The organism is Streptomyces sp. CNP082 (genome assembly GCF_059570535.1).
Genome location: NZ_JCANSZ010000028.1, coordinates 1 through 56,379 on the forward strand (window position 1 = coordinate 1; position 56,379 = coordinate 56,379).

At 72.0% G+C, this 56,379-nt stretch carries 56 protein-coding genes and 1 tRNA gene (1 of these 57 only partly in view); 35 read left to right on the forward strand and 22 right to left on the reverse strand.

Annotation, left to right across the window (positions count from 1 at the left end):
• On the reverse strand, positions 1-173 hold a 173-nt coding region (locus tag B124_RS21585), incomplete at its 3' end, for a transposase (protein WP_496504624.1).
• A 371-nt stretch (positions 174-544) separates the two neighbouring features.
• A tRNA-Arg gene (locus B124_RS21590) sits at positions 545-616 on the reverse strand.
• A gap of 163 nt (positions 617-779) precedes the next feature.
• Here B124_RS21590 and B124_RS21595 point away from each other — a divergent pair.
• From B124_RS21595 to B124_RS21710, 24 genes are all read left to right on the forward strand, one after another.
• Complete coding sequence (locus tag B124_RS21595; protein WP_496504551.1) at positions 780-1,232, forward strand: response regulator; 453 nt, start codon at positions 780-782, stop codon at positions 1,230-1,232.
• A 64-nt stretch (positions 1,233-1,296) separates the two neighbouring features.
• A complete protein-coding gene (locus tag B124_RS21600; protein ID WP_496504552.1) occupies positions 1,297-2,280 on the forward strand; it encodes a DALR anticodon-binding domain-containing protein in 984 nt (327 codons plus the stop codon).
• Between the two features lie 64 nt (positions 2,281-2,344).
• Positions 2,345-3,733, forward strand: a complete 1,389-nt coding sequence (gene lysA, locus B124_RS21605) for a diaminopimelate decarboxylase (protein WP_496504553.1) — start codon at positions 2,345-2,347, stop codon at positions 3,731-3,733.
• 134 nt (positions 3,734-3,867) lie between these two features.
• Entirely contained in the window at positions 3,868-5,160 is a 1,293-nt protein-coding gene (locus tag B124_RS21610; RefSeq protein ID WP_496504554.1) for a homoserine dehydrogenase, read from the forward strand.
• 36 nt (positions 5,161-5,196) lie between these two features.
• Complete coding sequence (gene thrC, locus B124_RS21615; RefSeq protein WP_496504555.1) at positions 5,197-6,267, forward strand: threonine synthase; 1,071 nt, start codon at positions 5,197-5,199, stop codon at positions 6,265-6,267.
• Positions 6,268-6,668: 401 nt separating this feature from the next.
• On the forward strand, positions 6,669-7,646 hold the full coding sequence (gene thrB, locus B124_RS21620) for a homoserine kinase (RefSeq protein WP_496504556.1): 978 nt from the start codon (positions 6,669-6,671) through the stop codon (positions 7,644-7,646).
• 541 nt (positions 7,647-8,187) lie between these two features.
• Positions 8,188-10,260, forward strand: a complete 2,073-nt coding sequence (gene rho, locus B124_RS21625) for a transcription termination factor Rho (protein ID WP_496504557.1) — start codon at positions 8,188-8,190, stop codon at positions 10,258-10,260.
• 207 nt (positions 10,261-10,467) lie between these two features.
• Positions 10,468-11,619, forward strand: coding sequence for an LCP family protein (locus B124_RS21630; RefSeq protein ID WP_496504558.1), 1,152 nt, complete (start codon positions 10,468-10,470; stop codon positions 11,617-11,619).
• A gap of 121 nt (positions 11,620-11,740) precedes the next feature.
• Positions 11,741-11,962: a 50S ribosomal protein L31 gene (gene rpmE, locus B124_RS21635; protein ID WP_018840095.1), complete on the forward strand. Its 222-nt coding sequence runs from the start codon at positions 11,741-11,743 to the stop codon at positions 11,960-11,962.
• Between the two features lie 219 nt (positions 11,963-12,181).
• Entirely contained in the window at positions 12,182-13,261 is a 1,080-nt protein-coding gene (gene prfA / locus B124_RS21640) for a peptide chain release factor 1 (protein ID WP_496504559.1), read from the forward strand.
• A gap of 47 nt (positions 13,262-13,308) precedes the next feature.
• On the forward strand, positions 13,309-14,166 hold the full coding sequence (gene prmC, locus B124_RS21645) for a peptide chain release factor N(5)-glutamine methyltransferase (protein WP_496504560.1): 858 nt from the start codon (positions 13,309-13,311) through the stop codon (positions 14,164-14,166).
• Between the two features lie 13 nt (positions 14,167-14,179).
• Positions 14,180-14,827: an L-threonylcarbamoyladenylate synthase gene (locus B124_RS21650; RefSeq protein WP_496504561.1), complete on the forward strand. Its 648-nt coding sequence runs from the start codon at positions 14,180-14,182 to the stop codon at positions 14,825-14,827.
• A complete protein-coding gene (locus B124_RS21655; RefSeq protein WP_496504562.1) occupies positions 14,824-15,456 on the forward strand; it encodes an arsenate reductase/protein-tyrosine-phosphatase family protein in 633 nt (210 codons plus the stop codon). Before B124_RS21650 ends, B124_RS21655 begins: the two co-directional genes overlap by 4 nt.
• Before the next feature lie 147 nt (positions 15,457-15,603).
• A complete protein-coding gene (locus tag B124_RS21660; RefSeq protein ID WP_496504563.1) occupies positions 15,604-16,965 on the forward strand; it encodes an MraY family glycosyltransferase in 1,362 nt (453 codons plus the stop codon).
• Positions 16,966-17,223: 258 nt separating this feature from the next.
• On the forward strand, positions 17,224-17,673 hold the full coding sequence (locus tag B124_RS21665; protein ID WP_496504564.1) for a Cg1360 family ATP-synthase-associated protein: 450 nt from the start codon (positions 17,224-17,226) through the stop codon (positions 17,671-17,673).
• 196 nt (positions 17,674-17,869) lie between these two features.
• Positions 17,870-18,688, forward strand: coding sequence for a F0F1 ATP synthase subunit A (gene atpB / locus B124_RS21670; protein ID WP_496504565.1), 819 nt, complete (start codon positions 17,870-17,872; stop codon positions 18,686-18,688).
• Between the two features lie 79 nt (positions 18,689-18,767).
• Positions 18,768-19,010 (forward strand): ATP synthase F0 subunit C, encoded by a 243-nt coding sequence (gene atpE / locus B124_RS21675; protein ID WP_026276655.1) that lies wholly within the window; start codon positions 18,768-18,770, stop codon positions 19,008-19,010.
• Positions 19,011-19,039: 29 nt separating this feature from the next.
• Positions 19,040-19,606 (forward strand): F0F1 ATP synthase subunit B, encoded by a 567-nt coding sequence (locus B124_RS21680; RefSeq protein WP_496504566.1) that lies wholly within the window; start codon positions 19,040-19,042, stop codon positions 19,604-19,606.
• A 22-nt stretch (positions 19,607-19,628) separates the two neighbouring features.
• Positions 19,629-20,444: a F0F1 ATP synthase subunit delta gene (locus tag B124_RS21685; RefSeq protein WP_496504567.1), complete on the forward strand. Its 816-nt coding sequence runs from the start codon at positions 19,629-19,631 to the stop codon at positions 20,442-20,444.
• A gap of 104 nt (positions 20,445-20,548) precedes the next feature.
• Positions 20,549-22,120: a F0F1 ATP synthase subunit alpha gene (gene atpA, locus B124_RS21690; RefSeq protein ID WP_496504568.1), complete on the forward strand. Its 1,572-nt coding sequence runs from the start codon at positions 20,549-20,551 to the stop codon at positions 22,118-22,120.
• A 2-nt stretch (positions 22,121-22,122) separates the two neighbouring features.
• A complete protein-coding gene (locus tag B124_RS21695) occupies positions 22,123-23,064 on the forward strand; it encodes a F0F1 ATP synthase subunit gamma (protein ID WP_496504569.1) in 942 nt (313 codons plus the stop codon).
• A 2-nt stretch (positions 23,065-23,066) separates the two neighbouring features.
• Positions 23,067-24,518, forward strand: coding sequence for a F0F1 ATP synthase subunit beta (gene atpD, locus B124_RS21700; RefSeq protein WP_496504570.1), 1,452 nt, complete (start codon positions 23,067-23,069; stop codon positions 24,516-24,518).
• A gap of 107 nt (positions 24,519-24,625) precedes the next feature.
• Positions 24,626-25,009: a F0F1 ATP synthase subunit epsilon gene (locus B124_RS21705; RefSeq protein WP_496504625.1), complete on the forward strand. Its 384-nt coding sequence runs from the start codon at positions 24,626-24,628 to the stop codon at positions 25,007-25,009.
• 36 nt (positions 25,010-25,045) lie between these two features.
• Positions 25,046-25,486, forward strand: coding sequence for a DUF2550 domain-containing protein (locus B124_RS21710; RefSeq protein ID WP_018842171.1), 441 nt, complete (start codon positions 25,046-25,048; stop codon positions 25,484-25,486).
• 149 nt (positions 25,487-25,635) lie between these two features.
• Here B124_RS21710 and B124_RS21715 read toward each other — a convergent pair whose 3' ends face one another.
• The 3 genes from B124_RS21715 to B124_RS21725 form a co-directional block, all read right to left on the reverse strand.
• Positions 25,636-27,468, reverse strand: coding sequence for a glycosyl hydrolase family 18 protein (locus tag B124_RS21715; protein ID WP_496504571.1), 1,833 nt, complete (start codon positions 27,466-27,468; stop codon positions 25,636-25,638).
• Positions 27,469-27,707: 239 nt separating this feature from the next.
• On the reverse strand, positions 27,708-28,991 hold the full coding sequence (locus B124_RS21720) for a glycoside hydrolase family 18 protein (RefSeq protein ID WP_496504572.1): 1,284 nt from the start codon (positions 28,989-28,991) through the stop codon (positions 27,708-27,710).
• A 168-nt stretch (positions 28,992-29,159) separates the two neighbouring features.
• Positions 29,160-29,486, reverse strand: coding sequence for an Rv1322 family protein (locus tag B124_RS21725; RefSeq protein WP_496504573.1), 327 nt, complete (start codon positions 29,484-29,486; stop codon positions 29,160-29,162).
• A gap of 200 nt (positions 29,487-29,686) precedes the next feature.
• Here B124_RS21725 and B124_RS21730 point away from each other — a divergent pair, with 200 nt between their 5' ends.
• Positions 29,687-30,718, forward strand: coding sequence for an LLM class flavin-dependent oxidoreductase (locus tag B124_RS21730; protein ID WP_496504574.1), 1,032 nt, complete (start codon positions 29,687-29,689; stop codon positions 30,716-30,718).
• 59 nt (positions 30,719-30,777) lie between these two features.
• On the opposite strand, the gene B124_RS21735 is transcribed toward B124_RS21730, so the two are convergent.
• Complete coding sequence (locus tag B124_RS21735) at positions 30,778-31,170, reverse strand: SCO5389 family protein (protein ID WP_496504575.1); 393 nt, start codon at positions 31,168-31,170, stop codon at positions 30,778-30,780.
• 216 nt (positions 31,171-31,386) lie between these two features.
• On the opposite strand from B124_RS21735, the gene nucS reads away from it, so the two are divergent.
• Positions 31,387-32,058: an endonuclease NucS gene (gene nucS, locus B124_RS21740; RefSeq protein ID WP_496504576.1), complete on the forward strand. Its 672-nt coding sequence runs from the start codon at positions 31,387-31,389 to the stop codon at positions 32,056-32,058.
• A gap of 473 nt (positions 32,059-32,531) precedes the next feature.
• Here nucS and B124_RS21745 read toward each other — a convergent pair whose 3' ends face one another.
• Positions 32,532-33,164 carry a 5-formyltetrahydrofolate cyclo-ligase gene (locus B124_RS21745; protein ID WP_496504577.1) on the reverse strand — a complete coding sequence of 211 codons (633 nt, stop codon included), beginning with the start codon at positions 33,162-33,164 and terminating at the stop codon, positions 32,532-32,534.
• 46 nt (positions 33,165-33,210) lie between these two features.
• Here B124_RS21745 and B124_RS21750 point away from each other — a divergent pair, with 46 nt between their 5' ends.
• From B124_RS21750 to B124_RS21760, 3 genes are all read left to right on the forward strand, one after another.
• Positions 33,211-33,534 carry a recombinase family protein gene (locus B124_RS21750; RefSeq protein WP_496504578.1) on the forward strand — a complete coding sequence of 108 codons (324 nt, stop codon included), beginning with the start codon at positions 33,211-33,213 and terminating at the stop codon, positions 33,532-33,534.
• 77 nt (positions 33,535-33,611) lie between these two features.
• Positions 33,612-33,878, forward strand: a complete 267-nt coding sequence (locus B124_RS21755; protein WP_496504579.1) for a hypothetical protein — start codon at positions 33,612-33,614, stop codon at positions 33,876-33,878.
• A gap of 30 nt (positions 33,879-33,908) precedes the next feature.
• Positions 33,909-34,331, forward strand: coding sequence for an ATP-binding protein (locus B124_RS21760; protein WP_496504580.1), 423 nt, complete (start codon positions 33,909-33,911; stop codon positions 34,329-34,331).
• Between the two features lie 55 nt (positions 34,332-34,386).
• Here B124_RS21760 and B124_RS21765 read toward each other — a convergent pair whose 3' ends face one another.
• From B124_RS21765 to B124_RS21795, 7 genes are all read right to left on the reverse strand, one after another.
• A complete protein-coding gene (locus tag B124_RS21765; RefSeq protein ID WP_496504581.1) occupies positions 34,387-34,809 on the reverse strand; it encodes a VOC family protein in 423 nt (140 codons plus the stop codon).
• Between the two features lie 161 nt (positions 34,810-34,970).
• The gene (locus tag B124_RS21770) at positions 34,971-35,333 is read right to left on the reverse strand and encodes a hypothetical protein (protein ID WP_496504582.1); all 363 of its coding nucleotides are present in this window, start codon (positions 35,331-35,333) and stop codon (positions 34,971-34,973) included.
• A complete protein-coding gene (locus B124_RS21775) occupies positions 35,330-35,800 on the reverse strand; it encodes an RNA polymerase sigma factor (RefSeq protein ID WP_496504626.1) in 471 nt (156 codons plus the stop codon). Before B124_RS21775 ends, B124_RS21770 begins: the two co-directional genes overlap by 4 nt.
• Positions 35,801-36,099: 299 nt before the next feature.
• Positions 36,100-38,817 (reverse strand): ATP-binding protein, encoded by a 2,718-nt coding sequence (locus B124_RS21780; RefSeq protein WP_496504583.1) that lies wholly within the window; start codon positions 38,815-38,817, stop codon positions 36,100-36,102.
• 111 nt (positions 38,818-38,928) lie between these two features.
• Positions 38,929-39,294, reverse strand: a complete 366-nt coding sequence (locus B124_RS21785; protein WP_496504584.1) for an STAS domain-containing protein — start codon at positions 39,292-39,294, stop codon at positions 38,929-38,931.
• A gap of 204 nt (positions 39,295-39,498) precedes the next feature.
• Positions 39,499-40,353: a 3-hydroxyacyl-CoA dehydrogenase family protein gene (locus tag B124_RS21790; protein ID WP_496504585.1), complete on the reverse strand. Its 855-nt coding sequence runs from the start codon at positions 40,351-40,353 to the stop codon at positions 39,499-39,501.
• A 126-nt stretch (positions 40,354-40,479) separates the two neighbouring features.
• Complete coding sequence (locus tag B124_RS21795) at positions 40,480-41,121, reverse strand: TetR/AcrR family transcriptional regulator (protein WP_496504586.1); 642 nt, start codon at positions 41,119-41,121, stop codon at positions 40,480-40,482.
• Between the two features lie 79 nt (positions 41,122-41,200).
• Here B124_RS21795 and B124_RS21800 point away from each other — a divergent pair, with 79 nt between their 5' ends.
• Genes B124_RS21800 through B124_RS21810 form a run of 3 tightly spaced genes read left to right on the forward strand, consistent with a single transcriptional unit; the run spans position 41,201 to position 43,386 of the window.
• Positions 41,201-41,989: an ABC transporter ATP-binding protein gene (locus B124_RS21800; RefSeq protein ID WP_496504587.1), complete on the forward strand. Its 789-nt coding sequence runs from the start codon at positions 41,201-41,203 to the stop codon at positions 41,987-41,989.
• A gap of 45 nt (positions 41,990-42,034) precedes the next feature.
• On the forward strand, positions 42,035-42,790 hold the full coding sequence (locus B124_RS21805; RefSeq protein ID WP_496504588.1) for an ABC transporter permease: 756 nt from the start codon (positions 42,035-42,037) through the stop codon (positions 42,788-42,790).
• A 23-nt stretch (positions 42,791-42,813) separates the two neighbouring features.
• Positions 42,814-43,386, forward strand: coding sequence for a cob(I)yrinic acid a,c-diamide adenosyltransferase (locus B124_RS21810; protein ID WP_496504589.1), 573 nt, complete (start codon positions 42,814-42,816; stop codon positions 43,384-43,386).
• Here B124_RS21810 and B124_RS21815 read toward each other — a convergent pair.
• Complete coding sequence (locus tag B124_RS21815; RefSeq protein WP_496504590.1) at positions 43,306-43,980, reverse strand: hypothetical protein; 675 nt, start codon at positions 43,978-43,980, stop codon at positions 43,306-43,308. The genes B124_RS21810 and B124_RS21815 overlap by 81 nt on opposite strands.
• 167 nt (positions 43,981-44,147) lie before the next feature.
• Between B124_RS21815 and B124_RS21820 the strand changes: the two genes are divergently transcribed.
• Together B124_RS21820 and B124_RS21825 are read left to right on the forward strand one after the other, a co-directional pair.
• Entirely contained in the window at positions 44,148-45,464 is a 1,317-nt protein-coding gene (locus B124_RS21820) for a sensor histidine kinase (protein WP_496504591.1), read from the forward strand.
• Positions 45,457-46,122, forward strand: coding sequence for a response regulator (locus B124_RS21825; protein WP_496504592.1), 666 nt, complete (start codon positions 45,457-45,459; stop codon positions 46,120-46,122). Before B124_RS21820 ends, B124_RS21825 begins: the two co-directional genes overlap by 8 nt.
• 51 nt (positions 46,123-46,173) lie before the next feature.
• Here the strand turns inward: B124_RS21825 and B124_RS21830 are convergent, their stop codons facing one another.
• The 7 genes from B124_RS21830 to mce all read right to left on the reverse strand — a co-directional run bounded on the left by B124_RS21830 (position 46,174) and on the right by mce (position 55,529).
• Positions 46,174-47,184, reverse strand: coding sequence for an ABC transporter permease (locus tag B124_RS21830; protein ID WP_496504593.1), 1,011 nt, complete (start codon positions 47,182-47,184; stop codon positions 46,174-46,176).
• Positions 47,181-48,401, reverse strand: coding sequence for an ABC transporter ATP-binding protein (locus B124_RS21835; protein WP_496504594.1), 1,221 nt, complete (start codon positions 48,399-48,401; stop codon positions 47,181-47,183). Before B124_RS21835 ends, B124_RS21830 begins: the two co-directional genes overlap by 4 nt.
• Before the next feature lie 148 nt (positions 48,402-48,549).
• The gene (locus B124_RS21840) at positions 48,550-49,329 is read right to left on the reverse strand and encodes an ABC transporter permease (protein WP_496504595.1); all 780 of its coding nucleotides are present in this window, start codon (positions 49,327-49,329) and stop codon (positions 48,550-48,552) included.
• A gap of 5 nt (positions 49,330-49,334) precedes the next feature.
• On the reverse strand, positions 49,335-50,342 hold the full coding sequence (locus B124_RS21845) for an ABC transporter ATP-binding protein (RefSeq protein WP_496504596.1): 1,008 nt from the start codon (positions 50,340-50,342) through the stop codon (positions 49,335-49,337).
• Between the two features lie 162 nt (positions 50,343-50,504).
• Entirely contained in the window at positions 50,505-51,440 is a 936-nt protein-coding gene (locus B124_RS21850) for a cellulose-binding protein (protein WP_496504597.1), read from the reverse strand.
• A 103-nt stretch (positions 51,441-51,543) separates the two neighbouring features.
• Positions 51,544-54,918 carry a polarized growth protein Scy gene (gene scy, locus B124_RS21855; protein WP_496504598.1) on the reverse strand — a complete coding sequence of 1,125 codons (3,375 nt, stop codon included), beginning with the start codon at positions 54,916-54,918 and terminating at the stop codon, positions 51,544-51,546.
• Positions 54,919-55,091: 173 nt separating this feature from the next.
• Complete coding sequence (gene mce, locus B124_RS21860) at positions 55,092-55,529, reverse strand: methylmalonyl-CoA epimerase (RefSeq protein ID WP_496504599.1); 438 nt, start codon at positions 55,527-55,529, stop codon at positions 55,092-55,094.
• A 133-nt stretch (positions 55,530-55,662) separates the two neighbouring features.
• On the opposite strand from mce, the gene B124_RS21865 reads away from it, so the two are divergent.
• Positions 55,663-56,379: the 5' portion of an acetyl-CoA C-acetyltransferase gene (locus B124_RS21865; protein WP_496504600.1), read on the forward strand. The gene runs 492 nt beyond the window's last position; the window shows 717 of its 1,209 coding nt (coding positions 1-717); its start codon is at positions 55,663-55,665; the stop codon falls past the right edge of the window.

Here is a 56,379-nt window from a genome sequence, read left to right on the forward strand (position 1 = left end):
GGATCATGGATGGCCCGCGGCTTCCGCCACGGAGCAAGAGCCGCGGATATGGCCTGGTCAAGCCCACTCTTGCGGACCGTTTCCACGAGCAGGACCGAACCGGCCTGTGAGACGACCTGTCGGCCGTCGTCCCGGACACGCAAGCGAGGGTACGACCCGATACTCTTCTTCACCTGAGGAGTGCAGCTTCCCTGACGACGAACAGGACCCTAGACAAGTCCCATCGTCCCAGGTCAGATGCACTCCTCGCTCATTTGATCAGCCAACGGACAGCCCACCTCGCGAAAGCGCGAGGCTAGTCCCCACCAAGCTCTCGTAGGAAGCGGCAGGAGAGGAGCCCGGGGGTGCCCCGTAGTGGATTCGTGCGTCAACTTCCCTGGTAGGACCGGAGGCACCCAGGCTTGGGCGGCATCCAAGATCATTACGTGGTCATTACGTGATCAGTGGCATGGAGCCGCGTCGGACAGCCTTCGGCTGCATACGTACGAAGACCCCGCCCTCAGCGCTTGCGCTGGTCACGGGGTCTTGGGCACCTCAAGCGAAGTGCCCCCGGCAGGATTCGAACCTGCGCACACGGCTCCGGAGGCCGTTGCTCTATCCCCTGAGCTACGGGGGCGTGTCGCCGCGTGGTGGTGCGGTGACGGGTAGAACCCTACCAGCTTCCGGGGGGTGGTCGGGTACCGGGTTTTTGGGGTGGGGGGCGGGGTGTGTGTGCAGGTCAGGGGCAGAAGTGTCCAAAAGCCGGACGTAGGGGGGCGGGCGCGCCTACCCTTTCCCATGTGCCTGGCTTGTCCGGTCGGGTCCTTGTCGTCGATGACAACAAGGTGATCCGGCAGTTGATCAGGGTCAATCTCGAACTTGAAGGTTTCGAGGTCGTGACCGCGGCCGATGGTGCCGAGTGTCTGGAAGTCGTCCATCGGGTGCGCCCCGATGTCGTGACGCTCGACATCGTCATGCCCCGGCTCGACGGGCTGCGGACCGCGGCCCGGCTGCGGGCCGATCCGAGGACTCGGGAGCTGCCGATAGCGGTGGTGAGCGGGTGCAGTCAGCTTCAGGTCGAGGCCGGGCGGGCGGCCGGGGTGGATGCGTTCCTGGCGAAGCCCTTCGAGCCCGTCGAGCTGGTACGCATCGTGCGGCGGCTGGCTGCGCGGCGGGGCTCTCAGCGGGTCGGGGAGTCTGTTGCCGGGGATGCCGCCGACGACGCGGAGCCCGCCGGGTCGCCGGTGTGCTGAGGCGGGGACGAGTCCGGTAAAAAGGGGTCGCCTCCCTACCCCGTGGCTCTCGTACGCTGGTGGCGTGGACCCCGCAGAGCTCACCGGCACCGTATTGCGTACGGTGCGATCCGCCGCGGTGGGTGAGTTCGGCGCACCCGTGCCGGCGCGTGTCGTCGTGGAGCGGCCCCGGCCCGGGGGGTGCGGGGATTACGCCACGAATGCCGCCCTGCAGCTCGCCCATGCCGCCGGTCGCGATCCCCTCGACGTGGCGGTGCTGCTCCGCGAGCGGCTTGCCGCCCAGCCCGGCATCGCCGCCGTGACCGTCACCGGGCCCGGGTTCCTCAACATCACCCTGGGGGGCGGCGGAGATCCGGTCGAGGACGCGATCGTCGCCGGGGAGCTGTTCGGGAGCGGGGACTTCCTGGACGGAGAGGAGGTGCGCCTCGTTGCCGACGGGCACCTGCGGGCTCGTGTGTGGGCCGACGTCCTGCGGCGGCTGCTGCCCGCGGCCGGTGCGTCGCTGGGCGAGGACGGTGACGTCGTACGGGTACGGGCCCTGCCCGCCGCCGACCCCGGCGGCTTTCCCGCCGACGCGCTCCGGTGGGCCTTCCTGCGCGCCCCCGCCCGGCAACGGCCGCGGCTCACCCCGGGGCTGCTCCTGCGGCGCGAGAGCAGCCCCCTCTTCCGGGTCCAGTACGCCCACGCCCGTACCGCCGCCCTCGCCCGGGCCGCCGCCGCCCTCGGGCTCGACGGTCCACCCGCCGCCGCGCCCGCCGTCCCCGTACGGCACACTCGCACCGACGGCGCCCTGCGCGCCGCCATCGGCGAGCTCCCCGCCGTCGTGGAGACCGCCGCCCGCCGCCGCGCGCCCGACCGGCTCGCCCGGCACCTCGACGTCCTGGCCGGCGCCTTCCTCGCCGCCGAGGCGGCCCACCCCGCCCTGCCCAGCGGCGACGAGGAGCCCACCGCCGGGCGCCGGGCCCGGCTGCGGCAGGCCGCCGCCGCCGGCGTCGCCCTGCGCAACGGCCTCACCCTGCTCGGCATCCGGGCGCCCGAGCACATCTGAAGAACCCCGTGAGCGACCGTGAGGCACCCGTGAGAATCCCGCACCACCGAAGGAGTACCCCGCCGTGAGCCGATCCGCCCACCCCGCCGGCCCCCGGCACGGCGACGTGCTGCCCGAAGGGCACTACGCCGCCCCGCCCGCCGACCTCAACGACCTCGACCCGCAGGTCTGGGCCCGTACCGTCGCCCGCGGCGCCGACGGCGTCGTCACCGTCGGCGGGCTGCCCGTGACCCGGCTCGCCGAGGAGTTCGGCACCCCCGCCTTCTTCCTCGACGAGGAGGACTTCCGCGCCCGCTGCCGCGCCTGGACCGACGCCTTCGAGGGCGCCGACGTCTTCTACGCCGGCAAGGCGTTCCTCTCCCGCGCCGTCGTCCGCTGGCTGCGCGAGGAGGGGCTGAACCTCGACGTGTGCTCCGGCGGGGAGCTGGCGACCGCGCTGGCCGCCGGGATGCCGGCCGAGCGGATCGCGATGCACGGCAACAACAAGAGCCCCGGCGAGATCGAGCGGGCCGTCGAGGCCGGCGTCGGGCGGATCGTGCTCGACTCGTACCAGGAGATCGTCCGCGTCGCGCACATCGCCGAGCGGCTGGGCAGGCGCCAGCGGGTGCAGATCCGGGTGACCGTCGGTGTCGAGGCGCACACGCACGAGTTCATCGCCACCGCCCACGAGGACCAGAAGTTCGGTCTCGCGCTCGCCGACGGCCAGGCGGCCGAGGCGGTACGGCGCGTGCTGAAGCTCGACTCCCTGGAGCTGGCCGGCATCCACAGCCACATCGGCTCGCAGATCTTCGACATGGCCGGCTTCGAGGTCTCCGCCCGCCGCGTCGTCGGCCTGCTGGCGCAGATCCGCGACGAGCACGGGGTGCAGTTGCCCGAGATCGACCTCGGCGGCGGCCTCGGCATCGCGTACACGCCCGAGGACGACCCGCGCGAGCCGTACGAGATCGCCAAGGCGCTGCGCGACATCGTCTCCCGCGAGTGCACCGCCGCGGGGCTTGCCATGCCGCGGCTGTCCGTCGAGCCGGGCCGCGCCATCGTCGGGCCCACCGCCTTCACGCTGTACGAGGTCGGGACGGTCAAGGAACTCCAGGGGCTGCGCACGTACGTGAGCGTGGACGGCGGCATGTCGGACAACATCCGCACCGCGCTCTACGACGCCGAGTACTCGGTCGCGCTGGCCTCCCGCGCCTCCACCGCCGAGCCGATGCTCGCCCGCGTCGTCGGCAAGCACTGTGAGTCCGGCGACATCGTCGTACGCGACGCCTATCTGCCGGCGGACCTGGCGGTCGGCGACCTGCTCGCGGTGCCGGCCACCGGGGCGTACTGCCGCGCCATGGCGAGCAACTACAACCACGTGCTGCGCCCGCCCGTGGTGGCCGTGGCGGACGGCGCGGCGCGGGAGATCGTGCGCCGCGAGACGGAGGAGGACCTGCTGCGGCTCGACGTGGGCTGAGCGGCGCGCAGCCCTCATATCTCAAGCCGTAAACGGCGCGTCTCGGCATCCGGACAGGGCATCGCGATCGCCCGCCGCTGCGTGAGACTGGAATCCCCCCATCGGTGCACGTGAGGAACGAGGAACGAGGTCGTATGAGCGAGAGGCGTCCGCTGAAGGTGGCGCTCCTGGGCTGCGGGTCCGTCGGCTCCGAGGTCGCGCGCATCATGACGGCGGACGCCGCCGACCTCGCCGCCCGCATAGGCGCCCCGGTCGAGCTGGCGGGAGTCGCGGTGCGGCGCGCGGGCGTCGCGCGGCCGGGGATCCCGGACGAGCTGGTCACCACGGATGCCACGGCGCTGGTCAAACGCGGCGACCTCGATGTCGTCATCGAACTGATCGGCGGCCTGGAGCCGGCCCGTACGCTCATCACCACCGCCTTCGACCACGGCGCCAGCGTCGTCACCGGCAACAAGGCGCTCCTGGCCGAGGACGGCCCCAGCCTCCACGCCGCCGCCGCCCGGCACGGCGTCGACCTCTTCTACGAGGCCGCCGTCGCCGGCGCCATCCCGCTCGTCCGCCCGCTGCGCGAGTCGCTCGCCGGCGACAAGGTCAACCGCGTGCTGGGCATCCTCAACGGCACCACCAACTTCATCCTCGACCGCATGGCCACCTCCGGCGCCGGCTACGCCGAGGCGCTGGAGGAGGCCACCGCGCTCGGCTACGCCGAGGCCGACCCCACGGCCGACGTCGAGGGCTACGACGCCGCCGCCAAGGCCGCGATCCTCGCCGGCCTCGCCTTCCACACCCGGGTCCGCCTCGACGACGTGCACCGCCAGGGCATCACCGAGATCACCGCCGCCGACATGGCGTCCGCGACCCGGATGGGCTGTACGGTCAAGCTGCTCGCCATCTGCGAGCGCACGCCCGACGGCAGGTCCGTCACCGCGCGGGTGCACCCGGCGATGATCCCGCTGACGCACCCGCTGGCCTCCGTGCGCGAGGCGTACAACGCCGTCTTCGTTGAGGCCAGCGCGGCCGGGCAGCTCATGTTCTACGGCCCGGGCGCCGGCGGTGCGCCGACCGCGAGCGCCGTGCTCGGCGACCTGGTCGCGGTCTGCCGGCACCGGCTCAGCGGCGGCAGCGGGCCGGGCGAGAGCGCGTACGCGCAACTGCCGGTGGCGCCGCCCGACTCCGTCGTGACGCGCTACCACATCAGCCTGGACGTGGCCGACCGGGCGGGCGTGCTCGCCCATGTGGCGGCGGTCTTCGCCGAGCACGACGTGTCGATCGACACGGTCCGGCAGCAGGGCAAGGATGGCGAGGCGTCGCTCGTGGTGGTCACGCACCGGGCGACCGACGCCGCGCTGGCGGCCACGGTCGAGGCGCTCCGGAAGCTGGAGACCGTACGCGGCGTGGCCAGCACCATGCGGGTCGAAGGGGAGTGAGTTGAGGAAATGGACGCAGTGATCGACGAACCACGAATGTCTGGCACCCGCCAGTGGCGGGGCGTCATCGAGGAGTACCGCGACCGGCTGCCGGTCAGCGCGGCGACTCCGGTGGTGACGCTCCGGGAGGGCGGGACCCCCCTGGTGCCGGCCCAGGTGCTCTCCGAGCGCACGGGGTGCGACGTGCACCTGAAGGTGGAGGGCGCCAACCCCACCGGGTCCTTCAAGGACCGCGGCATGACGATGGCGATCTCCGTGGCGAAGGAGTCGGGCGCCCGGGCCGTCATCTGCGCCTCGACGGGCAACACCTCGGCCTCCGCCGCCGCTTACGCGGTACGGGCCGGGATGACCTGCGCCGTGCTGGTGCCGCAGGGCAAGATCGCGCTGGGCAAGATGGGCCAGGCGCTGGTGCACGGGGCGCGCATCCTCCAGGTCGACGGCAACTTCGACGACTGCCTGACGCTGGCCCGCGCGCTCAGCGACAAGTACCCGGTGGCGCTGGTGAACTCCGTCAACCCGGCGCGTATCGAGGGCCAGAAGACCGCCGCCTTCGAGGTCGTGGACGCGCTCGGCGACGCCCCGGACATCCACGTCCTGCCCGTGGGCAACGCCGGCAACATCACCTCGTACTGGAAGGGCTACCGCGAGTATCACGACAACGGCGCCGGCCCCGCCACCCGCACCCCCCGGATGTGGGGCTACCAGGCGGCGGGCGCGGCCCCGATCGTGCGCGGCGAGCCGGTGAAGGACCCGAGCACGCTGGCCACCGCCATCCGCATCGGCAACCCCGCCTCCTGGCAACTGGCCGAGCAGGCGCGCGACGAGTCCGGCGGGCACATCGACGCGGTCACCGACCGGCAGATCCTGCGGGCGTACAAGCTGCTGGCCGCGCAGGAGGGCGTCTTCGTCGAGCCCGCCTCCGCGGCGAGCGTCGCGGGGCTGCTGCAGGCCGCCGAGCTGGGCCTGGTCGACCCCGGCCAGCGGATCGTCTGCACGGTCACCGGCAACGGCCTGAAGGACCCCGACTGGGCGGTCGCCGGCGCCCCGCAGCCCCTCGCCGTGCCGGTCGACGCGGACGCGGCGGCGGAGCGGCTGGGGCTGGCCTGACCGGGGCGCCCGCTGCCCGCGCCCGGCCGGGCCCACGCCCGTACGGACCGGGCGCACCGGCGTACGGACCGGGCGGCAGCCCGTACGGCCAAGGCAGGGTGCCGCCCCGCCCGGGCCCCCGGCCCGCGCCGCACCGGCGGGCCGGCCGGCTGCCGGGGACGTGCGCGGGCCGCGCATCGAGCGCCTCCTGTGCGCCCTATGTCGCAGGGGAACCCACCTTCGATAAGCTGTCGTTGAGCCCGCCGGTCGAGCCGGGCACCCCCTTCCGCATGCTGCCCGTACCGCTCGTCCGCGCGCGCACGATGTGCCGCGGAGGCGCCGGTCGGGCACAGTCGTAACCGAGCTGATTTCCCCACCGCCCGGGAGACCGGGTGAAAGCAACAAGGAGAGTCACGCAAGCGATGGCCGGTCCAGCCTTCCGCGCCGCGCCCGTACGCGTCCGCGTGCCGGCGACCAGTGCCAACCTCGGCCCCGGCTTCGACACGTTCGGACTCGCCCTCGGGCTGTACGACGACGTGGTCGTCCGGGTCGCCGAGTCCGGGCTGCACGTCGACATCGCCGGCGAGGGCGCCGAGAACCTGCCGCGGGACGAGTCCCACCTGCTGGTACGGGCCATGCGGGCCGCCTTCGAGGCGCTGGGCGGGCAGCCGCGGGGCCTCGAAGTGGTGTGCGCCAACCGGATTCCGCACGGCCGCGGGCTCGGCTCGTCCGCCGCGGCGATCTGCGCCGGCATCATCGCGGCGCGGGCGGTGACGATAGGCGGCGCCGAGCGTTCGGGCGCCCTGGACACCCCGCACGAGAAGGCGGCGATGCTGGAGCTGGCGGCGGAGCTGGAGGGCCACCCCGACAACGTCGCGGCGTGCCTGCTCGGCGGCTTCACCCTGGCCTGGACGGACGACGGCACGGGCGGCGCGGGCACGGCGCCCGGGGACGCCCCCGCCGCGTCGGTACGGGCCATCCGGCTGGAGCCGGCCGGGGGCGTCGTCCCGGTGATCTTCGTCCCCGGCAACCCGCTGTCCACCGCGGAGGCCCGCGGCCTGCTGCCCCGTACCGTGCCGCACGGGGACGCGGCGCTGACCGCCGCCCGCGCGGCCCTGTTCGTCGAGGCGCTGACCCGGCGCCCCGAGCTGCTGCTCACGGCCACCGAGGACCGGCTGCACCAGGACTACCGGGCGCCGGCGATGCCGGAGAGCACGGCGCTGGTGGCCCGGCTGCGCGCGGACGGCGTGCCCGCGGTGATCTCCGGCGCGGGGCCGACGGTGCTGGCGTTCGCCAAGGACGGCGCGGCCGAGGAGGTCGCCCGTTCGGCGGGCGACGGCTGGGCGGCGAACCGGCTGGACCTCGACCGGGAGGGGGCGAGCGTGCTGCCGCTGGCCTGAGCGCCCCGCGGCGGCCGTGCCACGCGACGTACGCGGGCACGCGCAGGTCACCGGCCCGCGCGCACCGCCCGCCTGACACCCGTACCACAGGTTGCCCAACACGGACCGGCCGCCGGCGCCGGGAGAGGGGGAATGTCTGCAGGATCCGATAGTGTTAACCTCAAGGCAGCACCAGCGCACGTCAGTCGTAGGCTCAACACGGCCGTGCTGTGTGCTGGGGTCTCTCCGGGCCGCAGGGCCCGGGGGCAGGTCCCACCAGGGGATTTCCCCGCCGGGGCAGCCTTTCTTCCGGGAGCCTTCCACATTGCCTGAGCAGCCTGCCGGTGCAGTGACGCTCCCGAATCGGCACCGCTGTCGTGCGTGACACCCACCCGAGTGCCCCGCGCCATCAGCATGCCGACCCTGCACAGTCTTCACCGCCGTACGGCGGACCACCGCACCGACGCGGACCCGCGGATGCAAACGCACGGGCCGCAGCCGGAGAGCACGACCGGTCGCCGAGCCAGACAGGCCGACGCACCGCTCCAGGGAAGGACCCTTCGTGAGCGACACCACCGATCTGATGGGCGTCAACGCAGAGAACGCCGCCAGCCCAGCTTCTGGGGGTGCCTCCCAGCAGGAGACTGGGGGAGCTCCCGCAACCACCGCCGGTTCGACCAGGCGCCGTCGCGGCGCCGGCCTGGAGGGCATGGTCCTGGCGGAGCTCCAGCAGATCGCATCCGGCCTCGGGATCCGGGGCACCGCTCGGATGCGCAAGAGCCAGCTCATCGAGGTGATCAAGGAGAGGCAGGGCGCCGACGGCGGCAAGTCCGCCGCGGACAAGGCCGGTACCGCCGCGGACAAGGCCGGTACCGCCGCGGACAAGGCCGGTACCGCCGCGGACAAGGCGGGTACTGCCGCGGACAAGGCGGCCGTCAAGGACGGGCAGGCGGACGGCGGCGCGGCGCGGCCCAAGCGCCGGGCCACCTCCCGGGCCCGTACCGGCGAGGCCGAGCAGGCCGAGACCGCCGGCCGCACGGACGACGGCGACTCGCGGATCGACATTCCCGGCCAGCCCGTCAAGGCGCAGGACTCCGGCGCCGAGCAGGCCGCGGGCGGCGACAAGAGCGACAAGGCCGACAAGGCCGACAAGGCTGAGAAGGCTGACCGTGCCGACAAGGCCGAGAAGGCCGACAAGTCCGAGAAGGGCGGCGACGCCAAGCAGTCCGGCGACGGCGGCCGGCAGAAGGGCGACCGCCAGGGCGGCGGCGACCGGCAGGGCGGCGGGCGCCGCGACCGGCAGAACCGCCGCAACAAGGGCGACGACGGCGGCAGCGGCCATCAGGGCCAGGGCGGCGGCCAGCAGAGCCAGGGCGGCGGCCGGCAGCAGCAGGACGACGACTTCGAGGGCGGCCGGCGCGGCCGCAGGGGCCGCTACCGCGACCGCCGCGGGCGCCGCGGGCGCGAGGACTTCAGCGAGCCGCAGATCGCCGAGGACGACGTCCTGATCCCGGTCGCGGGCATCCTCGACATCCTCGACAACTACGCCTTCGTCCGCACCTCCGGCTACCTGCCGGGCCCCAACGACGTCTACGTCTCGCTGGCCCAGGTGCGCAAGAACGGCCTGCGCAAGGGCGACCACGTCACGGGCGCGGTGCGCCAGCCGCGGGAGGGCGAGCGCCGGGAGAAGTTCAACGCGCTGGTCCGGCTCGACTCGGTCAACGGCCAGGCGCCGGAACAGAGCCGCGGCCGGGCGGAGTTCGGCAAGCTCACCCCGCTCTACCCGCAGGACCGGCTGCGCCTGGAGAGCGACCCGGGCGCGCTGACGCCGCGGATCATCGACCTCGTCTCGCCCATCGGCAAGGGGCAGCGCGGGCTGATCGTGGCGCCGCCGAAGACCGGCAAGACGATGATCCTGCAGTCGATCGCCAACGCGATCACCACCAACAACCCCGAGTGCCACCTCATGGTCGTCCTCGTCGACGAGCGGCCCGAGGAGGTCACCGACATGCAGCGGTCGGTGAAGGGCGAGGTCATCTCCTCGACCTTCGACCGCCCGGCGGAGGACCACACCACGGTCGCCGAGCTGTCCATCGAGCGGGCCAAGCGGCTCGTCGAGCTGGGCCACGACGTCGTGGTGCTGCTGGACTCGATCACCCGGCTGGGCCGCGCGTACAACCTGGCGGCGCCCGCCTCCGGCCGCATCCTGTCCGGCGGTGTGGACTCCACGGCGCTCTACCCGCCGAAGAAGTTCTTCGGCGCCGCGCGCAACATCGAGGACGGCGGCTCGCTGACCATCCTGGCCACCGCGCTGGTCGAGACCGGCTCGCGGATGGACGAGGTGATCTTCGAGGAGTTCAAGGGCACCGGCAACATGGAGCTGCGCCTGGACCGGAAGCTCTCGGACAAGCGCATCTTCCCCGCGGTCGACGTGGACGCCTCCGGCACCCGCAAGGAGGAGATCCTGATGGGCAGCGACGAGCTGGCCATCGTCTGGAAGCTCCGCCGGGTGCTGCACGCGCTGGACCAGCAGCAGGCCATGGAGCTGCTGCTGGACAAGATGAAGCAGACCAAGAGCAACGCCGAGTTCCTGCTGCAGATCCAGAAGACGACGCCCACGCCCAACGGCGACTAGCGCCGTCTTCGGCACCGGTCCCACGCGAATCGGTGCAGGTCGGGCAGTTCTCGTAGGCAAAAGCCTCCCCTTGGAACGAGGGGAGGCTTTTGCGCGTTCACCAAGACGTGTGTAACCCTTTTAGGTGATCCCTGTCGGTGAATGTGGGGAAATGTTCGGATCTGCCCGCGGCGCGTCAGGGACCTGAACAGCCGAGGTGAGGAGCCGATGGCGGAACCGTACGCAGCCGGGGATCCCGGCCGCCGCCCGCGCAGTCCGCGCCGCAAGGCGCTCCTCGTGGCGGTCTGGGTGCTCGTCGGGGCGGTGATCCTCGGCGGGGCCGGGCTCACGTACCTGTACTTCCGCCTCGACGGCAACCTGACCAGCGTCGACCTGGACGCCAAGCTCGGCGGCGACCGGCCCGAGGACCTGCCCGGCGACTCCCTGGACATCCTCGTCCTCGGCTCCGACTCCCGGGCCGGCGAGAACGCCGAGTACGGGCGCGACGGCGGCGGCGCCCGCTCCGACACCGCGATGATCGTCCACGTCTACGAGGACCGGAAGCGCGCCAGCGTCGTCAGCATCCCCCGCGACACCCTCGTCGACCGCCCCGCGTGCAAGCGCGACGGCGGCGGCACCGCGCCCGCCGCCGAGCGCGCGATGTTCAACGAGTCGTACTCCGTCGGCGGCCCGGCCTGCACCGTCAAGACGGTGGAGAAGATGACCGGGGTGCGCATGGACCACTTCGTCGAGGTCGACTTCAGCGGCTTCAAGCGGCTCGTCGACCAGCTCGGCGGGGTGGAGATCACCACCCGCCAGGACATCGACGACCCCGACAGCCACCTCGACCTCAAAGCCGGCACCCACACCCTGGACGGCGAGCAGGCGCTCGGCCTGGTCCGTACCCGCAAGGGCATCGGCGACGGCAGTGACCTGGGCCGCATAGAGCTCCAGCAGGTCTTCGTCAAGGCGCTCGTGCAGCAGGTCGGCCAGGTCGACCTGCTGACCAGCCCCGCCAAGCTCATCCGGCTCGCCGACACCGCCACCAAGTCGATCACCACGGACGACGAGCTGGGCTCGGTGAACGAGCTGCGCCGGCTGGCCGAGAGCCTGGGCGACATAGGCCCGGACGACATGCGGATGGTGACCCTCCCGGTGACCTTCGACGAGCAGGACGCCAACCGCGTCGTGCCGCTGGAGAAGGAGTCCGCGCAGGTCTGGAAGGCGCTGCGGGAGGACCGGCCGATACCCCGGGCCGCGCTGAAGGACGCCGCCGCCTCGCAGACGGACGGTGACCGCGTGGTCACCGCGCCGTCGGCCAGGGACGGGAGACTCGCGGAGATCGCGCCCGCCGGCGGGGGAGCGCGGGCCGTGGAATAACGGGGGCCCGGGACCCGTTTTTGCGTGCACGACCGGTCCTCGTAGACTGGTACGTCGGCCCCGGTTCACGTGACGCAGCCCGCCGATCGACCCGGAGCCCTCCCGAACCTAGGAGAATCCCTTGAAGCGCGACATCCACCCGGAGTACGTGGAGACCCAGGTGAGCTGCACCTGTGGTAACTCCTTCACCACCCGGAGCACCGTCACCTCCGGCACCATCCGCGCGGACATCTGCTCCGCATGCCACCCGTTCTACACGGGCAAGCAGAAGATCCTCGACACCGGTGGCCGCGTGGCCCGCTTCGAGGCCCGCTTCGGCAAGCAGGCCGCGGCGAAGAAGTAGCTCGTCCGCGTGCGCCGGGCCGGCTGCCCCGAGGTGGGGCGGACCGGGCCGGCGCACGTTTTTCGTCCCGCCCGGCCGGCCCTATTCCTCCCGCCCGGCCGCCCACCGCTTCCTCCCGCCCGGCCGCCCGCCGCTTCCTCCCGCCCGGCCCCCCGCCGCTTCCTCCCGCCCGGCCGCCCGCGCCTGGTTCTGCTGATTCCCCCTACGGAGCGCCCCACGATGTTCGAGGTCGTCAAGGATCTCATCGGCGAGCACGCCAGCCTTGAGCAGCAGCTTGCCGACCCCGGCGTGCACGCCGACCAGCGCCGCGCCACCAGGCTCAACAAGCGCTACGCCGAGCTGACCCCGATCATCGCCGCGTACCGCGCCTGGGAGCGCGCCGGCGAGGACGCCGCCGACGCCCGCGAGCTGGCCGCGGAGGACCCGGACTTCGCCGCCGAGGCCAAGAGCCTGGAGCGGGAGCGCGAGGAGCTGACGGAGCGGCTGCGGCTGCTGCTCGTACCGCGCGACCCCAGCGACGACAAGAACGTCATCCTGGAGGTCAAGGCCGGCGAGGGCGGCGAGGAGTCCGCGCTGTTCGCCGGCGACCTGCTGCGGATGTACCTGCGCTACGCCGAGCGGCAGGGCTGGAAGACGGAGCTGCTGGACGCCAACGAGTCCGACCTCGGCGGCTACAAGGACGTCTCGGTCTCCGTGAAGGCCAAGGGGGGTGCCCCCGCCGAGCCCGGCCAGGGCGTGTGGGCGCGGCTGAAGTACGAGGGCGGCGTGCACCGCGTGCAGCGGGTGCCGGCCACCGAGTCGCAGGGCCGTATCCACACCTCCGCCGCGGGCGTGCTGGTGCTGCCCGAGGCCGAGGACGTCGACGAGGTCGAGATCGGCCCGAACGACCTGCGCATCGACGTCTACCGCTCCTCGGGCCCCGGCGGCCAGTCCGTCAACACGACGGACTCCGCGGTACGCATCACGCACCTGCCCACCGGCATCGTGGTCTCCTGCCAGAACGAGAAGAGCCAACTGCAGAACAGGGAGCAGGCGATGCGTATCCTGCGGGCGAGGCTGCTCGCCGAGGCGCAGGAGGAGGCGGAGAAGGAGGCGGCGGACGCGCGCCGCAGCCAGGTGCGTACGGTGGACCGGTCGGAGCGCATCCGCACGTACAACTTCCCGGAGAACCGGATCTCCGACCACCGGGTCGGATTCAAGGCGTACAACCTGGACCAGGTGCTCGACGGGGAGCTGGACGCGGTGATCCAGGCATGCGTGGACGCGGACGCCGCGGCCAAGCTCGCGGACGCCGGCTGAACCCGGTTGAAAACAGCACGGGATACGTCCGAGGGACCGGAGGGATCGTGAACCTGCTGCTCGTCGAAGTGGCACAGGCCACACGGCGGCTCGCCGACGCCGGCGTGCCCTCCCCGCGATTCGACGCGGAGGAGCTGGCGGCGTACGTGCACGGCGTGCCCCGGGGCGAGCTGCACCGCGTCGCCGACGCCGACTTCGACGCCCGCTACTGGGAGGCCGTCGCCCGCCGCGAGGCCCGCGAGCCGCTGCAGCACATCACCGGCGTCGCCTACTTCCGCTACCTGGAACTCCAGGTCGGCCCCGGCGTCTTCGTGCCGCGGCCGGAGACCGAGTCCGTGGTGGACTGGGCCATAGCGGCGGTGCGCGCGATGGACGTCGTCGAGCCGCTGATCGTCGACCTGTGCACCGGCTCCGGCGCCATCGCGCTGGCCATGGCGCAGGAGGTGCCGCGGGCCGCGGTGCACGCCGTCGAGCTGGAGGAGACGGCGCTGGGCTGGGCGCGTAAGAACGCCGCGCACAACGACGGCGGCGCCCGGGTCGTGCTGCACCATGGAGACGCGCGCACCGCGCTGCCCGAGCTGAACGGCCAAGTCGACCTGGTCATCAGCAATCCGCCGTACATCCCGCTGACCGAGTGGGAGCATGTCGCTCCGGAAGCCCGCGACCACGACCCCCAGGCCGCGCTCTTCTCCGGCGAGGACGGCCTCGACCTCATCCGCGGTCTGGAGGTCGCGGCCCGGCGGCTGCTGCGCCCCGGCGGGGTGCTGGTCGTCGAGCACGCCGACACCCAGGGCGGCCAGGTGCCGTGGCTCTTCACAGAGGAACGCGGCTGGGCGGATGCCGCCGACCACCCCGACCTGAACAACCGGCCTCGATTCGCGACCGCCCGCAGGGTCCGTACCTGAGAAGGAGAGTGACATGGCACGGCGCTACGACTGCAGCGATGCGGCCGATCGCAGGACCGGGCTGCGCGAGGCCGCGTCCGCAGTCCGCCGCGGCGAGCTGGTCGTCCTGCCCACCGACACGGTCTACGGCGTCGGCGCCGACGCCTTCGCCGGCGAGGCGGTGGCGGCGCTGCTGGACGCCAAGGGCCGCGGGCGCAACATGCCCACCCCGGTGCTCATCGGCTCGCCGAACACGCTGCACGGCCTGGTCAAGGACCTCAGCGAGGAGGCGTGGGAGCTCATCGACGCCTTCTGGCCGGGCGCGTTGACCGTCGTCGCACAGCACCAGCCGTCGCTGACCTGGGACCTGGGCGAGACCCGCGGCACGGTGGCGGTACGCATGCCGCTGCACCCGGTGGCGCTCGAACTCCTCAAGGAGGTCGGCCCGATGGCCGTCTCCAGCGCCAACCTCACCGGCCACCCCGCCCCGCAGGACTGCAACGCCGCCCAGGAGATGCTGGGCGAGTCGGTCTCGGTCTATCTCGACGGCGGCCCGACGCCGGCCGCGGTGCCGTCCTCGATCGTGGATCTCACCGGCCGGACGCCGGTGCTGCTGCGCGAGGGCGCGGTGACCGCGGAGCAACTGCGCGAGGTCGCAGGCGGGCTCGAGGTCGCCAGTTGACCGCGCCCGAGGGGCGCACGGGGGACATACAGGGATTCCGGATCCTCCACGTCAGCACCGGCAACGTCTGCCGCTCGCCGATCACCGAGCGGCTGACGCGGCATGCCCTCGACGTGCGCCTCGGCCCGCGCCCCGCGGCGGGCATCCGGGTGGAGAGCGCGGGCACCTGGGGGCACGAGGGCGCGCCGATGGAGGCGCACGCGGCGACGGTGCTGCGCGAGTCGGGGGCGGATCCGGACGGGTTCGCGGCGCGGGAGCTGCGCGACGAGCACGTGATCCGGGCGGATCTGGTGCTGACCGCGACCCGGGACCACCGGGCGCAGGTGATCTCCATGGGGCACTCCGCGGGGCTGCGCACGTTCACGCTCAAGGAGTTCGCCCGGCTGGTACGGGCCATAGACTCCGCCACGCTCCCGCCCGCCCGCGAGGGCCCGGTGGCGCGCGCGCACGCGCTGGTACAGGCCGCCGCGGCGCTGCGCGGCTGGCTGCTGGCGCCCAGCCCGGCGGCGGACGAGGTGTACGACCCGTACGGGGCGCCCGTGCCGTACTTCCGCCGGATCGGCGAGGAGATCGGGCAGGCGCTCGACCCGGTGGTGACGGCGCTCACCGGCGTCCCGGCCGCCGCCTGAGGATGGCCGGATGCAACCGGTCGGGCGGCTGGCGGGTCTATTCCTGTACGGGCCCGGACGGGCCTTGGGTCCGTACCGGAGAACGGAGGCCCGGGAGCGGGCTAATGTGTGTGGCTGAACGGAACAGCGAAACCTCTGGGGCAGCTTGTGCGTGAATACCTGCTGACGCTGTGCATCGCAGCCGCTGTCACCTATCTGCTGACCGGCCCGGTGCGGAAGTTCGCGATCGCGGCCGGCGCGATGCCGGAAATCCGGGACCGTGACGTGCACAGCGAGCCGACGCCGAGACTCGGCGGCATCGCCATGTTCGGCGGGATGTGCGCCGCGCTGCTCGTCGCGTCGCAGTTGCAGGCGTTCGAGCGGGTCTTCGAGCTCAACGAACCCAAGGCGCTGCTGTCCGGGGCCGCGCTGATCTGGGTGATCGGCGTGCTGGACGACAAGTGGGGCGTGGACGCCCTGCTCAAGCTCGGCGCGCAGATGATCGCCGCGGGCGTCATGGTGCTGCAGGGCCTGACGATCCTGTGGATCCCGGTCCCGGGCGTGGGCACGGTGGTGCTGACGCCGATGCAGGGCACGTTGCTGACCGTCGCGCTCGTCGTCATCTCGATCAACGCCGTCAACTTCGTGGACGGCCTCGACGGGCTGGCCGCCGGCATGGTGGGCATCGCCTCGGCGGCGTTCTTCATGTACGCGTACCGCATCTGGTTCGGCTACGGCATCGAGGCCGCCGCCCCCGCCGCGCTCTTCTCCGCCGTGCTGCTGGGCATGTGCATCGGCTTCCTGCCGCACAACGTGCACCCGGCGCGGATCTTCATGGGCGACTCCGGCTCGATGCTGCTCGGCCTGGTGCTGGCCGCCGGGGCGATCTCCATTACGGGGCAGGTGGATCCGGACGCGCTGCAGGTCTTCGCGGGCAGCGAGAAGCAGGCCGTGCGCTCGACGGTGCCGGTGTTCATCCCGCTGGTGCTGCCGCTGACGATCCTGGCGATCCCGATGCTTGACCTGGTGCTGGCCGTCGTCCGGCGCACGTGGCGCGGCCAGTCGCCGTTCGCGGCCGACCGCGGCCACCTGCACCACCGGCTGCTGGAGATGGGCCACTCGCACATGCGGGCCGTGCTGCTCATGTACTTCTGGTCGGCGCTGGTCGCGTTCGGGATGGTGGCCTTCTCGGTGCAGGCGGACAACGTCTGGGTGGTGCTGGTGGCGGTCGGCCTGAGCGCCGCGGGGCTGGTGCTGTTGCTGCTGCCGCGGTTCGCGCCGAAGACGCCGTCGTGGGCCAACAAGCTCGTACCGCCGCGCTACCGGCGCGGAGACGCCGACGGCGAGGGCCGCGGCGACGGTACGGAGTCCGGCGGTGAGCCGGTCCCGGCCAATGGGGCGAACGGGACAAACGACTCGAACTCCGCGAAGGAGGCGCCGGGTTCACAGGAACACGAACTCGTCCCGGCGGGCATCAGCGGATCGACGGCAGTAGGGGAGCGCTCGCGCTGGCGCCGGGCCGGACATTGAGCCCGTTAGCAGGCATATCTCCAGGTGAACGGGGTGACACGGCGGGCGTTGGCACCTTCGTGTGACGGGCAGCACACTTCCCGGGTAAAGCTCGGGTCAAGATGCTTGTGATACCGTTCACGAGAACCCGGTGCAGAGCCGAAGGACCGTAGTGCGACGGTTCTCTGGCGCGATGCCCCCAGGTGCGGTGCAGTCGCTCCGGGGACACGCTCGTCACCGTCGACCAGTTGCTCCCGACTCCCGCCGGAGACTCCACATATGCAGGTCAACGACGCCCGGATCCTCCGTGGCGCCGCGATCCCGACCGCCCTCGCCGGCGTCGTCGCAGTGGTCATCAGCTCACTTGCGGCCGGCACGAAGGGCGGCGTGGGAGCCGCCGCAGCCACCGTGGTGGTCCTCGCCTTCTTCTGTCTCGGCCTCCTCGCACTCCAGCACTTCTCGCGCAAGAACCCCGAGTTGTTCCTCGGGATCGCGTTGATCACCTACACCTCCCAGGTGTTGCTGCTCGCCGTCGTCATGGGCCTGTTCAAGGACACGACGCTCTTCAACACCAAGGCGTTCGGCTTCACGGTGCTCGCCGCGGCGCTGGTGTTCACCGCCGCCATGGGCCGTGCCCACTTCCGGCTGAAGATGCTGTACGTGGAGCCGGAGCGAGAAACCGGAGCGGGTGAACAGCGCTCCGGTACAACCACCGAGGCCGGGCGATGAGGGGCGCCGCCCGAGCAGTGATCCGCAACTGCTATCGTCCCCCTGCCGCGCCGGTGCGCGTGTGCGCCGCGGGCCGCAAGGCCGCACCGCATCCCGCCGACCGGATCCCGTCCTGTCACGTACCGCTCACCAGCGGTGCACAACGCCGACACATTGAGGTTGCCGTAGCCATGCGTCACGCCGAAGGAGCTCGCCGGTGAGTGCTGCTGATACGACGCTCGCTTTCGACGCGAGTTGCAAGATCTTCGTTGATGGTGGTTGCGGCTTCCAGTCCCCCGGCCTGCACTCCTTCGTCTTCAAGCCGATGTTCGAGATCGGCGGCTTCGAGTTCAACAAGCCGATCCTGCTCGCGCTCGTGACGACGCTGGTGCTCTGCGTCTTCTTCTGGAAGGCGTTCGCCAGCCCCAAGGTCGTCCCGGGCAAGCTGCAGATGGTCGCCGAGTCCGGCTACGACTTCGTACGCCGCGGCATCGCCTACGAGACCATCGGCAAGAAGGAAGGCGAGAAGTGGGTGCCGCTGCTGGTCTCCCTCTTCTTCTTCATCTGGCTGATGAACCTCTGGTCGGTCATCCCGCTCGCGCAGTTCCCGGTGACCTCGATCATCGCCTTCCCCGCCGCCCTCGCGGCCGTGGTCTACGTGACCTGGATGACCCTGACCTTCAAGCGGCACGGCTTCGTCGGCGCGCTGAAGAACCTCACCGGCTACGACAAGTCGCTGGGCGGCGTGCTGCCGCTGGTCATGCTGATCGAGTTCTTCTCCAACGTGCTCGTGCGGCCCTTCACGCACGCGGTGCGGCTCTTCGCGAACATGTTCGCCGGCCACCTGCTGCTCGTGATGTTCACCATCGCCACCTGGTTCTTCATGAACAGCTGGGGCTTCGCCTACGCGCCGGTGGCCTTCGTGATGGTGCTGGTGATGATCGCCTTCGAGCTGTTCATCCAGGCCGTCCAGGCGTACGTGTTCGTCGTGCTGACCGCCAGCTACATCTCGGGCGCGCTCGAAGAGTCGCACTGAGCCACCGCACCACTGCACCACCCCGATTCGTCCGGTGGCCAACCCCCACCGGCCCGTAGAAGAGAAGGAAGAAACACCCATGGCTGTCATGGAGACTCTCGCCGCCGTCGAGATCAAGGGCAACCTCGGCGCCATCGGCTACGGCCTCGCCGCGATCGGCCCCGGTGTCGGCATCGGCTACATCTTCGGTAACGGCGTGCAGGCCATGGCCCGCCAGCCCGAGGCCGTCGGCCTGATCCGGCAGAACATGATTCTGGGCTTCGCCTTCTGTGAGGCGCTCGCCCTCATCGGCATCGTCATGCCGTTCGTTTACCCGTCCTGAGCGGACTCCTTCCGACGAAAGGCACCGATGTGAACCTCCTGCAGATCGCGGCCGAAGAGGAGCAGAACCCTCTCATCCCGCCGATGCCGGAACTCGTCATCGGCCTGATCGCCTTCTTCATCGTCTTCGGCCTGCTGGCCAAGAAGCTCCTGCCGCGCATCAACGAGGTGCTGGAGGAGCGGCAGGCGGCCATCGAGGGCGGCATGGAGAAGGCCGAGGCCGCCCAGATCGAGGCGGAGCAGACGCTGGACCAGTACAAGGCCCAGCTCGCCGAGGCCCGGCACGAGGCCAACCGGCTGCGCGAGGAGGCTCGCGAGCAGGGTGCGGCCCTCATCGCCGAGATGCGGGCCGAGGGCCAGCGGCAGCGTGAGGAGATCATCGCTGCCGGTCACGCCCAGGTCGAGGCCGACAAGAAGGCCGCCTCGCTGGCGCTGCGCCAGGACGTCGGCACGCTCGCCACCGAGCTGGCCGGCAAGCTGGTCGGCGAGTCCCTTGAGGACCACGCCCGGCAGAGCCGCGTCGTCGACCGGTTCCTGGACGAGCTGGAGGCCAAGGCCGCCGACCAGTCCGGGACGAAGGCCGAGGCCGGGGCATGAACGCCGGAACGGAGCGTGACCGATGAATGGCGCGAGCCGCGAGGCGCTGGCCGCCTCCCGGGAACAGCTCGACGCGCTGACCGACAGCACGTCCGTCGACGCGGCGGAGCTGGCCGGTGAGCTGGCCGCCGTGACCGCGCTGCTGGACCGCGAGGTGACCCTGCGCCGGGCCCTGACCGACCCGGCGCAGCCCGGTGAGGCCAAGGCCGAGCTGGTCGGCCGGGTCCTCGGCGGACAGATCGGCGGCGAGGCCGCCGACCTGGTCGCCGGGATGGTACGGGCCCGCTGGTCGCGGGCGCGCGACCTGGTCGACGTGCTCGAAGAGCTCGCCGACACCGCGGACCTCACCGCCGCGCAGCGCGCGGGGGAGCTGGACGATGTCGAGGACGAGCTGTTCCGGTTCGGCCGGATCGTCGCCGCCGACAAGCAACTGCGCGGCGCGCTCACCGACCGGGTGGGCACCGGGTCGGCCAAGGCCGGGCTGCTGCACTCGCTGCTGGGCGGCCGGGCGAACCCGGTCACCGAGCGGCTGGTCGTGCGGCTCGTCGAGCGCCCGCGGGGCCGTAGCCTGGAAGGGGGCCTGGAGGCCCTGTCCAAGCTCGCCGCGGAGCGCCGGGACCGGATGGTCGCGGTCGTATCCACCGCCGTGCCGCTCAGCGACGGGCAGAAGGAGCGCCTGGGCGCGGCGCTGTCCCGGCTGTACGGCCGGGACATGCACCTGAACCTGGACGTGGACCCCGCGGTCCTCGGCGGGATCTCGGTGCGGGTGGGCGACGAGGTCATCAACGGCTCCATCGCCGACCGCCTCGACGAGGTGAAGCGCGGCATGGCGGGCTGACGGTCACCGGCCGTCACACACCAACTCCAGAGCATCACCAGCGGCCCGAGTTGGGCCGTGGACGCAAGAACTTACGGGCCCAACAAGGAGAGCAGGGAACCCAGATGGCGGAGCTCACGATCCGGCCGGAGGAGATCCGGGACGCGCTGGAAAGCTATGTCCAGTCGTACCAGCCGGACGCGGCCTCGCGCGAAGAGGTCGGCACGGTATCGCAGGCCATGGACGGCATCGCCAAGATCGAGGGGCTGCCCTCGGCGATGGCGAACGAGCTGCTGAAGTTCGAGGACGGCACCCTCGGCCTCGCCCTCAACCTGGAGGAGCGGGAGATCGGTGCGGTCGTCCTCGGCGAGTTCAGGGGCATCGAGGAGGGGCAGTCGGTCACCCGGACCGGTGAGGTCCTGTCCGTGCCGGTCGGCGACGGTTACCTGGGACGGGTCGTCGACCCCCTGGGCAACGCGGTGGACGGCCTCGGCGAGATCGCGACCGAGGGCCGCCGTGCGCTGGAGCTGCAGGCTCCCACGGTCATGCAGCGCAAGTCGGTGCACGAGCCGATGGAGACCGGCTACAAGGCCGTCGACGCGATGACCCCCATCGGCCGCGGCCAGCGCCAGCTGATCATCGGTGACCGGCAGACGGGCAAGACCGCCCTCGGCATCGACACGATCATCAACCAGCGCGACAACTGGCGCTCCGGCGACCCGAACAAGCAGGTCCGCTGCATCTACGTGGCGATCGGCCAGAAGGGCTCCACTATCGCCGGCGTGCGCGGCGCGCTGGAGGAGGCCGGTGCGCTCGAGTACACCACGATCGTGGCGGCCCCGGCGTCCGACCCGGCGGGCTTCAAGTACCTGGCCCCCTACACCGGCTCGGCCATCGGCCAGCACTGGATGTACCAGGGCAAGCACGTCCTGATCATCTTCGACGACCTGTCCAAGCAGGCCGAGGCGTACCGCGCCGTGTCGCTGCTGCTGCGCCGCCCGCCGGGCCGCGAGGCGTACCCCGGTGACGTCTTCTACCTGCACTCCCGGCTGCTGGAGCGCTGCGCCAAGCTCTCGGACGACATGGGCGCCGGCTCGATGACGGGCCTGCCGGTCATCGAGACCAAGGCGAACGACGTGTCGGCGTACATTCCGACCAACGTGATCTCCATCACCGACGGCCAGTGCTTCCTGGAGTCCGACCTGTTCAACTCGGGCCAGCGCCCGGCGCTGAACGTCGGTATCTCCGTCTCCCGCGTCGGCGGTGCCGCCCAGCACCGGGCGATCCGGCAGGTCTCCGGCCGGCTGAAGCTGGACCTGGCGCAGTTCCGCGAGCTGGAGGCGTTCGCCGCCTTCGGCTCCGACCTGGACGCCGCCTCCAAGGCGGCCCTGGAGCGGGGCCAGCGGATGATGGAGCTGATGAAGCAGCCGCAGTACGCGCCCTTCCCCACCGAGGACCAGGTCGTGTCCGTCTGGTCCGGCACCAACGGGATCCTGGACGACGTGCCCGTCGCGGACGTCAAGCGGTTCGAGCGCGAGCTGCTCGACCACCTGCACCGTGAGAACAAGGACCTGCTCACGGGCATCCGCGAGGGCGGCAAGATGCCCGACGAGACCATCGACGCGCTCCGCGAGGCGGTCGAGTCCTTCAAGCGGCAGTTCGAGACCTCGGACGGCAAGCTGCTGGGCGAGGGCTGAGCATGGGCGCCCAGATGCGGGTCTACAAGAGGCGGATCCGTAGCGTCTCTGCGACCAAGAAGATCACCAAGGCGATGGAGATGATCGCCGCCTCGCGCGTCGTCAAGGCGCAGCGCCAGGTGGCGGCCTCCGCGCCGTACGCGACCGAGCTGACCAACGCCGTCACGGCGGTGGCCGCGGGCTCCGACATCAAGCACCCGCTGACCACCGAGCAGGAGCACCCGGTGCGCTCCGCGGTGCTGCTGATCACCAGCGACCGCGGTCTGGCCGGCGGCTACAACTCCAACGCCATCAAGCAGGCCGAGGTGCTGACCAACCGGCTGACCGGCCTGGGCAGACAGGTCGAGCACTACGTCGTCGGCCGCAAGGGCGTGGCGTACTTCGGCTTCCGCGAGCGGCGGGTGGCCGGGTCGTGGACCGGGTTCACCGACAACCCGACGTACGCGGACGCGAAGAAGGTGGCCGCGCCGCTCATCGAGGCGCTGAGCAAGGAGACCTCGGAGGGCGGCGTGGACGAGATCCACATCGTCTACACCGAGTTCCACTCGATGATGACGCAGACCGCGATGGACAAGCGGCTGCTCCCGATCGTCTTCGAGAAGACGGCCGTGGAGTCGGCGGAGGTCTTCGAGGAGGCGCGCGGGAAGGACCAGGAGATCCGCGCGCTGTACGACTTCGAGCCGTCCGCGGACGGCGTGCTCGACGCGCTGCTGCCGCGGTACGTCGAGAGCCGGATCTACAACGCGCTGCTGCAGTCGGCCGCCTCCAAGCACGCCGCCACCCGCCGTGCGATGAAGTCGGCGACGGACAACGCCGAGGAGCTCATCAAGTCGCTCACGCGGCTTGCCAACCAGGCCCGCCAGGCCGAAATCACCCAGGAAATCAGCGAGATCGTCGGTGGCGCGAACGCCCTGGCCGACGCCTCTGCGGGGAGTGACCGATAACCATGACCACTGCTACGACTGCCCCCGCGACCGGCACGGCTACCGGCCGCGTCGCGCGGGTCATCGGCCCGGTCGTCGACGTGGAGTTCCCCGTCGACGCGATGCCCGACATCTACAACGCGCTGACCGTCGAGGTCTCCGACCCCGCCAACGCGGGTGAGACCAAGGTGCTGACCCTGGAGGTCGCCCAGCACCTCGGTGAGGGCCTGGTCCGCGCCATCTCCATGCAGCCCACCGACGGCCTGGTCCGCCAGGCCCCGGTGACCGACACCGGCGAGGGCCTGACGGTCCCGGTCGGCGACGTCACCAAGGGCCGGGTGTTCAACACCCTGGGTGAGATCCTCAACGACGAGGTCGACGAGTCGGAGATCACCGAGCGCTGGGCGATCCACCGCACGGCCCCCCCCTTCGACCAGCTCGAAGCCAAGACCGAGATGTTCGAGACCGGTCTGAAGGTCGTTGACCTCCTCACCCCGTACGTCAAGGGCGGCAAGATCGGCCTGTTCGGTGGCGCGGGCGTCGGCAAGACCGTGCTCATCCAAGAGATGATCATGCGGGTGGCCAAGCTGCACGAGGGCGTCTCGGTGTTCGCCGGCGTCGGCGAGCGCACCCGTGAGGGCAACGACCTCATCGAGGAGATGGCCGAGTCCGGCGTGCTGCCGCAGACCGCGCTGGTCTTCGGGCAGATGGACGAGCCGCCGGGCACCCGGCTGCGCGTCGCCCTGGCCGGTCTGACGATGGCGGAGTACTTCCGCGACGTGCAGAAGCAGGACGTGCTGTTCTTCATCGACAACATCTTCCGCTTCACCCAGGCCGGCTCCGAGGTCTCCACCCTGCTGGGCCGCATGCCCTCCGCGGTGGGCTACCAGCCGAACCTGGCGGACGAGATGGGTCTGCTGCAGGAGCGCATCACCTCGACCCGGGGCCACTCGATCACCTCGATGCAGGCGATCTACGTGCCCGCGGACGACTACACCGACCCGGCCCCGGCGACCACCTTCGCCCACCTGGACGCGACGACCGAGCTGTCCCGTCCGATCTCGGAGAAGGGCATCTACCCCGCGGTGGACCCGCTGGCCTCCACCTCCCGGGTGCTCGACCCGCGCTACATCGCGCAGGACCACTACGAGTGCGCCACCCGTGTGAAGGCGATCCTGCAGAAGTACAAGGACCTGCAGGACATCATCGCCATTCTGGGTATGGACGAGCTCTCCGAGGAGGACAAGCTCACCGTCTCCCGGGCCCGCCGGATCGAGCGCTTCCTGTCGCAGAACACCCACGCGGCGAAGCAGTTCACCGGTCTCGACGGCTCTGACGTGCCGCTGGACGAGTCGATCGCCGCGTTCAACGCGATCGCCGACGGCGAGTACGACCACTTCCCCGAGCAGGCGTTCTTCATGTGCGGTGGCCTGGAGGACCTCAAGGCCAAGGCGAAGGAGCTGGGCGTCTCCTGACGGATGCGCCCGCGGTTTTCACCGGCTCCGAGCCGATCGGGGGCGGGGTTCGCCCCGCCCCCGGCCCGCAAACCAGTTATTCTCTGCTAAACCCCAGTTGAGGAGCCATCGTGGCCGAGCTGCACGTCGAGTTGGTCGCCGCGGACCGTAGCGTCTGGTCCGGCGAGGCCACCCGGGTCATCGCGCGCACCCCGTCCGGTGACATCGGCATCATGCCCGGACACCAGCCGCTGCTCACGGTTCTGGAGTCCGGCCCCGTGACGATCCGCACGGCGGGCTCCGGCGGTGACGGCACGGTCGTGGCGGCCGTGCACGGCGGCTTCATCTCCTTCGCGGACAACAAGCTCTCGCTGCTCGCCGAGATCGCCGAGCTCTCCGACGAGATCGACGTGGAGCGCGCGGAACGAGCCTTGGAGCGGGCCAAAGCGGACGCGGACGCGGGGGCGGAACGACGTGCGGAAGTACGGCTCCTGGCCGTGGCGGGCCGCTGAGGCCACGCGAGCGGAGCGGCGAGGAGGTCTGTGGAGATGTTCCTCGCTTTGCTGCTGGCCGGGGCGGTGGTCGCCTTGCTGCTGCTCGGCCTCTTTCTCTTCGGACTGCGCCGCCGGCTGATCCAACGGGCCGGCGGCACTTTCGACTGCAGCCTGCGCTGGTCCGCCCGCGCCGACCGGCCCGGGAAGGGCTGGGCGTACGGCGTCGCCCGCTACAGCGGTGACGTCATCGAGTGGTTCCGCGTCTTCTCGTACGCGCCGAGGCCGCGCCGTGTGCTGCGGCGGGACGGCATCGAGGTGCTGGAGCGCCGGGCCCCCGCGGGCGAGGAGGAGCTGGCGCTGCTCTCCGACGCCGTCGTGCTGGCCTGCCGGCACGACGAGGACCGCATCGAGCTGGCGATGAGCGAGGACGCGCTCACCGGCTTTCTCGCCTGGCTGGAGGCGGCGCCTCCGGGGCAGCGCGTCAACGTGGCGTAGCGCGCACCGTCACCCGTTGGCGGGAATTCCCGGGCGGGTCCTGAGACAGGCTCCCGAGGCAGGCTCCTGAGGCAGGCGGAGAGGGCCTGAACCCGGGGCGGGGATGGCGAGCGCACGCCGGACATCCCGGGCTCAGGCCCGGCTGAGGGTCAGCCGAGACCGTTGTGGACCGCGGTCATCAGCTCGCCGTTGGCGGTGTCACCGCTGAGTTCCCAGATGAACGCGCCGCCGAGGTTCTGGTTTCTGGCGTAGGTCATCTTCGCGGTGAGGGTCGGCGGGGTGTCGTAGCTCCACCACTGGTTGCCGCAGTGGGCGTACGCGGTGCCCGCGACCGTTCCGGTGGCCGGGCACCTGCTCTTGAGCTCCTTGTAGTCATCGATGCCCTGCTCGTACTTGCCGGGCGCGGGCCCGGTCGCGCTGCCGCCAGGCGCGCTCTGCGTCACGCCGGTCCAGCCGCGGCCGTAGAAGCCGACGCCGAGCAGCAGCTTGGCCGGCGGGATGCCCATGCCCTTGAGCTTCTGGATCGCCGCGTCGGAGTGGAACGCGCCGATCGGGATGCCGTCGTACGAGGTGAGGGGCGAGTGCGGGGCGGTGGGGCCCTGGGCGTCCCAGGCGCCGAAGAAGTCGTACGTCATGACGTTGTACCAGTCGACGTACTGGGCCGCGCCGGCGTAGTCGGCTGCGTCGATCTTTCCGCCGGTGGAGGCGTCCGCCGTGATGGCGGCGGTGACGAGCTTGCCGCTGAACTTCGCGCGGAACGCCTGCATCATGTTCCTCATCACGGCCGGGCCGCTGCTGTCGCAGCTCAGCCCGCAGGCGTTGGGGTACTCCCAGTCCAGGTCGATGCCGTCGAACAGGCCCTGCCAGCGCGGGTCGTACACGAGGTCGTAGCAGGACTGGGCGAAGGCCGCCGGGTTCTGCATGGCCTGGGTGAAGCCGCCGGACCAGGTCCAGCCGCCGAAGGACCAGAGGATCTTGAGGTGCGGGTGCTTCTTCTTCAGCTTGAGCAGCTGCTTGAAGTTGCCGCGCAGCGGCTGGTCCCAGGTGTCGGCGACACCGTCCACGCTCTCCCCGGCCCCGTACGCCTTCTCGATCGCGGCGTAGGAGTCACCCATGGTGCAGCGGCCGTTCTGGACGTTGCCGAAGGCGTAGTTGATCGTGTTGATCTTCTGCGCCGTGCCGGAGGTGTCGAGGTTCTTCGCGTGGTAGTTGCGCTGGTAGACGCCCCACTCGGTAAAGTACCCCATCTTGATCTCGTCGCCGCCGGGGCCGCCGCCGCCCGTGGTGGTGACGGTCCGCGAGCCGCTGGCGGGGCCGACCTGGTCCGCGGTGTCGCGGGCGCGGACGCTGTAGGAGTACGTGCTGCCGGCGGTCAGGCCGGTGTCCGTGTACGCGGTGACCGTGACCGTGGCGATCTTGGTGCTGCCGCGGTAGACGTCGTAGTTCTTGATCCCCTTGTCGTCCGTGGCCGCGGTCCAGCTCAGCGCGACGGAGGTATCGGTGACGTTGCCGGCGCTGGGCGTGCCGGGAGCCGAGGGCGCGCTGTCGCCGGGGATGCCGCCGCCGTCGCAGGGGTCGCCGTTCAGGGTGCAGTTGGTGACGGTGCCGCCGCCGCTGCCGGAGCCGTTGAAGCCGAAGGTGACGCTGGCGCCGGGGGCCAGGCTGCCGTTGTACGACTTGTTCCTGGCGGTCCAGGTGGTGCCGGAGTTGGTGACGTCCGCGTCCCAGGAGGAGGTGACGCCGGTGCCCGCGGGGAAGTCCCAGGACACGGACCAGGAGGAGATCGAGGCGGTGCCGGTGTTCTTCACCGTCCACCTGCCCTCGAAGCCGGTGCCCCAGTCCGAGGTCTTCTGGTAGGTCGCGGTCGCCCCGGCCGCCTGGGCGGGGCCGGCGAGCGTGACCACGGCGGCGAGCGGGATGGTGACGGCGGCCAGGATGGCTGTGACGCGTCTCAGCAGGCGTCTGCCGGTGGGGGATCTCAAGGTGTGTCTCCCTCGTCGAGTGCCGTTCTGTCGGGTGCGGGCGGCGCGTCCGCGCGTACGGCCGCCCGTCGTACACGAGCCGGATGTGTTCGTGCCATGACACTCACTCACTCGCCAGGGAGGGTATTGGTACATACCAATGCGGTCAATGGGTCTGGACCAAATGGAAGAAGCCCGGGTCGGTGGGGGCGACGCCACCTTCCCGGGCTCCGGCCGAAGCGGCGGCCGGCCGGACGTCCTCAGCCGAGGCCGCTGTTGACGGCGGCCGTCAGCTCGCCGTTCGCGGTGTCACCGCTCAGCTCCCAGATGAACGCGCCGCCGAGGCCCTGCTCCTTGACGTAGCCCATCTTCCCGCCGAGGGTCTGCGGGGTGTCGTAGCTCCACCACTGGTTGCCGCAATGGGCGTACGCGGTGCCGGCGACGGTGCCGGTGGCGGGGCACTTGCTCTTGAGCTCCTTGTAATCGTCGATGCCCTGCTCGTACGTGCCCTGTGCGGGGCCGGTCGCGGTGCCGCCGGGCTCGGCCTGGGTCACGCCGGTCCAGCCGCGGCCGTAGAAGCCGACGCCCAGGAGCAGCTTGTTGGCGGGGACGCCGGCGGCCTTGTACTTCTCGATGGCGGCCTCGGAGTTGAAGCCCTCCTGCGGGATGCCCTCGTACGCCGTCAGCGGCGAGTGCGGGGCGGTGGGGCCCTGGGCGTCCCAGGCGCCGAAGAAGTCGTACGTCATGACGTTGTACCAGTCGGCGTACTCGGCCGCGCCGGCGTAGTCGGCGGCGTCGATCTTCCCGCCGTCGGAGGCGTCGGCGGTCACGGCCGCCGTCACCAGCTGGTCGCCGAACTTCGCGCGGAACGCCTGCATCATGTCCTTCATCACGGCCGGGCCGCTGGTGTCACAGGACAGGCCGCAGGCGTTGGGGTACTCCCAGTCCAGGTCGATGCCGTCGAACAGGCCCTCCCAGCGCGGGTCGTTGACCAGGTCGTAGCAGGACTGCGCGAAGGCGTCGGGGTTCTGCATGGCCTGGCCGAAGCCGCCGGACCAGGTCCAGCCGCCGAACGACCAGAGGATCTTGAGGTGCGGGTGCTTCTTCTTCAGCTTGAGCAGTTGGTTGAAGTTGCCGCGCAGCGGCTGGTCCCAGGTGTCGGCGACACCGTCCACGCTCTGGTCGGCGGTGTAGCTCTTCTCGATGGCCGCGAAGGAGTCACCCATGGTGCAGCGGCCGTTCTGGACGTTGCCGAAGGCGTAGTTGATCGTGTTGATCTTCTCCGCGGTGCCGGAGGTGTCGATGTTCTTCGCGTGGTAGTTGCGGTCGTAGACACCCCACTCGGTGAAGTAGCCCATCTTCACCCCGGCGGCCTCGGGGCCGGCGGTGGTCGTCGCGGCGCCCGCGGTGCCCGACGGCGCCAGGGTGGCCAGCACCGTGAGCGGGACCGCGAGCGCCAGGGTCAGCAGGATGCCGATGACGCGGGTGCGGGTGCGTACGTGGGGGGATCTCAAGGGCGTGCTCCTCGAGCTAGGTCCGGACATGTGTGGGGGTGGGACCTGCGTCGCCCGGTGAGCGTCGAGAGATGGCATGCTCACCGCATTGGTGGGGGAGCGTAGAGAAGGTCTGCACCAATCGTCAATAGGTCTGGACCACCGGGGGATGGGGGAGTCCGCCGCGCGGCATGCCGTACGCGCAGATGGGCGCGGGGGTCAGTAGCGCGGGGCGTTCCGCGAGCGCTGCGGCCGGGTGCCGCGGCGGTCGCGCGCGTTCCAGCAGGCCGTGTGCCAGTGCCGGCGCAGATCCGCGCCGCCGTGCTCCGGCCACGCCACCACGTGCGGCGTGCCGGGGCTGATCTCCTGGTCGCAGCCCGGGCAGCGGTAGCTCTTGTCGGCCGCGGACCCGGAGACGCGGCGGACGAGGAACTCCTCGCCCCCGTACTCGGCCGCGTCGGGCATGCCGGTGCGGCCGGCGAGGTCGTCGTCCGCGGACGGACGGGCGGCGCCGCGGGAGCGCGGCTTGTTCCGGCGGGGGGACACGTCGGCACCTCGGAAAGATCGTCGTGACGGAGTCCCTATCAGGGTACGGGGCGCGAAGTCCAGCCCCGGACACAAAGAATGACGATTCACCCGCCCATCACCAACAATGAAGAGGACTTCGGGGTTGCGCCCCGTCGCCGCAGGTGACGGGCTTCATCGTGCCCCTCGCACCACAGCACCATCGGTACCCAGGGGGCAGGATGCACATCGGCTCGTTCGTGCTCGCCGCCCAGTTCCCCGGCCAGGGACAGGGCGACGCCCTGCACCGCGCCGTGCGGACGGGCGTCGCGGCGGAGAAGGCGGGGCTCGACTCCGTCTGGCTCGCCGAGCACCACTTCATCCCGTACGGCACCTGCCCCTCGGCCGTCACCCTCGCCGCGCTGCTCCTCGGCCGCACCAGCCGCATCCGCGTCGGCACCGCGGTCAGCGTGCTGCCCACGCAGCACCCCGTCGCCCTCGGCGAGCAGGCCGCGCTGCTGCACCACGCCGCGCAGGGGCGGTTCGTCCTCGGCGTCGGCCGCGGCGGGCCGTGGGTGGACCTGGAGGTCTTCGGCACCGGCCTCGCGGCGTACGAGACGGACTTCCCCGAGTCGCTGGACCTCCTGCTGCGCTGGCTGCGCGAGCCCCGGGTCGGGTCCGGCGGCGGGCGCTACGCGTTCCGCGAGGTCGCCGTGGTGCCCCGGCCGGCCGAGGCGCTGCACGGCGGCACCGAGGTGCCCGTGGTGGTCGCCTGCACCTCGCCCGCCACCGTCCGGCTCGCCGCCGGACGCGGGCTGCCGATGCTGCTCGGGATGCACTGCGGCGACGAGGAGAAGGCGGAGATGGTGCGGCTGTGGCGGCGTACCGCGCGGGAGGCCGGGGTGAGCCCGGAGGCGATCGAGTCGGCGGAGCACGTCTCGGCCGGGGTGGCCCAGGTCGACGACACCCCCAAGGAAGCGGCGGAGGTGCTGCGCGCGACCCTGCCGGAGGCGTTCCGCAGGGGAGTGGGGGCGATGGAGACGGTGGACGGCAGACGGCGGCCGATGCGGGATCCGGAGGCGTACACGGAACTGCTCTGCGAGCTGCACCCGGTGGGCCCGCCGCGGCTGTGCGCCGACCGGCTGGCGGCGACCGCGGAACGCACCGGCATCACGCGCTTCGCGCTGCTCGTCGAGGGCTCGGGGGAGCTGGACGCCACCGAGCGGAACGTACGGCGTATCGGATCGGAGGTGCTGCCGCTCCTCGCTCGCTGACCGGTGGGGCGGCGCGAGCGGACGGCGTGGGGAGCGGCAGCGCGGGGTACCTGGGGCCTTCAGCAGTCACGCAGCTCCGGTGACTGGTTGAGCAACTGCGCCCGCACCGAAGTGAAGCGGGCCAGCGGCTCCGCTGCCGAGGCTTCCAGGGGGAAGACCGCCACGCGATGACAGTTCTGGAACGCGAGCCGAACGCCGAAGTGGCGTTCCAGCGCCCCCCGTATTGCATTGCTGGCAAGCGCGCGCAGGAGCTGGCCGCGGGCGTGCTCATCCGGGGGCGGAACCTGATTATCGGCGAACGGGCCGCCGTCGACCTTCAGTTGTGCCACCAGGGAACTGATCATGTCCCAGGCATAGGGAAGCGAGGTCCGGACGCAGTCGACAAACTCCCTTTCGTCGACCTCGCCCCGCTCGGCTTGATCGAGCAGAGCAGGTGGGACGTCCAGCGACATGGATTCTCCTCTCGCAGCCCCGCGGGGCTCGGGCGGGGCCTGACGGACAGGGATGACGATCACCACTCTCGGTGCCCATGTGACGACCGCCTGCTTCCACCGTAGGGCGGAGGATGCTGCTCCACCACAAGAACGCGTACACAACTGGCCATTGCCGAAAGGTGCATCCGGGGTCAGATCGCAGGGTGCGCCGGGAGTCGAGTAGCGTGGTGCGCCATGCGCCTCGTCATCGCCCGCTGCTCCGTCGACTACGCCGGGCGGCTCACCGCACACCTCGCCTCCGCACCCCGGCTGATCCTGGTCAAAGCCGACGGAAGCGTCTCCGTCCACGCCGACGACCGTGCGTACAAGCCCCTCAACTGGATGTCACCGCCGTGCACTCTGAAAGAAGGTGAACAGGACGGTGTCGCCGTGTGGACGGTCGAGAACAAGGCAGGCGAAAAACTGATCATCACGATCGAGGAATTGCTGCACGACTCGTCGCACGAGCTGGGTGTCGACCCGGGTCTGGTCAAGGACGGAGTGGAGGCCCACCTCCAGGAGCTGCTCGCCGACCGGATGGAGTCGCTGGGCGAGGGCTGGACCCTCATCCGGCGCGAGTACCCCACGGCGATCGGCCCCGTGGACATCCTGGGCCGGGACGAGAAGGGCACGACCGTCGCGGTGGAGATCAAACGGCGCGGTGAGATCGACGGGGTGGAGCAACTGACCCGCTATCTGGAGCTGCTCAACCGCGACCCGCTGCTGGCGCCGGTGCGGGGGGTGTTCGCGGCGCAGGAGATCAAACCGCAGGCGCGGGTGCTGGCGGGCGACCGGGGGATCGAGTGCGCGGTGCTGGACTACGACGCACTGCGGGGGACGGACGACGGGAAGCTGAAGCTGTTCTGAGCGGGGCGGGGCCTTGCGGACGGGGGGCCACCGTGCCGGCACCCGCCCCAGGAGCGGTTGGGTGCGCCTCGTTGAGCAAAGTTCGGGCCGCGTGGGCGTTTTGGCCTGGTTTTGGGGGCGGGTTGCCGCGCATTCATCACAGTGGCGTTCACCGAGACGGCACGGGTGGCCGCTGGGCGGTGCATGTGGCGGGGCGGAATTCGGCCTTCGGGCGCCGGACACGGGCCGGACTCCCGTGGCATGACCGCGAGTTGCGGCCCGATTCGTCACCCCTGGGTTCGGCCTGGGCGTGGCGCGGGATGGGCCTCGGTTCGGGGCGGGCTCGTTCTGGATCAGCGCCGACCTACGCACCCCCGGAGTCGAGAACCTTCCACCGGTAGGGTCCGTTTCGCGCCCGGCTGGTGCCCGGGCGGCGAGCGGCGCGTCTCGTCGGGTTTGCCCCGCGCCGGGCTTCCATCCCCCGGTGGGGGCCGCTACCGTGACGCTTTGCGTCGCGCGAGCACCGGGATCGCTGCGATCTTGTCGTCGTCGAGGTCGCTCCAGGTGATCCCGCGCGGCCGTCGCCGGCTGGGGCAGCGGATCACTTCGTCGGGGGTCACGATGCAGTCCACCGGAAAGTCGTGTGCGGTCTCGGGGATGTCCTCTGCGACGACCTGCAGTGAGTGAACTGGTGCGACGATCAACGTGCGGTCCGTTACCAGGCCCGCCTCGATCAGGAGGGCGACCTCCAGGTCGGAGTACCCGGCACCCTTACCGATGCGCGCACCAGAGCGGTTCACTGCGACGCTGCCGCACACCACAAGGTCAATCGGCCGCATCTCCTCGACGCCGACCCGCCGGGCCACCTGGGCGGCGCCCTTCTTCCCAGCGGCCTGGCTGGCGGGGACGGCAAGGGTCGCGGGATCGAGGAGGAAGAACGGAAGCAGGCTCGCCATCCTCGGCACTGCCATGTAGAGCAGCTTGCCGTCTTCCAGCGCCCGTGTTCGTACCGGACGCTGTGCCCAGTCAGGATTCGCCTTGACGGTCGTCGCCTGCTGCCACTCGTCCAGTCTTTTACGGGCCGGCGGGGTTGTCTGATGGTGCGCCGAATCGGCGGTGCTGGACACATCAGCGCCCACCGCCGGTTCGGCCTCCAGCCCTCCAGGAGGACGGATGCGACCGGTGATCTACGGCTATATGCGTCTGGCAGCGGGCCGGGCCGACAGCGGCGAAGAGGCGCGGGCACGGGCCGAGTTGGCTGTCTATGCCGAACGTGAAGGACTCACGCTCGACCCGGTGTTCATAGAGCACATCCGCTCGTCCGAATCGGCCTTTGACGCCATGCTCGACGCCCTGCGGCGCGGTGACGTGAGGCACGTGCTGGTGCCGTCGTTGTGGCATTTCGCCAGGTTGCCCGGACTCCAAGAGGCCATGCGCCAGCACATTGAACAGGAGACCGGTGCGCGCCTGTGGGTCATTCAAGGGGCGAGCCGATGAGAAGCGAGAGTCCTGCCTCCCCTGCCTACGGCTACATGCGTGTCCTCTGTGATGTGACCGACTGTCAGGTCCGTGCTATGGAACGCCGCCTGCGGGCGTTCGCGGACGGCCTGGGGCTCCGTCTCTTCACGGTGTACCAAGAAGTCATCCCTGGCTCCATTGCCGAGTTCGACGAGCTGTGCGGGGAGCTTGAACGTGCCGACGTCCAGGACGTCATCGTGCTGTCCCTACGGCACTTCTCGCCCCATGAGGTACTGCAAGGGGCCATGGTCGAACGGCTGCTGATGGTCTTCGACGCCAGCGTGCATGCCCTGACGGACCACCGCTCGGCAACGGTTGCATAGGGGCGAGGCGTCATGGCACGGGTGCGGCGTATGGATCAGCTCCAACTGGGGGCAGTCGGCACGGCCGTTGCCATGTCGCGCACCTTCACCATTCTTCGGCTACGCGAATGGGGTGCCGCTCATCTTGTCGAGGAGGCGAAGCTCGGCGTTTCTGAGCTGGCAGCCAACGCGGTGAAGGCCACCGGTGTGATTGATCCACACCCTGGATGGCGAACGTCGTCGGCACTCAACCTCATCACGGTGCGCCTGGTGGTGCTGGATGACGCCATTGTCATCGAGGTGTGGGACGCGGAGCCGGCGAAGCCGGTGCTGACGGATGCCGCGGAGGATGGCGAGACCGGGCGCGGCTTGGTCCTGGTCGAAGCGCTCGCCAGACGGTGGGGAACATGCGCGGCTCGTGGTGGCAAAGTGGTCTGGGCAGAACTGACGTTGCCTTCGGCCGGCCACTCGTGACGGAAGTCGCGACGTGCCCCTGTTCTGGGGCGTCTGGTGAAGGGCGGGGTAGCCGTTAGCCAGTGGTTGGTGACGGCGATGCGGTGCGCGGGCGATGGGCTCGAATGTCCACAGGGCGTCCATCGGGGTCGCGAGCTGTCATCGTCCACTGCGTGGGCAGTGTGTCAATCTGTCCGACCGGCCACCCGGCGCCCAGGATTCGTTCGCGAACCTCACGCAGGTGCACGTGTGTTCCCACGCGCAGCCCCCAGCCCGCCCTGCCGAGAGGATCGAGATCGGTGGTGGGGGCCGTGGCGGTTTCGACGATCATCAGGTGGTCGTCGCCGCCGACATCGAGGACTGCGACCCGGGGATCAGAAGGGGTTGCGGCGCGCTCGAACGCGAGCGCTGCACCGAGCAACTCCGTGTAGTACGTCACGAGCCGGTCGAGGTCGGTCGTGGACAGGGTCAGATGGTTGATTCCGAAGAGATCGGGCATGGTGGGCCAACTGTAGAGCAGCCGCCGGAGGGCGCCTGGACGCGACCGAGATGTGGGTACCACGTCACCGCCGGGCCCCGCTGCTGGCGGGGGTGGTTGGGTGCACCTGGTTGAGTAAAAGTCGGGTCGTGTGGGTGATTTGTTTGCGTTTGGCTTGAGGGTCACCTGGAGTTCGTTCCCGTGGCGTGCGCTTGAGGGCCGTCCGGCGTCGGGTGGGCCCTGGTGAGGGTGCAGGTGTCGTTCGCGCACTGGCGTTCCAGACGGCCGCGGGAGACGGTCTGTGCCAGGCCGGCCAGCCAGCAGGTGGGGCAGCCGCGGAAGGCGATCAGGGACAGCGGGGCCGCCAGCAGGGCCGCCGGGCCGGCGACGGGGGTCAGGGCGATCGAGGCGGTGATCAGCCCGAAGCCCAGGGCGCCGCGCGCCAGGTGGCGGGGGACGGATGTGCTGGCGACGTTCCTCTCGGGCGCCGGCGGCTGTGCGGTGGGCCGGGGCTTCGGCCCCCGCTCGGGGTTCGCGGTGTTCATGAGACTCCTCCGAGTGAGTGCCGCAGTGCCGCGCGTGCTCTGTGCAGACGTGACTTCATCGCGGCGTTGCTCAGACCGAGCGCATGGGCGACGGTCTTGCCGGGCAGGCCCTGTACGTCCCGCATGACCAGGACCTGCTGCTGGTCACGGGGAAGGGCGCAGACCGCAGCCGCGATCCGCTCCGCCTCCAGCCTGCGCAGCACCGCGTCCTCGGCGGACGGTTCCGGTGCCGCGGACGCCTCCGGTCCGGCTGGTGCGTCGCCGCTTCGCGGGATGAGCAGCCGTAGCTGCCGGAGGCATTCGTTGCGTACGATCCGGAACATCCATGCGCCAAGCGCGCCCGTGGCCCGCAGGGTGCCGATCTTCCGGTAGAGGATGATCAGCGCCTCCTGCGCCGCGTCCTCCGCGTCCTGCGGTGAGGCGCACAGCGATACGGCGAACTTGCGCACATGAGGCTGCGATTGCATGACGACGGCGGTGAGCGAGGTGACGTCGCCGGCCTGAGCGGCCTTGATCAGCTGCTCGTCCGGCCAGTGGAAGCGTTGACTCCGCGCCCGGGCGCCGGTCAGCTCCGGCTCCTGTAGCGCCGTATCAGGTGCCAACTGCATGCGCCCACAAGCAAGGCTCCGACCACGACGAGTCCGGTGACCATCATCGGTGTTTCCTCCCGGTTCTGCCGGCCCTGTTCGGCTGGTACAGAGACAGGAGGCAGGGGGGCCCGGAAAGGATTCACCCTGCGGGGGTTGGCTGCCCGTGGCAGCCGTCGTCAGGGGGCCGTGCCGGTGGAGGCTGCTGACTCGGTGCCGGTGGTGGTGCCCTGCACCGTCGTGCCGCCGTCGTCCGTCGTCGTGCCGCCGTCGTCCGTGGTGCCCCCGTCGTCGGTGGTGCCGCCGTTGTCCGTCGTTCCCCCGTCGTCCGTGGTGCCGCCGTCGTCGGTGGTGCCCCCGTCGTCCGTCGTTCCGCCGTCGTCGGAGGTGCCGCCGCCGTCGGTCGTCGTGCCGCCGTTCTGCGTACCGCTGCTGGCGCCGCCCGTGTCCGTACCGCCGCCGTTCGACGACCCGCCCGTCGCGGACCCTCCGTCCGACGACGAGCCGCTGTCCGAGGGCGTACCTGGAGAGCTGCTCGACGGGCTCTGCGGCGGTGCGTCGCTGGTCTCCTCGCCGGTGTCCGTCCACGCCTCCGACGGCTCCGGGGCCGACGACTCCGGGGACGGCGGCGCCGACTCGGAGGACGGGCTGCGGGACGGCTCCTCGGTGGGCAGCGGGTCGTCGTCCGCGGCGGCCGACCGCTCGACCTCGACCCGGTCGGCGGGCGGGTCGTCGCTGCCGGCCATGCCCAGGGTGACCACCGTGCCGAGCACCGCGACGAGCAGCGCGCCGGCGCCCGCCGCGATCAGGTTGCGCTTGGACGCCGCCGCCGCCTCGGCGCCGGGCCCGCGGACCACCGGCGTCACGGCCGTCTCCGCGCCCCCCGAGGGCGGGGAGATGAGGACGGTGGGCCGCTCGCCGCTCTCGGCGGGCTTGCCGGACGCCGTCTCCGGTGCCGCCGGGGTGCCCGCGGGGACCACCGGCAGGGCCGTCGTCACCGCCTCGCTGCTGCCGCCGTGCGTGACCAGCGCGAGCGCGCGCCGGCTGGTGATCTCGCCGCCGCGGTCGGAGATCGCCCCGCGCAGCGCGAGCGCGGCCTCCAACTCGGCCCGCGCCCGCCCGGTGTTGCCGGTGCACAGCGCCAGCACGCCCAGTTCGTGGTGGAAGTACGCCTCCGCCGCGACCTCGCCCGCGCGCCGGGCGGCCTCCTGCCCGTACCGCAGCGCCCGCTCCCAGGCGCTCCAGCGCAGCGCCGCGGCGAACGCGGGGGCCGCGGCGCGCGCGAGCAGCACCGCGGTGCTGGCGGCGGTGCCCTCCCGGTCGGCGACGAGGCCGCCGAGCACGGCGAGGACGGCGTCCGCGTCGTCCGCGACCGTCTCGGGGACCACCGAGCGGTGCGCGGACCACCAGGTGTAGTGCTGCGCGGCGGTGAGCGCCGGGTCCTGGCCGCCCTCGGCCGGCCGGTCGTAGCCGGCGGCGACGAGTTGGGCGGAGACGTCGGCGGCCAGCCGGTAGCGGCCGAGGCCGGCGGAGACCAGCCCGCAGCCGGCCAGTTCGGCGAGCGCGGTGTCGGCCTGGGCGTCGCCGGCGAGGGCGGGAAGCTGCGCGTGGTGCGGGAAGATGCCGCCGAGGGCCACGGCCAGGCGCAGCGCGGTACGGGCCGTCTCGCTGAGCCGCGACGCCAGCAGCGCGGCCGGCGCGGCGCTCTCGGCCAGCGTCGGCAGCGGCCGGCCCGCGCCGGGCCCGGCGAGCCGCAGGAGCGCGCCGGCCTGCACGAACCGCAGCGGCAGCCCCTCCGACTCGAACCACAGGTCCGCCGCCCAGGTGCGCTCCGCGTCGCCGAGCGGACGCCGCCCGGCGCGCTCCAGCAACTGCATGCAGGCGGCGCGGCCGAGGCCCGGCAGCGAGACCTCTTCGAGGTACGAAGCGGCCGTCGGCCTGGCCACGTCGGGGGTGACGGAGATCAGGTACGCGCACTCGGGGGTGGCGGCCAGCAGCTTCTCCAGCGCGGTGCCGGCGAACTCGGCGTCGTCGAGCACCACGACCGCCCCGATGGCCGGCAGCAGCTCGACCAGTTGCCCGGGGTCCGGCCGCCGGCCGGACAGCTCGTAGACGGCGGCGCACAGTTCGTACCGCAGATCGGTGGGGGTGCGCCCCCGGCCGTTCAGCCGGATGACGCCGTCCGGCGCCAGCTCGGCGCAGTCGGCGGCGACGGCCTCCAGCAGGGCGGTGCGGCCGGAGCCGGAGGGGCCGGTGAGGCGTACGGAACGGCCGCGGGAGAGCAGGCGCACCAGCCGCTCGCGGATCTCGTCGCGCTCCAGCAGCGGCAGTTGCGGGCCGGCGGGCCCGGGCGGCGGCGACGGCGGCCGGCGGTGTTCGGCGCGCTCCTCGGCGGTCATCCGGCGCGGCGGGCCGGGGCGTTCGGCGGGCGGGCACAGCTCGGCGTGGGTGCCGTCGACGGGGTTGACGGTGAGGCGGTACTCGCCGGCGATGACGCGGGCCGTCCGCGCCGGGCCCGGCCGGGCTCCGGCGGCGGCAGAGAGGCCGGCGGCTGGGGAGAGCCCGGTGGCGGCGGAGGAGCCGGCGGCCGGGCGGGGGCGGCCGGGGCCCTTGGCGCCGGGGCTGTCCGGCTGGCCGGAGGCCGCGGGCGGGCCCGCGGCTGCCTCGTCGGAGCCGGCCGCCCCGTCGGGACCGGCGGCGTACGGCCGTACGGGCTCGTCCCCCGGAAACGTTCCGGCACTCCCGTCCGCGTACGGACCCGGCGGCTGGTCCCCGGGAAACACCCCGGCGCTCGCGTCCGCGTACCCGTCCGCCGGCCGCTCGTGCTCAGCAGAGCCCGGGGGCGGGGATATCCCCTCGGGTGTGCCGTCCTGTCCATGGCCCGTGTTCGGGTCCATCGCGAAGCCTTCCTGCCCGCAGTCCTACGCCGTGCCGCTCCCCGGCCCGCAAACCCTACGACCTCCGCCGGCCGGTCTGTCGAGGGGGGACTGAAGGGCGCAACCGATTGTTCACCGGATCGTGAGGATGCGGTGGAGTCTGGTGGCCACCAGCAGCCGCTGCATCTGCGGCGGCACCCCGCGCAGCACGAGCCGCCGATCGGCCCGCCCCGCCCTGCGGTGTGCCCCCATGATGACACCCAGCCCGGTGGCGTCCCAGGAGTGCAGGTCGGTGAGGTCGAGGATCAGGTCGCCGTGGCCCTCGTCGACGGCCCGGTGCAGCACGACCCGGGCGTCCGCCGCGCTGCGGACGTCGAGCCGGCCGCCGACGGTCAGCTCGGCGTGGTCCCCGGTGATGTACGCGGACGCCCCTGGGCCCGCGCGATGGCGGGCCGGGTGGCAGGGCGGGGCGCTCTCGCGGCCCTCCGCCTCAAACATGTGCGCTCCCCGTGTGCGGTTTTCGTTTGTCCTCAGGTGCCGCGCCCGTGCCGTTCCCCCGGTGATGTGACCGTCCCGGGCGGTGCCGGGTCGCCGCCTGTACGGGTATCCGCACCGATTTCACCCCGGCGGGGGACGCCGTACCGCCCGCGGCCGGCCGGGCGGCCGGGGAGGGCGGGGCGACGGGACCCGGGGGAGCGGCTGTCAGTGCTCGTAGAAGCCGCGACCGCTCTTGCGGCCGATGTCGCCGGCGTCGACCATGCGGCGCATCAGCTCCGGCGGCGCGAACTTCTCGTCCTGGGTCTCGGTGTAGATGTTCTCGGCGGCGTGCAGCAGGATGTCGATGCCGGTCAGGTCGGCGGTGGCCAGCGGCCCCATGGCGTGGCCGAAGCCCAGCCGGCAGGCGACGTCGATGTCCTCGGCGGTGGCGACACCCGTCTCGTACAGCTTGACGGCCTCGACGACGAGCGCGGTGATCAGCCGCGTGGTCACGAAGCCGGCCACGTCGCGGTTGGCGACGATGCAGGTCTTGCCGGTGGATTCGGCGAAGGCCCGGGCCCGGGCGAGGGTCTCGTCGCTGGTCTTCAGGCCCCGTACCAGCTCGCAGAGCCCCATCATGGGCACCGGCGAGAAGAAGTGCGTGCCGACCACGCGCTCGGGGCGGCCGGTCACCGCCGCGATCTTGGTGAGGGGGATCGCGGAGGTGTTGGAGGCGAGCACCGCGTCGTCGCGCACCAGGCCGTCGAGCGTACGGAAGATGTCCTGCTTGACGTCGAGCCGTTCGAAGACCGCCTCGACGACGATGTCCGCGTCGGCGGCGGCGTCGAGGTCGGTGGTGGTGGTGATCCGGGCGAGCGCCTGCTCGGCGGTGGCCGCGTCCAGCTTGCCCTTGGCGACGAACTTCTCGTACGAGCCCTTGATGCCGTCCGTGCCGCGCGTCAGCGCCTCGTCGGTGAGGTCGCGCAGCACGACGTGCCAGCCGGCCTGGGCGGCGACCTGGGCGATACCGGACCCCATGAGTCCGGCTCCGACGACGGCGAGCTTTCCGGCGGATTCCACGGTGGTTCCCTCGCTAATACGGCTCGTTCACGTGCTGTGAGGCGGACACTAGCGCTCCTGGCCCGTTCGCGGAGCGCTTAGAGATGCGCGTCACGTCTCAGATGACGGACATCACACGTGCGGGGCTCAGTCTCCGGGCCGACGTGCGTAGTTGAGCACCTTTTGGCCCAACAGGTCCGTCATCTCGTCCAGAAGGCCGAGCGCGTCGCGCGAGACGGCCGCCGGGTCGCCGCCGGCGGTCATCTCGCGGCGGATGAGGGCGTAGAGCGTGTTGTTCACCCAGGAGAGCTGACCGGCGATCAGATCCGGGAGCGGGTCGTCCGCGGGTGCGCCGGTCTCCTCGCGGAGAGTGGCGGCGAGATGCAGCAGGGCCTCCTGCTGCATGAGCCAGAGCCGGGCCTTGAGCCCGTCGGCGCCCTGGACGACGACCATGAACTTGCCGATGCCGGGGTTGAGCCCGACCTTGGCGGACACCGCCTCCACGTCCTCGCGCAGCCCGCGCAGTACGGCCTCGGCGGCGGACTCGCCGGGCGCCCGGCCGCGTACGTCGCGGGAGAGGCGCTCGACGACGCCGCGGCTGCGGTCGAGGAAGAGGTCCTCCTTGGCGGGGAAGTAGTTGTACACGGTGTTGACCGAGACATCGGCCGCCTCCGCGACCTCGGCGACGGTGACCGCGTCGAAGCCGCGCTCCAGGAACAGGCCCGTGGCCACGTCGGAGATGTGCTGCCTGGTCTGCCGCTTCTTGCGCTCCCTGAGTCCCTCGGCCATGCGCTCATCGTACCCAGGCTGGTGCTGGTGAAAAGTTAGAGTCGTTGCAAAAATTAAGCGACTCTGTTTTCCTGGGGTCATGGCGATCCTCAGCGCGTCCGGCCTCGCCCGGACCTTCACGACCAAGCAGGGGCCGGTCGAGGCCGTCCGGGGCATCGACCTGCGGGTCCAGCCCGGCACGATCGTGGGGCTCCTCGGGCCCAACGGTGCCGGCAAGACCACCACCCTGCGGATGCTCACCACCCTCCTGCCGCCGACCGGCGGCGCCGCCACCGTCGCCGGCCGCGACCTGGTCGCGGACCCGGCGGGCGTGCGCGCCCGGATCGGGTACGTGGCCCAGTCCAGCGGCGTCGACCCGCAGGTCTCCGTACGGGAGGAACTGGTCACCCAGGGCCGGTTGTACCGGCTGGCGAAGGCAGACGCCGCCGCGCGGGCCGCGGAGATCGCCGCCGAACTCGGCATCGGGGATCTGCTCGACCGGCCCTGCGCCGCGCTCTCCGGCGGCCAGCGGCGCCGGCTCGACCTCGCGCTCGGGCTCGTCCACCGGCCCGCACTGCTCTTCCTCGACGAGCCCACCACCGGGCTCGACCCGGGCAGCCGCGCCGACCTGTGGGACCTGGTGCGCGGGCTGCGCGACGGCCACGGCACGACCGTCGTGCTCACCACGCACTACCTCGACGAGGCCGATGTGCTCGCCGACCGGATCGTGGTCGTCGACCACGGCGTCGTCGTCGCGGACGGCACGCCGGGGGAGTTGAAGCAGCGCCACGCCGGCTCGCCCGACGCCTCCCTCCAGGACGCCTTCCTCGCCCTCACCGGCCGCCGCCCCGCCACGCCTGCCCAGGACCCCGCCCCGCTCTCCGTCTGACGCCCGCCCCGCCCCCGTACGCACCAGCCTCCCGGGAGACACGCCGTGCACGCCCTCGCCGCCGACACCGCCCTCGTCTTCGGCCGCTACGCCCGCCAGACCCTGCGCTCGCGCTTCCAGATGCTCTTCGGCATCCTCATGCCCCTGCTCTACCTCGTCTTCTTCGGCCCGCTGCTGCGCGACCTGCCGCTGGCCGCCGAGGGCAGCTCCTGGCAAGTCCTCGTCCCCGGGCTGCTGATGCTGCTCGGCCTGTTCAGCGCCTCCTTCGCCGGCTTCGGCATCATCGTCGAGAAGAACCTCGGGGTGCTGGACCGCATGCGCGCCACCCCCGTCAGCCGGCTCGCTCTGCTGCTCGGCCGGGTGCTGCGCGACGCGCTGCTGCTGCTCTTCCAGGCCGTGCTGCTCGTTCTGGCCGCGGTGGCGATGGGGCTGCGCGCCCCGCTGCCCGGGGTGCTGATCGGACTGGGGTTCGTCGCGGTGGTCACGACCGCGATGGCCGCGCTGTCGTACGCCTTCGCCCTGCGGGTGCGTACGCCGCAGGAGTTCGGCCCCGTCGTCAACGCGGTCACGCTGCCGTCGATGCTGCTGTCCGGGCTGATGCTGCCGATGGCGCTGGCGCCGGGGTGGCTGGACGCGCTGTCGCGCGCCGTGCCGTACCGCTATCTCGTCGATGCCGTACGCGCCGCCTTCGTCGGCGAGTACGCGGGCACCGAGATGCTCTGGGGCGTGCTCGTCGCCGCCGCGTTCACCGCGGGGGCGGTGACGCTGGGCACACGCGTGTTCCGCAGCGCCGGGGCGTAGTGCTGCGGGCATACGCTGTGCGTATGGTCAACCTGACGCGGATCTACACCCGTACCGGAGACAAGGGCACCACCGCCCTCGGCGACATGAGCCGGGTGCCCAAGACCGACCTGCGGATCTCCGCGTACGCCGACGCCAACGAGGCGAACGCCGTCATCGGGACCGCCCTCGCGCTGGGCGAGCTGCCGGAAGAGGTCGCCCGCGTCCTCACCCGGGTGCAGAACGACCTCTTCGACGTCGGCGCCGACCTCTCCACGCCCGTGCAGCCCGACCCGAAGTTTCCGCCGCTGCGGGTCGAGCAGGAGTACGTCGACCGGCTGGAGGCCGACTGCGACCGCTTCCTCGCCGACCTGGAGAAGCTGCGCAGCTTCATCCTCCCCGGCGGTACGCCGGGTGCGGCGCTGCTGCACCAGGCGTGCACGGTGGTGCGCCGGGCCGAGCGGTCGACGTGGGCCGCCCTGGAGGTGCACGGCGAGATCATGAACCCGCTGACGGCCACGTACCTCAACCGGCTGTCAGACCTGCTCTTCATCCTTGCGCGTACGGCCAACAAGGCGGTCGGCGACGTCCTTTGGGTGCCGGGCGGAGAACGCTGAGCCGGCGCGGGCGACGCGAGCGGCGCCGTCGTCGCGGTCCCCGCCCGGGTCCCCCGCGCCGGCCGGGCGCTGTTTGGGGAAGAGCGTGTAGCTCCCGGCGATGACGATGTTGATGCCGATGACGAACAGCATCCGGGTCTGCCACCCCCGCACCGACTCGGTGCTGCCGTCGTCGCCGACGTAGAAGATCGCGCCCTGCAGCAGCGCGAGCGTGATGCCGCTCGCCAGGATCCAGCGCGCGGCCGTCCTCCACTCGTGCAGCGCGCGCGCCATCCCGTACTTCGGCGGCTTCACCGGCGGCGGCCCGCCGGCGAAGCGGTGCGCGAAGCGGGCGTCGGCCCAGCGGATCGTCGAGGGGCCGAGCCCGATCGAGAAGCCGATGTAGACCGCGGCCAGGCCGTGCTTCCAGTCCGGCTCCGCGCCGTTCTTCAGGTCGACAGCCGTGACGATCAGCATCACGACCTCCAGTGCCGGCTCGCACAGCAGCACCGCGGCGCCCAGCCGCGGTTTCCGTGCCAGGTAGCGCAGTGAGAGACCGCCCGCCAGCAGCATCCAGAAGGCGACCTCGCAGACGATGACGAGCGTGACGATCACGGCGTGCTCTCCCTTCCCCGGCCCTGGTTCCAGGCTCCCGCCCGGGGCGCGCCGCCACGTCGTCGTGCGCGACGATCCCGGACTGCATCCTTCGATGTAGCGCACGCCCTGGAAAGGGGGCCCGGGATACGGAGGCCAGCGGTGCCGCGGCCGTGTTTGATGGGGGAGTGCCCAGCTCACGCCCCTCGCTCAGGCCGCACCGCGACGACGTGCTCATCGCGGTCATCGGCCTGCTCGGCGGGGCGGCGCTGTGGGCGCTGGGGGTGCACGCCCAGGGCGGGCGGCCGTTCGGCGATACGCGGCTGGCGCTGATCCCGCTCGCGGTCATGGCCGGCGCGGAGCTGCTGCGCCGCAGCCGGCCGGTGACCGCGCTGGCCGTCGCCACCGTTGCCGTCGTCGCCGACCAGTTCACCCGGGGCACGCTGGCCACGATCCTGATGTTCACGGACCTGGTGTACGCGGCCGTGCTCTACGGCACCGCCACCGCCGCCCGCTGGATCCCCCGGGCCGCTGTGGCGCTCACCGTGGCCTCGACCCTCGTCGTGCTGGCCGTCTTCCAGGAACGGGCCGCGATCCTCCTCGGCGTCGGCATCGGCCTCCTCACCCTCGCTCCCGCCACCACCGGCGTCGCCGTCCGCACCCACCGCCAGGCCGCCGACGCCGCCCGGCTGCGCGCGGAGCAGACGGCGCTGCTCGCGGAGCTGGACCGGCGCGAGGCTGTCGGCGCCGAGCGGGCCAGGATGGCGCGCGAACTGCACGACATGGTGGCCAACCACCTCTCCGCCATCGCCATCCACGCCACCGCCGCCCAGTCGATCGACGACCGGGAGGCGTCCCGGGAGGCGCTGTCCGTCATCCGCGAGAACAGCGTGCAGGGGCTGGCGGAGATGCGCCGCCTCATCGGCCTGCTGCGCGACGCCGCCGACGCCGATGGCGCCGGCGGCGCGGTGGCAGAGCCGGCGGCGGCGCCGACGCTGGCCGGGCTGACCGCGCTGGTGGCGCAGGCCCGGGTCAACGGCGCGGCCAGCGGCCTCGGCTTCGCCCTGGACGACGCGCGCGAGCCGGGCGCGCGGCTGCCGGCGCCGGTGGACCTGGCCGCGTACCGCATCGTGCAGGAGTCGCTGACGAACGCGCTCAAGCACGCCGCCCCGGGTGAGGTACGCATCGAACTCGCCGGGCCCGAGCCGCTGACGGTGGTGGTGACCAGCCCGCTCGGCGACGGGCGGGGGCAGGACGGGCGGCCGGGCGCCGGGCCCGTACCGCGGGCGCCCGGCTCGGGCGCGGGGCTGATCGGGATGGAGGAGCGCGTGGCGCTGCTGGGCGGCTCGTTCTCCGCGGGCCCCGAGGACGGCGGCGCGGACCCCGAGGGCGGCGGCCCCGGCGACGGGCCGCCGGCCGGGGCGCCCGGCAAGCGCTGGGCGGTCCGGGCCGGGCTGCCCACCGGCGAGGACATCACCGCACCGCAACGGAGTACCCATGGCTGACGCCGCCCCGCCCGTCCGGATCCTCGTCGCCGAGGACCAGCAGGCCGTACGTGCCGGGCTCGTCCTCATCCTGCGCTCCGCCGCCGGGCTCGACGTCGTCGGCGAGGCCGCCGACGGCGAGGAGGCCGTGCGGCTGGCCCGCGAACTGCGGCCGGACGTGGTGCTGATGGACATCCAGATGCCCAGGCTCGACGGGGTCGCGGCGACCCGGCTGATCAGCGCGGAGGGCCTGGCGGACGTGCTGGTGCTGACGACGTTCGACCTCGACGAGTACGTCTTCGGCGCGCTGCGCGCCGGCGCCGCCGGCTTCCTGCTGAAGAACACCGAGGCCGCCGCCCTGGTGGAGGCCGTACGGACCGTCGCGCGCGGCGAGGGGCTGATCGCCCCGGCGGTGACCCGGCGGCTGATCGCCGAGTTCGCGGGCGGCCGGCGGGCCCCGTCGCCCGACGGGCCGGACCCCGCGGTCCTCGACGCGCTCACGCGGCGCGAGCGGGAGGTGCTGGCCTGCCTGGGGCAGGGCATGTCCAACGCGGACGTAGCGGCCCGTCTCGACATGGCGGAGGCCACGGTGAAGACGCACGTCAGCCGGCTGCTGGCGAAGCTGGGGCTGCGCAGCCGGGTGCAGGCCGCGGTGCTGGCCCAGGAGCTGGGCGTCTGAGCGGCCGGGGGCGCCGGATACGGTCCCGCGCCCCCGGCCGGCCGCGTACGGTCAGACGTCCCGCTTCGACAGCAGCGCGAACGCCAGCAGGAGCATCCCGCCGGTGACGGCGGCGAGCATGCCGAGCAGCTCCCAGCCGCCGGCCGCCATGTCGTCGAAGAAGGGGATGTCGAAGAGCGCGGCGAGACCGCTGAGCGGGGAGTACTCGATCAGCTTGCGCTGGACGTCCCTGAGGCTCTCCGCCTGCATGAACAGCGCGATGATCAGCGGCAGCAGGATGAAGCCGACCATCGTGGTGATGGCGCCCGCGGAGTGCCGCAGGATCGCGCCCACGGCCAGCGCGAGCAGACCCAGGAGCGACACGTACAGCGCCGCGCCCACGGTGGCGTCGAACCACTGGCCGCCGGTGGCGATCAGCTCGCCGCTGTCGGAGATCGAGTCCTTGAACATCGGGTCGTCGTAGTTGTACTCGGGCACGGTCTGGCCGCTGAGGACCGACGAGTGGATCAGCGCGGTGATCGCGCACGCCGCGGTGGTGAGCACGAAGGCGAGCACGAAGAAGACCACGGCCTTGGCCGCCAGCACCCGCCAGCGCTGGGGCGAGGCGGTGAGCGTGGTACGGATCATGCCCGTGCCGTACTCGGAGGTGATCACCAGCACGCCGAGCGTGACGATGCAGATCTGGCCGAGCATCAGGCCGAAGAGACCGCCGGAGAGCAGCGGGGCGCCCACCCAGTCGTCGGTGGCCATCGCCAGCGCGATGAGGAAGCCGACGCCGACGACGAGCACCAGCATGATGCCCAGCGTCCACATGGTGGAGCGCACCGAGCGGATCTTGGTCCACTCCGAGGCGAAGGCGTGGCCCAGGTGCGTCCTGATGACCGGGATCGGCGAGGCGTAGCCGCCGCCGGCGGGGGCGCCGCCGGACCCGGGGGCAGGAGCCGCGCCGGGGCCGGGAGCTGCGCCGGGCACGGGCGGGGGGGCGGGGACGGACCCGGGGGCGGCGCCCGGAACCGGGGGCGCGCCGGGGACCGGGGCGGAGGGCTGCGGCGGGTAGCTCATCGGCGGGTCTCACCTTCGCGCGGTGCGGGAGCGGCGGCGCCGGCCGGCACCTGCGGCGCAGCCGGGGGCTGGGGCGGGGCTTGGGGCTGCGGCGCAGGTGCCGGGGGCTGGGGCGGGGCGTACCCCTGCGGCGGGGGCGGGGCGTAGCCGGGCTGTGCCCCGGGCGCGCCGGGCGGCGGCATGCCGGGGGTGGCCGGGGGCATCCCGGGAGCGCCCATGGGCGGCGCGTAGCCGGGGCCGGGGGCCGCGTACCCCTGCGGGGGCACCGGGCCCGCCTGCGTCAGGCCGGCGCGCTGGTCGACGGTGGAGCGGAAGTCCACCGCGCCCTGCGTCATCCGCATGTACGCCTCCTCCAGCGACGCCTCGTGCGGCGACAGCTCCCACAGCCGGATCCCCGCGTCGTGCGCCAGGTCGCTGATCCGCGGCAGCGGCATCCCGACCACGCGCAGCGCCCCGTCGTCCTCTGGCTGCACGTGCGCGCCCTGCTCGGTGAGGGCGGCCGACAGCTTCTCCCGTACCGCCTGCTCGCCGTCGGGGACGCGGACGCGGGCGAAGCTCGCGGAGTGCGTGTTGATGAAGTCCCGGACGCTCATGTCGGCCATGAGCTGGCCGCGGCCGATGACGATGAGGTGGTCGGCGGTGAGCGCCATCTCGCTCATCAGGTGGCTGGAGACGAAGATGGTGCGGCCCTCGCTCGCCAGCCTCTTCATCAGGTTGCGGATCCACAGGATGCCCTCGGGGTCGAGGCCGTTGACCGGCTCGTCGAAGAGCAGGACCTGCGGGTCGCCGAGCAGCGCGCCGGCGATGCCGAGGCGCTGGCCCATGCCGAGCGAGAAGCCCTTGGAGCGGCGGCCCGCCACCTCGCGCAGCCCCACGACGTCGAGCACCTCGTCGACGCGGCGCTGCGGGATCCCGGAGAGCTGGGCGACACAGCGCAGGTGGTTACGGGCGCTGCGCCCGCCGTGCACCGCCTTGGCGTCCAGCAGGGCGCCGACCTGGCGGGGGGCGTTGGGCAGTCTGCGGTACGGGTAGCCGCCGACGGTGACGGTGCCCCTGGTCGGCTCGTCGAGCCCCAGGATCATGCGCATCGTCGTCGACTTGCCCGCCCCGTTGGGCCCCACGAAACCGGTGATGACACCCGGCTGGACGGTGAAGGAAAGGTTGTACACGGCGGTCTTCGCGCCGTAGGTCTTCGTCAGACCCTGTGCTTCGATCATGTGGCCCCCTGCGTCGGACACGGGGGCACGCGCGACTTCCCGTCCCCCTTCAGGCTAAGAGGCTATCGGGGCGCTTCCGGTTCCCGGCGGGCAGGCCACCGGGCCCTCACGGACGGCACCGGGCCGGGCCGGCGAGGGCCGGCGGGCGTCAGGCGTCGCGCTTCTTCAGCACGGCGTACCCGCCGATCAGCGCCGCCGCCGTCCACGCGCACATGATGCCGAAGCCGCCCCACGGCCCGTACGGCGTCGTGTCGCTGTCCAGCGCGCCCGGCACCACCTGCATGATCCGCGACCCCGCCTGGTCGGGCAGGTACTGCCCGATGTCCCTGGTGGCCGGAACCCCCGCCAGGATCGAGGAGATCAGGAAGAAGAACGCCATCAGCAGGCCGAGGGAGAGCACCGTGCTGCGCAGCATCGCGGCGACGCCCATGGAGAACATCGCGATCACGGTCATGTAGAGCCCGGCGCCGATGACGGCCCGCAGCACGTTGTCGTCGCCGATCGACGCGCTGTGGTCGCCGAGCAGGGCCTGACCGAGGAAGAAGGTGATGAAGCTGGTGAGCATCCCGATGACCAGGGCGAGCCCCGTGGCGACGACGACCTTGGAGACGTAGAACGTGGCGCGCTGCGGCACCGCGGCCAGCGAGGTCTTGATCATGCCGGAGCTGTACTCGGTGCTGATCACGAGGACGCCGAAGACGACCATCGCGAGCTGGCCGAGCATCATGCCGAAGAAGCTCACCAGCGTCGGGTCGAAGGTGAGCCGCTCGGCGGGGGAGAGCTCGTCGAAGGTGGCGTTCATGACGCCGGACAGGAGTGCGCCCACCGCGGCGGTGAGGACCAGCGCGGCGGCCAGGGTCCACATCGTGGAGCTGACCGTGCGGACCTTGGTCCACTCCGACTTGAGCACTGCCGAGGGTGCTGCCATGGCCGTCAGTCTCCCTTGCCCCACTGCGGACCCGGCGCGGGCGGCGCGTCCGGCGGCACCGGGGCCGCGGCCCCGGCCGCCACCGCGGCGGCGTCCGGGCCGCTCAGACCGTGCGCGTGGTACTCGACCGCCTGGGCGGTCATCTGCATGAACGCCTCCTCCAGGGAGGCCTGTTGCGGGCTCAGCTCGTGCAGCGTCACCCGGTGCTGGGCGGCCAGCTCGCCGACCGGCTCGGCCATGTCGGTGCCCTCGACCTCGAAGGCGCCGTCCTCGCGCAGGGTGAGCGCCATGCCGGCGGCGGTGGCGGCGTCCTTGAACTGCTCGGGCTGCGGGGTGCGTACGCGCACGTACGACCGCGAGTTCTCCCGGATGAAGCCGGCCATGGAGGTGTCGGCGAGCAGCTTGCCCTGGCCGATGACGACGAGGTGGTCGGCGGTGAGCGCCATCTCGCTCATCAGATGGCTGGAGACGAAGACCGTGCGGCCCTGGGCGGCGAGGCTCTTCATCAGGTTGCGGATCCAGTGGATGCCCTCGGGGTCGAGCCCGTTGACCGGCTCGTCGAACATCAGGATCTCGGGGTCGCCCAGCAGTGCGTACGCGATGCCGAGGCGCTGGCCCATGCCGAGCGAGAAGCCCTTGGACTTCTTCTTCGCCACCGCCGTCAGGCCGACGATCTCCAGCACCTCGCTCACCCGGGAGTCCGGGATGCGGTTGCTCTGGGCCAGGCAGAGCAGGTTGTGGTACGCGCTGCGACCGCCGTGCATGTTCTTCGCGTCCAGCAGGGCGCCGATGTACTTCAGGGGCTCCTGCAGATCGCGGTAGTGCTTGCCGTCGATGCGCACAGAACCGGCCGTGGGGTTGTCGAGGTCGAGCATCATGCGCATCGTCGTCGACTTGCCGGCGCCGTTCGGCCCCAGGAACCCGGTGATCATGCCGGGCCGCACCTGGAAGGTCAGGTCGTCCACGGCGAGCTTGTCGCCGTACCGCTTGGTCAGCCCCTCCAGTTCGATCATGCGCCGATCCTAGGCGGGGACGTCGTCGAACGCATCTTCTCCAACCAATCGACACAAACGGATCGGCGCCCTCCACCCCGAGGGACGGAGGGCGCCGGATGGCTGCCGTGCGGCCTTGCTGCCGTGCGGCCGGGCGGACGAGGCCGCCCGGCCGCACCGGTCTCAGCGGGACTGCTGGGCGGGCACGCCCGGCTTGTCCTCCACCTCGTCGCCGCCCGCCTGGGCGGCGACCTGCGCACCGGTCAGCGTCGCCAGCATCTCGCGGACGTTGGTGAGCTGGGCGTTGATGCTGTCGCGGCGGTTGGTGAGCGCGGCGAGCTCACGCTCGGACTCGCTGCGGATCCGCTCGGCCTTGGCGTTCGCGTCCGCCACGATGTCCTCGGACTGGCGCTGCGCGGTCTCGACCGTCTGGCGGGCGCGGCGCTCGGCGTCGGTACGCAGCTTCTCGGCCTCCAGGCGGAGCTGCTCGGCCCGGTGCTCGATCTCGGCGAGCCGCTTCTCGGCCTTGGCCTGGCGGGAGGCGAGGTCGCGCTCGGACTGGTCGCGGCGCTTGGCGAGGTTGGTCTCGAAGTCCGCGGCGGCCTGGGCGGCCTTGGCGCGGGTCTCCTCGAAGAGGGTGTCCGCCTCCTCGCGCTTGGACTGCGCGTCCTTCTGCGCGTCGGCGCGCAGACCGGCGGCCTCGCCCTTCGCCTTCTCGATGATCCGGGCGCCCTCGTCCTCGGCCTTGGCCTTGCGCTCGGCGGCGAACGACTCGGCGTCGTTGCGCACCTGCTGCGCGGCCGACTCGGCGAGCTCGCGGTGCTGGTCGGCGGCGCGGCGGGCCTCCTCGCGCAGGTCCTTCGCCTCTTCCTCGGCCAGCCGCAGGATCTTCTCCACCCGGGCACCGAGGCCGGCGTACGACGGCTCGGAGTCGTTGATCTGCGCCTGTGCGTTCTGCGTCTCGAGGTGCAGCTCCTCGATGCGCTTCTCAAGGGAGGTGATGCGGGAGAGAGCACTGTCGCGGTCGGCTACGAGCTTGGTGATCCGTTCGTCCACCTGCTCGCGGTCGTATCCGCGCCTTGCGAACTCGAAACCGAAGGGGTTGGCAGTGTCGCTCATGGGGTTCCTGTCGAAAGAGACCGAGTGAGGTGATAAGGGGAATCCTAGGGGTGCTGACGGCGTGTCACAGTGTCAATCCAGGTTTGATCTGGAGAATGTCCGCTCAATCGAGTGGTCTGCCGCCGGGCTGCTTGGCGCCCGACCGGGCCGCGGCAGCGGCAGGGGCCTTCCCGCCACCGTCCTTCCCCTTGCTGACCTGGCTGTTCTTGCCGTCTTTGGAGTCCTTGCCGTTCGCCGCAAGGGTACCGGGGTTCTCGAAGGACTCCAGGGCCTCAAGGACATCCTGCACACGGGAGATCTCCGCGTTGATGTCCTCGCGTCTGCGGGTGATCAACTCCAGTTCGCGGCGGCCCTCGTCGACCATCCGCTTGGCCTCGGCGCGCGCCTCGGCCTTCGTCCGCTCGGCCGCGTCGAGCACCTCGGCCTGCTTCTGCTCGGCCTCGTTGAGCAGTCCCTCCGCCTTCTTCACCGCGGCGATACGGACCTTGCCGGCCTCGCTCTCGGCGTCGCTGACCACCTGCTTGGCGCGCGCCTCGGCCGAGTTGAGCTGCTCGTGAGCTGCGGCGACGAGCTTGTCGACCCGCTCGCCCGCCGCCTTGGTGGCCTCCGCGGCCTCGCGCCTGGCGCGGTCGTGCAGCGCGTCGGTCTCGGCCTCCGTACGGGTCCGCAGCTCCTCGGCGCGCTCGCGGATCGCGCCGGCGTCCCGGCGGGCCTCCTCCAGCATCCGGTCGGCGTCCGCGCGGGCCTTCTCCACCAGCCCGCTCGCCTCCGCGGTGGCGTCGCGCACCAGCCGATCGGATTCCTTGCGGGCGGCGGCCACCATCACGTCGGCCTGCTCCTCGGCCGCCGCGGTGGCCCGGGTCGCCTCCTCGTGCGCCTTCTCGACCAGCTTGTCGGCCTGCTCAGCGGCCTCCGTACGGCGCTTCGCGGCATCGCCGCGGGACTCGTCCCGGACCCGCTCAGCCTCGGTACGCAGGCGTTCGGCCTCTGCTAGCGCCTCGTTGACGGTGGTTTCCGCCAACTCCTTGGCGGCGTCCGTCTCTTCCCTGGTCTCCCGGCGCAGCGTCGCCGCGGCGTGCTCCGCGGCCGAGCGCAGCCCCGCGATCTCCTCGTCTGCCTGCGCCCGCAGTTCGCTGACCGAGTCCCGCACCTGCTGGGCGGTCTGCTCGGCCGTGGCCACCAGCTCCCGCGCCCGGCGCTCGGACTCCTCGGTGACCCGGGCGGCCTCGGTCTGCGCCTCCTCGACCCGCTTGCGCGCCGAGGCCAGCAGCTCCTCGGCCTGCCGGGTGGCCTGCGTCCGCTCCCGCTCGGCCTCGCCGCGGGCGGCCGTCAGCAGCTCCTCGGCCTCACGCCGCCGGCGCGCGGCCTCCTCCTGCGCGGCGGTCAGCGCCTCCTGCGCCTCGGCCGCCAGCCGCTCGGCGGCGGCCGAGGCCTCGGAGCGGATCCGGTCGGCCGCCTCCTGGGCCTCGCGGCGCAGCCGCTCGGACTCGCCCGTGGCGTCCTCGTGCAGCCGCTGGGCGGCGGCCTCGGCCTCGGCGCGGGTCGTGGCCGTCTCCGCGGCGGCCTCCTCGCGCATCCGGGTCGCCTCGGCCTGCGCCTGCTGCTGGAGCGTACGCAGCCGCTCCGCGGCCTCCGCGCGCAGCCGCTCGGTCTCCTCCGCGGCCTCCCGGCGGATGCGCTCCGCCTCGCCGCGGGCCCCGGCCAGTGCCTCGTCGGCGGCCGTGACCCGGCTGGCCGCCTCCTGCTGGAGCCGGTCCAGCTCCGTCTGCGCCTCGGCCCGGCGGGCGGCGACGGCCTCGTCGGTCTCCGTACGGGTCTTGCGCGCGGCCTCGTCCGCCGCCTCGGTGATCTTCTTCGCCTGGGCCTCGCCCTCGGCGCGCAGCTCGTCGGCCTCCGTGCGGGCCTTGGCCAGCGCCTCCTCGGCCCGCTCCCGCAGCGTCGCGGCCCGCTCCGCGGCCTCGCCGCGTACCCGCTCACCCTCGGCCGTAGCGGCCTCACGCAGCTCCTCGGCGTCGGTGCCGGCCTTGGCGAGCAGCTCCTCGGCGGACTTCGCCGCCTCCTCGATCTGCGCGACGGCGTCCTTGCGGGCCTCGCCGCGGATCCGCTCGCCCTCGGCCGTGGCCTCCGCGCGCAACTGCTCGGCCTCGTCCCGCAGCCGCCGGGCCTCGCCCTGCAGCTCGGCCGTCTTGGCCCGGAACTCCTCGGTGTCGTCCTTGGCCGCGCCCTTGAGCTGCTCGGCCGCCGCCGCGGCCTCGTCCCGCAGCCGCTCGGCCTCCGCCTCCGCCTCCCGGCGGATCCGGTCGGCCTCCTCGCCGGCGGCCGTGGTGGTGTCCTCGGCCTGCTTTGACGCCTTGTTGAGCACGTCCTCGGCGGTCTTGGCGGCCTTGGCGATGGCGTTCGCGCTGTCCTCGGCGGAGCGGGTACGGGCCGTCTCCTCGGCCTCCGCGATCAGGGCCTCGGCCTGCGTACGGGCGTCGGCCCGCACCTGCTCGGCCTCCGCCTTGATCGTCTCGGCCTCCTTGGTGGCCTCGCCGACCAGCCGGGCGATCTCGTTGCGCGTGGTGCGCATCCGCTGGTCGGCGCCCGCCTCGGTCTCGGCGATCTTCTTGGTCGCCGCCTCCTCGGCCTGCGCCACCAGCCGGTCCGCCTCGGTGCGCGCGGCGCGCAGCGCGGCCTCGGCCTCGGCCAGCTTCTCCTCGGCCCGGCGCTGCGCCTCGGTTGCCTCCCGGCGGGCCTCCTCCGCCTCCCCGGCCGAGGAGCTGCGCAACTGCTCGGCGTGGGTGGTGGCCTCCTGGGCCTGGGTGGACGCGGCGTTCAGCAGCCGCTCGGCGTCGGCGCGGGCGCGCCGCAGCAGGTCGTCCGCCTCGGCGCGGGCCGCCTCCGCCTCGCTGCCGACCCGCTGGCGGGCCTGCTCCGACTGGCGCTGCGCCTCGGCCCGGGCGGCGGCGATGAGCCGGTCCGCCTCGGTCCTGGTCTCGTCCATCAGCCGGCGGGCCTGCGCCTCGGTACGGGAGCGCAACTGCTCGGCCCAGGAGACGTTCTCGTTGACGTGGGTCTCGACGGTGGTGCGGCGCTCCGCCAGCTCCTCGTCGAGCCGCTGCCGCCGGGCGATCGCCTCGGCGTGCAGGTCGGCCTCCAACCGGGCCTGGCGCTCGGCGTGCTCCTGGAGCAGCCGCTGCGCCTGGGCGCGGGACTCGCGCAGCTCGCGCTCGACGTCGGCGCGCAACTGGTCGGCCTGGGCCTGGGCGTTGCGCAGCAACTGCTCGGCCTGGTGCGAGGCGCTGTCGAAGGAGGTGCGGGCGCCGAGTCCGCGGCGCGCCTCGTGCAGCTTGGCGCGCAGCACCTCGACCTGGTAGCCGAGGTCCTCGGCGTGCTGGACGGCCTTCTCCCGCTCCTTCTTCAGCCGCTCGATCTCGGCCTCGAACTGCGAGAGCCCGTCCATCACGGCGTCAGGCTCGTAGCGGTCGTAGCCCCGCACTGCGCGGTCCCATCCGTCCCCGGGTCGTTTCTGCCCTACTGGCAATGGCAATGGCGATGACGTGTGCTGCGTTCGTCTGCTGGGTTCGTGTGCTGGTGTCGATGGTGTCAGATGATCGGGCCGCCCAGGACGCGGGCGGCCCCCTGCACTCTACCGGCCGTGGGAATCAAAGGTCAGTGTGCGCCCGCGGCCGATGCGGAAGTGACCAATTCTGTCAGCACTCCGTGGCAGTCCTTGGGGTGCAGGAACGTGATCCGCGAGTCCATCGAGCCGCGCCGCGGCTCGTCGTCGAGGACGCGTACGCCCTTGTCACGGATGGCGGCGGCGTCGGCGTCGACGTCCGGGGTGCCGAAGGCGATGTGGTGGACGCCCTCGCCGTTCTTCGCCAGCCACTTGCCGACCGGCGAGTCCTCGCGGATGGGTTCGAGCAGTTGCAGGTACGAGGCGCCGCCGTCGGACGTCCCGTTGATCTTCAACATGGCCTCGCGGACACCCTGTTCCTCGTTGACCTCGGTGTGGAACACCTCGAAGCCGTAGGTGGCGCGGTAGAACTCGACGGTCGTGTCCAGGTCGCGGCAGGCGATCCCGATGTGGTCGATGCGTGTGAGCATGCGCACAGTCCACCGCCGCGCGGGGAGGTTACGCAACGTGCGCACGGTCACACCGTACGAACCGTGACCCGGGCGCGTGCCGCTACGTACGCTGAAGTTAACCCTCATTCACTTCTCCCCGAAGGGGATGCACATGACTGACAGTGGCACGTCAGGCACCACGTCTGTGATCGTCGCGGGCGCCCGTACGCCCATGGGACGCCTCCTCGGCTCCCTCAAGCCGCTGACCGGCGCGGACCTGGGCGGCTTCGCCATCAAGGCGGCACTGGCGCGTGCGGGCGTCGCGGCCGACCAGGTGGAATACGTGATCATGGGGCAGGTGCTCCAGGCCGGGGCGGGGCAGATCCCGGCGCGGCAGGCCGCGGTCAAGGCCGGCATCCCGATGAGCGTGCCCGCGCTGACCGTGAACAAGGTGTGCCTGTCCGGCCTCGACGCCATCGCGCTGGCCGACCAGCTCATCCGCGCCGGCGAGTTCGACATCGTCGTCGCCGGCGGCCAGGAGTCCATGAGCAACGCCCCGCACCTGCTGCCGAAGTCCCGCGAGGGCGTGAAGTACGGCGCGCTGCAGATGCTCGACTCCATGGCCCACGACGGGCTCACCGACCCCTTCGAGGGCATCGCCATGGGCGAGTCCACCGAGAAGCACAACACCCGCCTCGGCATCGCCCGCGAGCCGCAGGACGCCTTCGCCGCCGCCTCCCACCAGCGGGCCGCCGCCGCGCAGCAGCACGGCGTCTTCGCCGAAGAGATCACCCCGGTCGAGGTCCCCCGGGGCAAGGGCGTGTCCGTGACCGTCGACACCGACGAGGGCATCCGCCCGGGGACCACCGTCGAAGGGCTGGCCAGGCTG

Bases quoted from the DNA above. Each gene is read 5' to 3' on its own strand.
- atpA (WP_496504568.1), top strand. From the start codon at position 20,549: ATGGCGGAGCTCACGATCCGGCCGGAGGAGATCCGGGACGCGCTGGAA.
- atpD (WP_496504570.1), top strand. From the start codon at position 23,067: ATGACCACTGCTACGACTGCCCCCGCGACCGGCACGGCTACCGGCCGC.
- B124_RS21650 (WP_496504561.1), top strand. From the start codon at position 14,180: ATGGCACGGCGCTACGACTGCAGCGATGCGGCCGATCGCAGGACCGGG.
- B124_RS21840 (WP_496504595.1), bottom strand. From the start codon at position 49,329: ATGGCAGCACCCTCGGCAGTGCTCAAGTCGGAGTGGACCAAGGTCCGC.
- B124_RS21750 (WP_496504578.1), top strand. From the start codon at position 33,211: ATGCGACCGGTGATCTACGGCTATATGCGTCTGGCAGCGGGCCGGGCC.
- B124_RS21795 (WP_496504586.1), bottom strand. From the start codon at position 41,121: ATGGCCGAGGGACTCAGGGAGCGCAAGAAGCGGCAGACCAGGCAGCAC.
- B124_RS21765 (WP_496504581.1), bottom strand. From the start codon at position 34,809: ATGCCCGATCTCTTCGGAATCAACCATCTGACCCTGTCCACGACCGAC.
- thrC (WP_496504555.1), top strand. From the start codon at position 5,197: ATGTCTGGCACCCGCCAGTGGCGGGGCGTCATCGAGGAGTACCGCGAC.
- B124_RS21775 (WP_496504626.1), bottom strand. From the start codon at position 35,800: ATGCAATCGCAGCCTCATGTGCGCAAGTTCGCCGTATCGCTGTGCGCC.
- prfA (WP_496504559.1), top strand. From the start codon at position 12,182: ATGTTCGAGGTCGTCAAGGATCTCATCGGCGAGCACGCCAGCCTTGAG.
- B124_RS21755 (WP_496504579.1), top strand. From the start codon at position 33,612: ATGGAACGCCGCCTGCGGGCGTTCGCGGACGGCCTGGGGCTCCGTCTC.
- nucS (WP_496504576.1), top strand. From the start codon at position 31,387: ATGCGCCTCGTCATCGCCCGCTGCTCCGTCGACTACGCCGGGCGGCTC.
- B124_RS21800 (WP_496504587.1), top strand. From the start codon at position 41,201: ATGGCGATCCTCAGCGCGTCCGGCCTCGCCCGGACCTTCACGACCAAG.
- B124_RS21710 (WP_018842171.1), top strand. From the start codon at position 25,046: ATGTTCCTCGCTTTGCTGCTGGCCGGGGCGGTGGTCGCCTTGCTGCTG.
- B124_RS21770 (WP_496504582.1), bottom strand. From the start codon at position 35,333: ATGAACACCGCGAACCCCGAGCGGGGGCCGAAGCCCCGGCCCACCGCA.
- B124_RS21825 (WP_496504592.1), top strand. From the start codon at position 45,457: ATGGCTGACGCCGCCCCGCCCGTCCGGATCCTCGTCGCCGAGGACCAG.
- thrB (WP_496504556.1), top strand. From the start codon at position 6,669: ATGGCCGGTCCAGCCTTCCGCGCCGCGCCCGTACGCGTCCGCGTGCCG.
- B124_RS21760 (WP_496504580.1), top strand. From the start codon at position 33,909: ATGGATCAGCTCCAACTGGGGGCAGTCGGCACGGCCGTTGCCATGTCG.
- B124_RS21785 (WP_496504584.1), bottom strand. From the start codon at position 39,294: ATGTTTGAGGCGGAGGGCCGCGAGAGCGCCCCGCCCTGCCACCCGGCC.
- B124_RS21630 (WP_496504558.1), top strand. From the start codon at position 10,468: ATGGCGGAACCGTACGCAGCCGGGGATCCCGGCCGCCGCCCGCGCAGT.
- B124_RS21720 (WP_496504572.1), bottom strand. From the start codon at position 28,991: ATGTCCGGACCTAGCTCGAGGAGCACGCCCTTGAGATCCCCCCACGTA.
- B124_RS21685 (WP_496504567.1), top strand. From the start codon at position 19,629: ATGAATGGCGCGAGCCGCGAGGCGCTGGCCGCCTCCCGGGAACAGCTC.
- B124_RS21850 (WP_496504597.1), bottom strand. From the start codon at position 51,440: ATGAGCGACACTGCCAACCCCTTCGGTTTCGAGTTCGCAAGGCGCGGA.
- B124_RS21835 (WP_496504594.1), bottom strand. From the start codon at position 48,401: ATGATCGAAGCACAGGGTCTGACGAAGACCTACGGCGCGAAGACCGCC.
- B124_RS21730 (WP_496504574.1), top strand. From the start codon at position 29,687: ATGCACATCGGCTCGTTCGTGCTCGCCGCCCAGTTCCCCGGCCAGGGA.
- B124_RS21610 (WP_496504554.1), top strand. From the start codon at position 3,868: ATGAGCGAGAGGCGTCCGCTGAAGGTGGCGCTCCTGGGCTGCGGGTCC.
- B124_RS21845 (WP_496504596.1), bottom strand. From the start codon at position 50,342: ATGATCGAACTGGAGGGGCTGACCAAGCGGTACGGCGACAAGCTCGCC.
- B124_RS21780 (WP_496504583.1), bottom strand. From the start codon at position 38,817: ATGGACCCGAACACGGGCCATGGACAGGACGGCACACCCGAGGGGATA.
- B124_RS21735 (WP_496504575.1), bottom strand. From the start codon at position 31,170: ATGTCGCTGGACGTCCCACCTGCTCTGCTCGATCAAGCCGAGCGGGGC.
- B124_RS21665 (WP_496504564.1), top strand. From the start codon at position 17,224: ATGCAGGTCAACGACGCCCGGATCCTCCGTGGCGCCGCGATCCCGACC.
- mce (WP_496504599.1), bottom strand. From the start codon at position 55,529: ATGCTCACACGCATCGACCACATCGGGATCGCCTGCCGCGACCTGGAC.
- B124_RS21830 (WP_496504593.1), bottom strand. From the start codon at position 47,184: ATGAGCTACCCGCCGCAGCCCTCCGCCCCGGTCCCCGGCGCGCCCCCG.
- atpE (WP_026276655.1), top strand. From the start codon at position 18,768: ATGGCTGTCATGGAGACTCTCGCCGCCGTCGAGATCAAGGGCAACCTC.
- B124_RS21695 (WP_496504569.1), top strand. From the start codon at position 22,123: ATGGGCGCCCAGATGCGGGTCTACAAGAGGCGGATCCGTAGCGTCTCT.
- B124_RS21810 (WP_496504589.1), top strand. From the start codon at position 42,814: ATGGTCAACCTGACGCGGATCTACACCCGTACCGGAGACAAGGGCACC.